This window comes from Shewanella sp. SM29 (assembly GCF_025654245.1).
In the GTDB taxonomy this organism is placed as follows: domain Bacteria; phylum Pseudomonadota; class Gammaproteobacteria; order Enterobacterales; family Shewanellaceae; genus Shewanella; species Shewanella oncorhynchi.
On the sequence record NZ_JAKKRN010000030.1, the window covers coordinates 1 to 57671 of the forward strand.

Sequence of the window (57671 nt, forward strand, 5' to 3'; positions counted from 1 at the left end):
AAAAGTAAGATGATGGTCATCACTTCGCTCATCGTCATACGGCCAGCGCGATGACGCTTGCGTGTACCATCGATTAACAGCGTTTTTTCCCATTCTGGAATAAAAACAGCGCAAAAATCATCGACATCGCAAAACACTTCCACTAATTTATGCATAGGCCCTCCGGTGTGATGGGGTTTCTCTTGGTCGAAAGATCCGATCACTTGGAGGGCTATTAGTTCAACATTTCTTATCCCGAGTTCAGGTTAAGTAATTATAAATTCACTCTATTTTGTAACCAAACGGTTTGGCCTGTTAAATCTGACCAAACCTTTTCTGGGGCTCATTCGCTGCTAGGAAACTTACCTATCCGACTCAAGATAGGGCGTTAATTGGGTTTCAATAGCCTCAATTTGAGTTTCGGCGTAGGCAAGTTCGGATTCGGTTAAACATGATTTTGCGGTGTTTTGATGGAGTCGTTGAGCGCTATTCATCCCGTATTTACCAAAATGACGTAGCAATAAACTAGACCAAATAAACATTTGTATAGGTTTATTTAATTGTTCTGCGCCGTAAATATTGACCAGCTCCCGCATAGCAATTTCATGACCTAGCTCTGCCGATTTGACGTACCAAGCTTCTGCCGCTTGTAGAGCCTCTTGAGTGGTTTTTTCACCACTTAAAAATGATTCAGCCTTATAGAAATAAAAATATTGTTGTTGCTCAGCGGGGATTGGATGCTGATGCAAGAAACTGTCACGTAGACGCTCAGCCTCTCTTATCTCTAAGGTACCTAGTTGCTGACTGAATCTGGCTAATTCTTTTAGGTGATCTGCTCTATTGCTCATGGCCGCGAGCTGGTAATACATTAACGCTTTAATTGGTTGGCGACTCACGCCTAAACCTTGCTCATAAATCTTGCCTAAGCCTAGCAGTGCGTCTTCATTCCACTTAAGTGCGAATTCTTCAAAGTCAATTTTAGCCTGTTGGTAATCACTTTCATTTTGTGGCGCTTTCAGTAAAAGATGAGCAAATTCAATCTTAGCGAAGTCATTACCTCTAGCGACAGATTGGCTTAACCAATGGCGCGCCTTGTCATAGTCGACAGCAAAATCTTCACCGTAGAGGAAACGTTTACCAAGATAATACTGGCGGAAATCATCGTCTGCGGCGCGCTCGCTAAGTAATGCCTCTGCACGCGCTAAATCTTTAGGTCCACCTTGGCCTGCAGCAAGCATATGCCCTAGATCATCTTTTGCTAATTCATAATCAGCGGCTGCGGATTTCTCAAAGTATTCACGTGCTTTGATATAGTCCGAAGTGACGCGCTCATCATGCCAGTAGAGTGTGGCTAAATGGTAATAGGCTCTTTGGTTTTCTTGTGCGGCGGCTTTTTCGAACCAGTAAATTGCTTGGCTAGCATCGGGATCGAGAAAGGGCTGGCTTAGATACAAGTAAGCAAGCTCATATTGAAACTCGGCTTGCCCCGCTTCGGCATTAGGTTTGAGCTGTTCTGCCTGTGCGATTAACTCATCGAGTGTTTGCGACTCAGAAGAGAGCAAATTAGGTAGTGTGAGCATGGGTAAATATTGAGGCTCTATTTCCGCGGCTTTTTTATACCAATCGTTAGATGCCTTGGGATCGGCGGGAACTTGTGGGAATCGACCGGAATAAAGTTCTGCCATAGCAATGGCGGCAACGGCTAAGCCTTTATCGACTGCCTGCTGAATATAATCTAGGCCAGAGTTGACTTCGCCTTGGTTAATCAGTGTTAAGCCATGATTGAGTAGCGCAGTAGGATCACCTGCGGCAAGTGCTTTAGCTTGCACTTGTTTTTTTTGATATTTAGCGAAAAAAATAAACAGTAAAATAAAAGCAATAATTATGAGTATCAACAACATAGTAGTCCATCACTATCGATATTTGGGAGTATAGTAAACGTAAGTTTTTACAAGAATGCAAGTATACAATTTGGGCTAGGCTGATCGACTAAGCCTACCAATCCCATGGGCATTAGCGTTATTTATCTTGCAGATGGATCTCCCTAATGGGGCAGGCAATCTCGATTCCTGCCTGCTTAAGGGCGTTATAAAGAGCTAGGTTCACCTTATATTTATGTTGAAAATAGCTTTGTGTGGGCACCCAGTAACGAACCCCCATTTCAATTCCATTAGCATTAAAACCATTGATGCCAATATTAGGTGTGGTCTCTTGATAAACATAGGGATTATTGCTCAATAACTCAGTAATCACACTAATGGCTCGTTCGGGATCTGTGTTGTAACTGAGATTGAACTGGGTTTCGACTAGCTTATTGCTGAAGGAGTTGTGCAGGATTTCGCCGACGATATGCTTATTAGGAATGCTGATTTGCTCACCTTCCTCATTGGTCAGTATGGTCATGCCTAAGTGGATACGTTTAACAACGCCGCTTTCCCCTTTAATTTCAATAGTATTGCCTACCACAAAAGGGCGGGTGACGATAATAGTCACGCCTGCGGCATAGTTCGCTAGCATACCTTGTAAGGCTAAACCTGCGCCGAGGGAGGCGGCACCAATTGCTGCAACCATAGGGGTAATACTGATGCCGATTTTGCCGAGGGCGATAATCCCGACCATGACTATGATCAGAATGCGGATAAGATTGCTGACAAAATTGCTTAGGGTGATATCGATATTGTGTTTGTCGAATTGCTTAGCGACTAAGCGTGATACTTTACTGGCTACCCATAAACCTAACAAAAAGATCAGCAAAGCACCTACGAGTTGGAAGCTGTAGGTGACTAAAAACTCGGTGATGAGTTGATAAACGCCTTGTAGTTGCTGCAATTCTTGATCGAGTCCAGGTGTTATCATTATGATATCCTTGTAATAAAATTAACTGTGCGATTATAGCGTAGAAATTCCACCAAATACTTTTCGCCCTTCATGTGTGAAGCGTATCATGTAATCGTGGTTGGTTTAATGAGTCGATAGGGGGAGTCAGGTATGCTGTTCGCCTATCCAATAATGGAGTCGAGTGTTTATGAAAACGCTGTTGTTATGTTTGTCTTGTCTGTTAACCCCAATCTGGGCGTATGCTGCGAGTTATGTTGCCGGAGATGCGATTAATCCCATTTCACTTCTCGACCAAAATGATAAAACCATTAATGTGACTGATGAGACTCAAGTGCTGCTCTTTAGTCGCAGCATGAAAGGCGGTGATGTGATTAAGGATGCACTTACGCCCTTGAGCGCGACTCAAATGCCAACGGGTTTAGTTTATGTTGCCGATATCAGTGGTATGCCTTCTTTGATCGCTAAATTTGTGGCTGTGCCACAGATGCAAGATTTACCTTTTGCGATTGGGTTAGATAGGGATGGTGAGATCAGTCGTTTATTACCTGATAACAAAGATATGGCCACTATGATATTACTCAAGCAGCGTAACATTCTGGACATTGCCTATTTTGATTCCAGTGAAGCCTTGAACCAAGCCCTCGCAAAACTCAATCAGCCGCAGTAACAACTCGATTTAACGGACGTATTTTAAGGCATCCATTCGTCTTCTTTTCGCTGTGTGATTGTTACTTCAAGATAACTGTTTTTAGATGGATATTTTGGCTCCAGCCAGTCTATCCATCTCCCTTCCGATAACGTCGTAAAAAATTCACTTTTTATTCTGATAATGAACACAAATTTACCTTAGGGTTTGTGTGCATAATTATTTGTTTTATAGCGCCTTTTTCTGATGGTTCAGTTCCTTAAAGAATTGGGGAATAAAAAGTTATTAATTCAGCATAAAAATTCGTTGCGTAAAGCGAAAAAATATCGTTTACTGCGCACGTTTTTAATACATCACACTTACTGTTATCTATCTGACCCAAAGGAGACTCTGGCCCAATGAGCCAATTTCAATCTATTGATGTTGCTGACTATTATGATATGGACACATTCAAGCGTATTGAAGCGTTTGCCAAAGACAAAGCAACCCCGTTCGTCGTGATCGATACCAGTATCATAGCGAAACAATACGATGACATGGTTAATAGTTTTCCTTACGCCAACGTTTATTATGCAGTTAAGGCAAACCCCGCGGCCGAGATCTTATCTTTACTAAAAGATAAAGGGTCAAACTTTGATATTGCCTCGATTTATGAGCTAGATATGGTCATGAATGTCGGTGTGACAACCGATCGAGTCAGCTATGGTAATACCATTAAAAAGCGCCAAGATGTGCGTGCATTTTATGAGCGTGGCGTGCGTATGTATGCATCTGACTCAGAAGCTGATTTGCGAATGATCGCTGAAGAAGCACCGGGTTCACGTATTTATGTGCGCATTCTGACCGAAGGTACAGATACCGCTGATTGGCCGTTATCCCGTAAATTCGGCTGCCAAAACGAAATGGCCTATGAGCTATTAGTATTGGCACAGGAATTAGGCTTAGAGCCTTTTGGTATTTCTTTCCATGTGGGTTCTCAGCAACGTGACATAGGTGCTTGGGATTCCGCTATTGGTAAAGTGAAAAGTATTTTTGACCGTTTGCGTGATGAGCACAATATCACCTTGAAGATGATCAATATGGGTGGCGGTTTCCCTGCTAACTATATTGATAAAACCAATCAATTGGGTGTGTATGCCGAGCAAATCACTCACTTCCTGAAGGAAGATTTTGGTGATGATTTACCACAAATTATTTTGGAACCAGGTCGTTCGTTGATCTCTAACGCGGGGATTTTAGTGTCTGAAGTGGTACTGATCAGCAAAAAATCTTACACGGCTTTAGAGCGTTGGGTGTTTACCGATGTGGGTAAATTCTCTGGCTTGATTGAAACGATGGACGAGGCGATTAAGTTCCCGATTTATACTGAGCGTCAAGGCGAGCTGGATAAATGCGTGATTGCCGGCCCAACCTGTGACAGTGCAGATATCATGTATGAGCACTATAGCTATGGCCTACCAAATGACTTAGCCATTGGCGATCGTATGTATTGGTTAACCGCAGGGGCTTATACGACGACGTATTCAGCAGTATGCTTTAACGGTTTCCCACCGCTGAAGGATTACTATCTGTAAGCGATTGTGATGACATTAATAAGGGCGCTTAGGCGCCCTTATTTGTCTTTAGAGTAATAGTAGAATTACTCGTGGGATTTGAGGATCTGATAAATTTCCTCTTTTAAATGTAACTTTCTGCTTTTGAGTTCTTTCACAGTGGGATTGAAATCACTGGCGACACGTTTTTCCAGTTGTTTGATTTCCTCGTCTAACTGATTATGCTCATTAAACTTACGTTGAAAATGAGCATCTTGGGTTTTCAGGGTGGAAATTAATTCTCTGTACTCTGGAAACATCGGCATTCTCCTTGTCGTCATTTACTACACTTCAGGTTACGCCTTAACCCTAACCTTATACTAAGTCGTTAAACGTGACTTAGATCTCTTTTAGCGGTCACTTAGATTAATACTAATGGATGATTTATTTTAATCTATTTTAAATCAGTGCTTTAGGCATTTATTACCACAGACTCTGGCATGAGTTCAGGATCTAGTTCACACTTTGTTTGGTATAAATCAGACTGACATTCGAAATATGGGCAAATTTGCTATCTTGTGAGCAGATGCTGGTGTAGTTGGTAATTTCATTACGACTAAACAATTACTTCTTGCCGATAATTCTGTGATCAAGTTAACCTTCACCGCTTCGATACTAGGTTAAAGTCGATTTTATAAGAATTTAATTATCAAAAATGAAAGGGGTTTTCACAATGGCTGATGTATTTCATTTAGGTTTGACCAAAGCGATGCTCGATGGTGCAACCTTAGCAATCGTTCCTGGTGATCCAGAGCGTGTAAAACGTATTGCTGAACTAATGGACAATGCGACGTTTCTTGCTAGCCACCGCGAGTATACAAGCTATTTAGCGTATGCCGATGGCAAGCCAGTAGTAGTGTGTTCAACCGGTATTGGTGGTCCATCTACTTCTATCGCAGTAGAAGAACTTGCACAATTAGGTGTGAATACCTTCCTGCGTGTAGGGACTACAGGCGCAATCCAACCTCATGTTAATGTGGGTGATGTGATTGTGACTCAAGCTTCAGTGCGTTTAGATGGCGCGAGCTTACATTTTGCACCTATGGAATATCCAGCGGTTGCAAACTTTGAATGTACCACTGCTATGGTTGCAGCGTGTCGCGATGCTGGCGTTGAGCCACACATTGGCGTAACAGCTTCTTCTGATACTTTCTACCCAGGCCAAGAGCGTTATGACACTGTCACAGGCCGTGTAACGCGTCGTTTCGCGGGTTCAATGAAAGAATGGCAAGATATGGGCGTACTGAACTATGAGATGGAGTCTTCCACTTTGTTCACTATGTGTGCCACTCAAGGTTGGCGTGCAGCCTGCGTTGCTGGTGTGATTGTAAACCGCACCCAACAAGAAATTCCTAATGAAGCCACAATGAAGAAAACTGAAGTGAGTGCGGTTTCTATCGTGGTTGCAGCGGCGAAAAAACTGTTAGCTTAATTTTTACTAAGCTAAGCGACACTCCCCTGCAAAGTGAGTGCTCAAAATAGAAAAGGTGCCAATGGCACCTTTTTTGTTGCTTTAAAACTATGCCGATACCGATTAGAAATGGTATTGAGCAATCACAGAGTAAGTGTCTTGATCGACGCCTTTCACCCCGTATTTATTGGTCCACAGATCATATTCGATACCCACCAATAATTTATTGGCTTGATGATCACCGAACAGGCTCTTACCGAGATCGTATTTTAGCTGTGGGTTGAAATGGAAGTTTTCCTCGTAGCCGTTATCGTCGGTGGCAAATACCCAGTCGATAAAGCCATCGAGTACTATGTTGGCAGATCCAACAGGGATATCGATACGAAATACAGGAGTGAACTGCCAGCCGTCACTATTGTTACCAGTGCTCATACCATCGCGGCGATAGGTATTAAAGTTAAGATAAGTGAAGTATGGTACTGCTACGTCAACCCCTAAACCGTAAAGTAGGCTGTGGACTGGGCCTTCACCTTCTTCATAGGTTAACGCTAAAGACAAGTCTGTTATTGGGCCAAAGGCGATTTTCTCGCCAAGAATTTTACTGGCACTAAAACGTGGCGAAATTTCACCATAGGTAGTGCTTTCCATGCCTGTATCGTTACCTTTGAAATAGATAAAATCTTGGAAGGCAAACCAATCACCGTATTTCCAGCCGCCAGCCGTTTCTAGGGTGATAGTGGCTTGTTTATCCGATGGCGCTAAATCGTAGTCTTCGCCATAGAGGGCTGTTGCACTGAAATCCCACCACTGTACTAAGTCACCCGCAAATGCTTGAGGAGAAAGCATTAGTGCTAGGCATAGGCATGTTTTTTTCATTGTTATTTCCTGTTGTATAGGTCGAAGTTAATTCGTGTCTTACTCAATCCGCTCTCTGACCTATGGCATGGTTTGATGGGTAAGTTCAAACCTAGCGCGAGTGTACGTCAAAGGACTTGCTCAAAAGTGGGGGCAATATATGCAAAAATTTACATTTATTCAAAGTTTTTATCGAATGTTGTTGTCAAAATCACATAATCATTAGTGAAGGATTTTATTTTTAGATAATTGATTTTTAATGTTTTTTATTGTTATTGCGCCGCTTGTGGATTGGGAGCTTGCTATCTTTTTGAATTGATTATGCTTAATTTTAAAACAACCTAACGGCTTTCGTGGGCGGATATGGGAGAATGAGGATTAAGTCATAGGTGATTGAGTGTGCGTTTTGACTGGGTAAATTTTGACATATTATGTCGATTATCCGAAACTCTGCTGTTATAGTGCAGTAAAGGACACTCTCATTTCAGGGGGAAATATGGAGTTTTCAAATCCGATTTTAGTGTGGGCTGTGGTGGGGCTAGTATTCATGCTCGCCGAAATAGTGGTTCCAGGTGGCATAATAGTGTTGCTGGGTGCGGCTTGTTTAGTCGTGGCAGGTGCGTTAGGCATAGGACTGGTCGAAGGTGTCGTGCAGAGCATGACCCTGTGGTTTATCTCTGCCATTGTGTTGTTATTGGCTTTCAGACAAGTCACTCAGAGGCTCGTTGGTGGTGATTCCCATGTGGATAACACGGATGAAGCAATCGAACTATACAATCAAATTGTTCGCGTAAAGCAGACCATAGGTCCTGGGCAAACACCTGGACGGGTGGAGTTTCAAGGTAGTGAATGGCCAGCGCTTGGCGATGGCAGCATTATTGAGGCGGGTACCGAAGTCAGAATTATTTGTCGTGAAAATATCGCTCTAGTCGTTGAGCCTATTTCAATAGAAGCTTCCAAAAACTAAAGGATGGAATCTATGTTTGTATTTACCTTAGTCATTTTATTTATCTTTTTTATTCTTTATAAGTTGATGTTAATTGTGCCGATGCGTGAAGTGCATGTCATTGAGCGTCTTGGCAAATTCCGCGCAGTATTAAGCCCTGGATTTCATTTTTTGATCCCTTTTTTCGATCGCGTCTCCTACCGTCACGATACCCGTGAGCAAGTATTAGATGTGCCGCCACAGAGTTGTATCTCCAAAGATAACACTCAACTTGAAGTGGACGGCTTGGTCTACCTAAAAGTGATGGATGGCAAATTGGCGAGTTATGGTATTGAAAACTACCGTAAAGCAGCGGTGAATTTAGCCCAGACCACTATGCGATCTGAAATTGGTAAGCTGAGTTTGAGTGAAACTTTCTCTGAGCGTGATAGCTTAAATGAATCAATAGTGCGTGAAATAGATAAGGCTTCCGAGCCATGGGGAATTAAAGTATTGCGCTATGAAATTCGTAATATCACGCCTTCACGCCATGTGATCCACACTCTTGAGAAGCAGATGGAAGCTGAACGCCGTAAACGTGCCGAAATTACCTTAGCGAATGCCGAAAAAGCCGCGATGATCAATATGTCTGAAGGTGAGCGCCAAGAGGCGATTAACCTGTCAGAAGGTCAAAAACAGAAACGGATTAATGAAGCCAAAGGTACAGGTCAGGAGATTGCTATCATAGCGAAAGCCAAATCCGAAGGTATGGCAATGATCTCGCAAGCATTAGCCGTCAATGGCGGCACAGATGCGATGAATATGTTATTGAAAGAACAGTTTATCGCTCAAGTTGGCAAGATCCTCAATGATGCACAGGTCTCTGTTGTCCCCGCTGAAATGGCGAAACTCGGAGGTTTCTTCGAAGGCATGGAGCAAGTCACTCAGACTGTGAGTGGCCAAAATAATAGTGGCAAAGGAGCGCGATAATGAATCTTCCATTAGATACAGATTTGATTGTGATGGCAATTTGGGGACTAATATTTGCCATTTTTGTGATTAAACTATTTCAATCGATCCGCCTAGTACCCACTAAATCGGCTTTTATTGTTGAGCGTTTAGGTAAGTATCACAGTACGTTAGATGCGGGGTTTCATACTTTGATCCCCTTTGTGGATAAAGTGGCTTTTATTCATGATTTGAAAGAAGAAACCATTGACGTACCACCGCAGGAATGTTTCTCGAGCGACGAAGTAAACGTTGAAGTGGATGGGGTGATTTATATCTCTGTGACTGATCCAGTGAAGGCCAGCTATGGTATTACTGATTATCGTTATGCAGCAATTCAGTTGGCGCAAACGACGACGCGCTCTGTCATAGGGACACTTGATCTTGATCGTACGTTTGAAGAGCGTGATGTGATTTCAGCCAAGGTAGTGCAAGTCTTAGATCAAGCGGGTGCCCTGTGGGGAATACGCGTGCATCGTTATGAAATTAAAAATATTACACCACCTGAAACCGTTAAAAATGCCATGGAAATGCAAGTAAATGCCGAGCGTGAGCGCCGTGCATTATTGGCTAAGAGTGAAGGCGACAAACAGAGTAAAATTAACCGTTCTGAAGGGGTTAAAGCTGAAACGGTAAACCGTTCTGAAGGTGAGATGCAGCGCCGGATTAACGAAGCCGAAGGTAAGGCTGAGGAAATTTTAACCATTTCCCGCGCAACGGCAGAATCGATTGAACGTCTCGCCTCTGTTATTGCCGCGCCGGGTGGTCACAATGCCCTGCGGATGCAACTCGGTGAGCAATACTTTAAACAGCTCGATGGCTTAAGCCAGAAGAATAGTCGAGTCGTATTGCCGGGTAATATGGTGGATTTCGATTACTGGATGAATAGCATAGGCTTAACGGAAGAAAAACCGAGCTAAGGCTGTGGTTAAAATCTGAAACTAGCTAGATTATTAAGGTCAAATACTTAGGTGTTTGGCCTTATTTTTTGGCTGAAATTTGATTCTGTGTGATGGAGAGTGAGTGGGTTAGACCGCTTCTGTTGAATGAACCGCCAGAAGCTGCAGTTGGGCATAGATAAATTTTTCATTGAATGGAAGGCTAATAAGCTAGGCGTTCATGAATTTGGGAATGGGCGTGGGTTTCAATGAGCTTGGCAATTTGGTTTTGTTCTAATTGCTGAAGCGCAGAAATTTCGTCATAAATCTTGTCTTGAACATCCAGCGGCATGCGCACATGTTCCATAAACATCCTAATTCCCAGCATGTCGCCACTCTTGAACAGTTGGCTGAATTCGGTGGCTTCTATCTCGATTAATGCATTCATAATACTTCACCCTGAGGTTGGATTTGACACAGATACAGCGGTTTTGCTGTTAATTAAGAGATACGCCTAAGTTTGATCTAGGTCAATTAAACTGCATATTAATCTTTCTTAATAAAGAATTTTGTTGTTTACAAATAATGGGTTATAAATTTAGTAGATCAGCAAATTTGAAATGAGTTGTTGTTTAAAACTGACTTTTTATGGGCTGGCAGAATCAATAAGTGAGTCATGTGATACGGACAAAAAAATAGCGACGAGCGATAAAACGCTGGCCGCTATTTATTCTTAATAGTCTATCAGGAGTAGGCTAAAGCCTTATTTAGGAATCGCCAGAATCTGGCAACCATTAATCCCCGCTTTTTGCAGTGTATGACGTTTACGCTCTGCATCACGTTTACGCTCGAAGGGTCCTAAAGCAACCTTGTACCATACGCCAGTCGTACCTTCGACTTGTCTCACTTGCGCCTCTAAACCTTGGAAAGCGATGACGGCTTTCATCTCGTTCGCCTGTGATTCTTGGCGGAAAGAAGCACACTGCAACTGATATTGCATCGGTGTTCTGCTCGCAACAATATCGGGAATATCGACCTCAACATGCTTATTTTCAAGCTCGTTGAGATAGGTCCATTCTTCCTTTGGTTGTGGTGGCAGAGCATTAGGATCCTTCTTTGGCGGAACAATAAGCTCAGCAGTTTCAGTTGTCTCTACTGGGATAATGACCGCTTGGCGTTCAGGTTCTTTGACCTTAGGAGTAAGCACTGCTGTTTCTTGAGGCTTAACTTGTACTTCCGTTTTCTTGGCTGGAGCGGGTATCGGCTTCACTTCTTGCTTAGCATTATCTTTAATGCTTGACAGGAAATAGACGAAACAACCCACAGCGAGTATGACAAAGCCTATCAAGGTCAGCGGCAGCTTCTTACGCGGCGCCGATTTAGATTGTGAAGGCTTTGCTCGAGTTGGGCGAGTCGCGCGGATTGGGCGCGGTTTAGCGCCCGACTGCGGCCTTCTATTGGCATAATCGCGATTACTCATGGCTTACATCCGCTCTAAGGTTTCAATACCGAGTAGATTTAGGCCTTTTTGTAACGTACGAGCCGTCAGTTGCGCGAGTAATAAACGGCTGTTCTTTTGCGCGTCATTATCGGCGGCAAGCACTGGACAAGCTTCGTAGAAGCTAGAGAAAGCACCTGCTAATTCATATAAATAAGCACACAGTACGTGCGGCTGACCTTTATCGACAACACGATTGAGGATCTCACCGAACTGCGCCAACTTATTACCGAGATCTTTCTCTTTTTCATGCTCAAGCACGATTGTCGCTTGGCTGAGATCCAGATCGGTTACTCGCTTGAATATGCCCGCAACGCGGGTGTAAGCGTACAGTAGGTAAGGTGCGGTATTACCTTCGAAGCTGAGCATTTGTTCAAAGCTGAAAATGTAATCGCTGGTGCGGTTTTTCGACAAGTCAGCATATTTAACGGCACTGATCCCAACGACACGGGCGATTTCAGTTAGTGTGGCCTCATCCATATCAGGATTTTTGCTACGAACGAGTTCTAGCGCGCGCACATTGGCTTCTTCTAACAGGTCAACTAATTTAACGACACCGCCGCTACGGGTTTTGAATGGACGGCCATCTTCGCCGTTCATAGTGCCAAAACCTAAGTGTTCTAACGACATATCTTCACGGACAAACTTAGCCAGTTTCGCTAGGCTAAAGACTTGTTGGAAATGCAGTGTCTGACGTAGGTCAACAAAATACAGGACACGATCGGCCTTTAACACGTTCGAGCGGTAGCGCATTGCCGCAAGATCTGAGGTGGCATACAAATAGCCGCCATCGGCCTTTTGGATGATAACAGGCAATGGCTCACCTTCTTTGTTGCGGAAGGCTTCTTGGAATACGACTTTAGCGCCGTTACTTTCGGTTAATAAACCTTGGGCATCTAAATCTTTAACCACTTGCTCGAGATCGGCGTTATAAGCACTTTCGCCGTGTACATCGGCGCGGGTCAGGCTCACACCTAAACGGGCGTAGACTTCATGGCAGTGGCTTAACGAAATGTCGTTAAATTCGCGCCACAGTTTGTTGCAATACTCGTCACCAGATTGCAGTTCGACCACTAACTGACGAGCGCGGGTTGCGAATTCTGCTGATTCGTCGAAACGCAGTTTAGCGGCACGATAAAAGTTTTCTAAATCAGACAGTTCAAGTTGAGCTTCTTCACCATTTTTGGCGCGCAGCTCTTCCATATAGGCCAGCAACATACCAAATTGTGTGCCCCAGTCGCCCACATGGTTTTGACGAATAACCTTGTGGCCTAAAAATTCTAACGCACGCACAACACTGTCACCAATGATGGTTGAACGTAGATGGCCTACATGCATTTCTTTGGCGAGGTTGGGTGAAGAGTAATCGACAACAACGGTTTGTGGTGTCGGTAACTTAATGCCTAAATGCTCATCGTTGACGGCATTTTGCAGTTGATCTGCTAAGGCGCTGTCGTTGATGAAAAAGTTGATAAAGCCTGGTCCTGCAATTTCAACCTTAGCCACAAAAGCCGAAGCCGGTAAGGTATCTATGATCAGTTGGGCTAATTCGCGTGGATTCTTGCCTGCGACCTTGGTTAGCATCATGGCTAAGTTGGTTGCCAAGTCGCCATGACTCTTATCCTTGGTTCGATCTACCTGAATGCGTGCTTCAAAGTCAGCAGGCACAATACCTTGTTGTTTAAAGGATTCTAGAGTTTGTTCAAGTAATGATTGGATATGTGATTTCATGGGTTCTAATCGGCACTAACTTTAAGAGTGAATACAGGGAATAACCGCATATTTTAGCCGTTTGTGGTTAACAATTGCTATCTTCCCGATGATTTTTTATCAAATGGCGCTTAAATACTTATCAAATACTCGACTCAGAGGAGATCCTGTGGATCTCTGTCTAAGCTCCATCGGCAGCGTTTAGCTTCGATAAGTTGCTCTACAAGCGGATGAATACGTTCAAACTCTTGCTGCAGACGGTTGCGGTTTTTAGCTTGGAATAAGAGTTGGCGGCGGAACTTGCCAGCTTTTTTATCTAAGGGTGCAGGCATAGGGCCAATCACCTCAAATTCTTTATCTTGGGGCAAGAGCGCGGCGAAGGCGTTGAGAAAGTTATCGGCATCACTGGCTAAATGCGCTTCGGCACGCACCAATACCATATGCCATGCTGGCGGCAGCAGTGCCTGTTGACGCTCTTTGAGCTGGCTGCGAGCAAACTCGCCATAACCGCGGTGCAGCAAATCCCGCAAAATGGGATTGTCGCTCTGGTGAGTTTGCAATAATACCGTGCCGGGTTTACTGGCGCGCCCTGCGCGCCCTGCAACTTGGGTATAGAGTTGCCCAAAACGCTCGGGCGCGCGGAAGTCGGCGCTAAATAAGGCGCCATCGACATCGAGTAACCCAACAAGTGTGACATCAGGGAAGTGATGGCCTTTAGCCAGCATTTGCGTTCCGACGAGGATTTTATATTCCCCCTTATGAATCGCATTTAAGTGGGTTTCTAATGAGCCTTTTAGGCGGGTCGTATCACGGTCGATGCGTACTACTGGATGTTTCGGAAACTCTTGTTGCAGCGCTTCTGCGAGCTGTTCTGTGCCTATGCCTTGGCCCATCAACATAGTGCTGCCACATTTGTGACACTGCTTGGGGATAGCGTATTGATTGCCACAATGGTGACAGCAAATTTCGCCAAGGGATTGATGTACTGTGAAAAACGCGTCGCAGCGGTCGCATTCGTGTAAGTGCCCACACTCGTGGCAAAGCAGGGCTGGTGCGAAGCCGCGGCGATTGAGAAACAACAAGACTTGGTTGCCTGCGTCTAAATGCAAGCGGATTTCGTTCAGTAACGGCACTGACATACCGGCTTTCAGCGGCATATTTTTAATATCGATAATGCCTTGGCGCACTTTTTTAGCTGCACCTGCGCGTTCACCCAGTTGTAAATGATGGTAACGGCCGCTTAAGGCATTTTGTAGACTTTCGAGTGAGGGCGTCGCTGTGCCCAAAATCACCGGAATCGCTTCTAAATGGCCACGCATGACTGCCAAGTCGCGGGCATGATAACCAACGCCTTCCTGTTGTTTGAAGCTACTGTCGTGTTCTTCATCGAGTATGATGATGCCGGGATACGCCATAGGTGTGAACAAGGCTGAACGCGTGCCAATAATGATTGCAGCCTGACCACAGCGGGCTTGGCGCCATGCTTCGAGTCTCTGATTGTCAGTTAACCCTGAATGCAAAATGGCAACATTGACTTTGAAACGGCGCTTAAAGCGATTGATTGTCTGAGGTGTTAAGCCGATTTCAGGCACTAAAATTAACGCTTGTTTGCCTTGCTTGAGGATTTCTTCGAGTACAGCAAGATAGACTTCCGTTTTACCCGAACCGGTAATGCCTTCTAATAAAGTACAGTGATATCCTTGTTGCAGATTTAAAGTGGCAACGGCGACGGCTTGTTCTTTATTGAGTTTATGTGGCGTTTCGTCCATTTCGAGTGTGGTGCGCCAGTCGAGGTTAAGCTCGGCAATTTTTTCATGGCGTGCCACCCAGCCTTTATCCTCTAGGGCTTTAAGCGCCGCTTTACTGATGTCTAAGCTGATAACCTCTTCTTGGGTTAAGCTGGCGGTTTTGAGTAACTCGAGTAGTTTTTTCTGTGCGGGTGCGCGTTTAACCGCTTCGGGCGCAATATTTTGGCCTATTTCAGTTAATTGCCAGAATTGAATCTTTTGTGGCGCGGCATCGAGCCCTTTACGCAGGGCCACAGGTAATGCTTGGGTTAGCATCTGCCCTTGGCTGCAAAAATAGTATCTCGCAGCCCAAAGAGTTAATTTATAAAGTGATTCAGGCAGTAAAGGTTTATCGTCGATAAACTCGAGCACAGACTTAATTTGCTTTGGGGCTAAGCTGCAAGACTCAGTGATACCAGTGACTAACCCGATCAATTGTTGACGACCGAAGGGAACTTTAACGCGCACACCTATTTGCGGTGTACTAGGATAGGATTCGGGTACGCGGTAGCTAAAGGTTTGCCGCATAGGCACAGGTAACGCAACTTCGACAAACAATGACATATGCAGGCAAGTCTTAGACAAGAATGTGGTTTAGTGTACTCAGCGCGGCTGGCTAGGGCTAGCCCTAATGATGGTTTACCAAGGATAGTTGAGAGTAAATAAATGGCTAATATAGTGAAATCATTAGGTCTACTTGCTTTGGTGTGCAGCGCACCTTGCATGGCACAAGTCTCCCATGTGAGTATTAATAGCCGGATGTTTGAATTAGGCGCTTACCCTAAACTCAGGGTGAATGTGATCGCAGACAATCAAGATATGTCGCGCTTAGAGTTTGTCGTGCAGCAAGCTAGCGGCGAAGAAAGGTTAATGGTTGAGGAGATTAATCGCTTTTTAGTTTTACTCACTGGCGTTGAAGATGTGAAGGATAGCAGCGCTAAACTCTTAGTGAGAGAGTATCGCCTTGACCGATGGTATGACGTCAAAAGTATTAATTTATTCGGCGCGGCTAAACCTGCCTCTGCCACGTTAACGACAAAAGCGGTTCCGGACACTAAAAATACCACCACAGCGGGCGCCCCAAAAAGTGCGGATAAAGTGGGCATTAAGCCTGTAACAGTGGTGGCAGAATTAAAGCCACTTGTAGAGGTAACGCCCGCAGTGACTGTTGCTACTGCTGCAAATACCCAATCCAAAGTACCAACGGTAGAAGTGGTGACTGGCTTTAAATTTCCTGAAGCTGCGAATAAACAAAATACGTCTGCTACTGAGATAAACGCCTTCGCTAAAACCTCTGAGACGATTGCTGTTGAAAAAGGGGCTGTTGAAAACGCTGCAACTGAAACTGTGGTTCTAGAAATAGTGAAAACGGCAAATAATGAGCAAAAACAGAATATTGCTGAAACGGCCTCACAGACGCCCGAACATTGCCAGTTAACGTATCTTGCTGGCGAGACGTTGTGGCGTATCGCCAATCGATATGCCAAGGATTGGGATGTGAGTGTATATGGCGCTATGTTGGCGATTTACGAGGCAAATCCTGTGGCTTTCTCGAAGAATAGAATCAATGCACTCAAGAGCAATGCGGTGCTATCTTGTCCTTCGAAAATGATTTTGGATCAGCATTCTGATGCTAAAGAGGCGCGGGCGGTATTTGAGGCTAAAGAAGCGGGAAAATAAGCCGCTTAACTAAAGTCAAAATAGACACAGATTAACCGGCAAACGCTCAGATAATCTACTTGTATCCCTTGTAGGTATGCTGTACCATTCTGCGCCCTAAACATATTGTTATTAACATGCATGTGGTGTCCGACTACGGGTTGGAAGAGCGACATGGCCTTACACTTTTGAGGTAACCCCAATGAAACCAGGTATCCACCCAACATACGCTATCATCACTGCAAACTGTACTTGTGGTAACGTTATCAAAGTAAACTCTACTGCTGGTAAAGATCTGCATTTAGACGTATGTGGTGCTTGTCACCCATTCTACACTGGTACACAAAAAGTTGTTGATACCGGCGGTCGTATCGACAAATTCAACAAGCGCTTCGCAGTGCTTGCAAAGAAATAATTGCGATTGCAATGTTTCTAGAAAAGGCGCCTATGGCGCCTTTTTGCTTTTTGTTATTCGTCGATTTTCTTTATTCCGCTTATTCTACATATCTAGCTGGTACGACTTCACTCAATAAATAGTCAACTTATTCTGTATTGAGAGTTCAAGTGTATAATTCGACTTATTTATAGCAATTAACTATAAGATAAATATGCTAGCCGCCATATATTGTAATTTAACCAACATTTTTGAGATTAAGTCGCTACAACTAGCGCAGTAACTACAAAATATATGTTTGTTTCCTACAAAACATATTAAGAAATGCAGCTTTATTATAGGAGATAAGTTTATAAAACTAAGCTTAGAGGGTCTATTTGGCGGCTAAAGTGAAATTTATGAATCTCTTATTTATAAATTCCCCTTATTGGCGTATCTTACCCCGACCAGCCAGACTATTAACATCACCCTTTGGTGAGACTAGATGTGTGTTGGTAGGTCTTACTCTCATAAATTATAAATGTCGCATTTCAGGATTTTAAAATGTCAGATATTCGTCAACAAGCACTCGATTATCATGAATTTCCCATACCAGGCAAAACCGCAGTTTGCCTTACCAAACCCGCCGAAACGAGTCACGATCTCGCCCTAGCTTATAGCCCTGGTGTGGCTGAGCCAGTACGCGAAATCGCTGCAGATCCTGACAATGCGTATCGTTATACCAATAAAGGTAATACGGTTGCCGTGATTACCAATGGTACGGCTATCTTAGGTTTAGGCAATTTGGGCCCTTTGGCTTCTAAACCGGTAATGGAAGGTAAAGCATTATTGTTCAAGCATTTTGCGAATATCGATTCGACAGATATTGAGATTACGCATAATACGCCTGAGGAATTTATCAATACTGTTGCTGCGATTGCTGACACTTTTGGTGGTATCAATCTTGAAGATATTAAAGCGCCCGAATGCTTTGTTATCGAACGTGAATTGATTGCTCGTTGTAAAGTGCCAGTATTCCATGACGATCAACACGGCACCGCAATCGTGACTGCGGCGGGTATGATCAATGCGCTGGAAATTCAAGGAAAGTTGATAAGCGACGCGACTTTTGTGTGTATGGGCGCGGGTGCTGCTGCCATCGCTTGTATGACTATGCTGGTAAAATGCGGTGCGAATCGCGCCAACATTTACATGCTAGACACTAAGGGTGTTATTCATTCTGGTCGTACAGATCTTAATGAATATAAAGCACTCTTTGCGAATGATACCGAAAAACGCACGCTTCTTGATGTTATTAAAGGTGCAGACGTATTTTTAGGTCTATCAGGTCCTGACGTCATTGGTGCAGAAGAAGTCGCGCTGATGGCCGATAAGCCAGTGATTTTTGCATGTTCTAACCCAGATCCTGAAATCAAACCTGCACTTGCTCATGCAACGCGTAGTGATTTGATCATGGGTACGGGTCGTAGCGACTATCCAAACCAAGTGAATAACGTATTGTGTTTCCCGTTTATTTTCCGTGGTGCATTGGATGTGCGTGCGTCTTGCATTAATGATGAGATGAAAATTGCGGCAGTTCATGCAATTGCTGCACTGGCGAAAGAGCCTGTGCCTGCGAGTGTATTGAAGGCTTATCCTAATGTGACGTCGTTGAGTTTTGGCCCTGAATACGTGCTGCCAAAACCTATGGACCCACGTTTATTGCCAAATGTCGCCCGTGCGGTTGCACAAGCGGCTATCGACTCTGGTGTGGCTGCTATCACCACTTTACCTAAATACGCCGACTAGGCTAAAAGTGGTAAAAACATTAAAAAGAGGCTAATTAGCCTCTTTTTTGTTTTTAAGTGGACATTAAAGTCACAGCGTCTTAGTTGCCTTTTAGGTTATGCTACTGAATAATCAACGGACAACTTTTGTTGAACTTCTGTTAAAATCGCACAAATAATTATAATAATCCTGCAGGATAGCGGATAGATGAAATTCACCCGAATGTTAACTACAAAATTAACCAGCTTTTGGTTAATGTCATTAGCCGCTATCGCCTTCGTATTTTTGCTGAGCGCTATGATGAGTTTCGTGCAACTGACCTATAAATTTCAGCAGCAAAAAGTCGCTGAACTCGAAACTATGTTAGTGGATCAGTTCCAACACCAACCTGATTGGGAGCTAGAGGCCTGGCTACCGCCCATGCTGCTTGCTTACAATGCCGTTAATTTTCGGTTGACCTTGAAAGATGAAGTATTATTTGCCTATGAAGGCAATCTGACTACGCAAAATGCCATGGTGTATGACCATGTGCTAGAGCCGACATCTGGCTTGCGTATGCAGTTAACCTTGACTCAGCCCTTTGAACATTACACTTTCAGTTGGTATGAAATTCTGATTTTGTTGGTCGGTATCTTAGCCGTGGCTGCCTTAGTGCGTTTTGGTTATTTATGGTTTTCACAGCAGCTCGATGGCATTGAAGAATTAGCCTTACGCAGTCGATTGATTCTGCAAGGTAAGCATGAGCAAGCACTCGCTACCCCCGGAAATGGTAAACCAAGGCTGATTAACCGTGCTTTGACTAAGTTGTTAGAAGAGTTACAAGACGCCCAAAAGGAGCGGGGGCGTTTCGACAAATTCATCCGTTCTAATACCTTTCTCGATGCGGAAACTCGCATTGGTAACCGACTCTTTTTGAATAATCGTCTCGACGCCCTTAGTCATAATCAGGCTATGCTTGCCCACGGGGTAATCTATTTATTAGAAATGGATGATCTGGATTTATTGCAGCAATCCCAAGGTGAAGCCGTGACGAAAGAGCTATTAAACTCGACAGTTAATGCGATAAGTCAATTGCTGCAAACTCAAGCTAATAGTATTTTTGCCCGTCGCTCCCATAATCAATTTGCCATAGTCGTGCCGCAAATCTCCTTAATTGAAGCGGATCAATTTGCCAGCAAACTACTCAAGATATGTCTAAGCCAGCCTTTGCCTGATGTTGAGAATAGCGATAACTTTTTCCACCTCGGATGCGCTTATTTTACCGCAGGCGATAATGCGGCTCAGTTAATTGAAGAAGCCGATATGGCCTTAAGGGCGGCACAATTACAGGGTAATAGTAATTGGTTTATGTACGACAAAGGCGCGATTGATGAAGAGTTTGCCAAAGGCTCAGTGCGTTGGCGAAGCTTTTTAGAAAACGCGTTAGTGCAAAGGCGATTCTTCCCCTTTAGCCAGCCGATAATTGATTCAGATGGTAATGAACACCATAAAGAGATATTTACGCGGGCTCGGGATAATCAGGGGGCGTTAATCCGTGCCACACTCTTTATTCCTATGGCGAATAAATGTGGCTTAATGCCACAGGTCGAACGGCAAATTATTGAGAGGGTATTGTTATTATTGTCGAATGAATTAGCAGACGGCGTATCGAATGCTCAAACAATTAAGAAATCAGCGCCGCAGATATACAGTATTAATCTGAGTTTGGATTCGCTAATGAGCCGAGCCTTCACTCAATGGCTAAAAACGACGCTATTAGAATATCGCCATCTAACCACGAGACTGATTTTCGAAGTGTCTGAAGATATCGTTATTCAACATCAAGATAAGTTGCAGCCTAAATTAGATATGATCCGTAAAATGGGCGCGAGATTATGTGTCGACCATGTGGGTCAGCAGGTTGTCGGTACTTATTACATTCGCGAATGCCATTTTGATTTAATTAAGTTACACAGATCCATTGTGCGTCATATTCATTTACGACCAGAAAACCAATTATTTATTCGCAGTTTGATTGGTGGTTTATATCGAACGGAAGTACAAGTCTGCGCCGAAGGGGTAGAAGTCTTTGAAGAGTGGCAGACACTGCAAATCCTCGGTGTTGGCGCAGCGCAAGGAATGTATTTCAGTGAACCCATAGAGGCTAAGTAAGGGAAGTTCAGTGTTTGGGTGATTAATGTCGTCTTAGAGACAAATAGATCCTATTATTCACGTATTTATCTATAAAATACGAGCATTTGCGGCTAAACTAGCCAGTGCCAAAAATATGACGTTTGCGGTTTTTATTCTGTATCGAGCAGGTCATAGGTCAAGGAGCACTGGAGAGTGGAGTGACAGGAAGTTTGTGCGAAAGAGACTACTCAAGCTTTTAAATTCAGTTGGTTATAGGCATCTTTATGGAAAAAAGTCTTATAGGTCGATTAGCCTTTTGGCAGAAGAGAACAGAACCGACTAGCCTTGGTGTCTATGTCTGCGCCGATAAATTATGGGTTTACGCACCTGCCCAAAAAGAAAATGCTGAGCAGTGGTTACCCTTTGAGCTGAAAGATGAGCACTGGTCATTGGCGTTTGCTGCTGTGGCTAAATCCTTTCCCAATGCACAGTTACAGCTGATTTTGGCTTCAGGCCTTTATCAATTACTGCTGACCGATAAACCGAATGTCGATACTGTCGAGTTATCCCAAGCCTTGTTGTGGTCAATTAAAGACATGGTCACGCTACCTGTACCGCAAATCCATTTGGATTACTTTGAGTCACCCATTCCGAGTAATAAAATCAATGTTGTGGTGGTGGATAAAGCTAAGTTAGTGAGTATGGTGCAGGCCATTCATGAACAAGATTTACAACTTTTCGGTATTAGTATCGAAGAGTTAGCCGTAACTAACCTATTTAATGATGACAACCAAGCGCGTCTGGTGGTAAGCCATAATCCCGGTCAAGAATTGCTACTGACTGTGGTTAAGCAGGGTCAGCTGTATATGCAGCGTCGCGTGCGCGGATTTACTCAATTGGATAAGACTCAAGCGGATGAGTTAAGTTATGGCATGGCAGACAATTTAAGCTTAGAAATTCAGCGTTCTATGGATTATTTTGAAAGTCAATTGAGACAGGCTCCGGTATCTTCTATCGAACTCCTCGCCGATGGTGCCGTGGATGCTTTAGCTAAGTTAGTCTCGGCAAACTTCAATCAAGCTGTGAATGTCATTGATAAAAGCTGTGTTGGCGCGCGAATGGCGGGATTAGCCTTTGCTGAATTTTATCGAGGTACTGAGTGATTAAATACCGAGTCAATCTTTACACTCCTTCATTATTGCCCCCGAAGCAAAGATTAACCTTTGCGCGTTTAAGTGCCTACGCCTTGGTTTTTGCGATCTTATTTGCGGTTTTAGGTGGTTATAGCTACTGGCAAGTCAGTGAGTTACAACAGGCCCAGCAGTTGGCTGCCCAACAAAAGCAGCAATTCGATACCCAAAAACAGGCATTAGAAGCACAAATTGCTGCGCGTAAACCCGATGCCGATCTTGTTGCGCGAGTCGATTTAGCGGCACAACAGTTAGAGCTGAAGCAATTACTCATGGGAGAATTGAGTCTTAGGACTTCTTTAACTAGCCGTGGTTTTGCGCCAGTTCTTAAAGATTTAGCCGTCGTGTCGGATGCGAGTGTTTGGCTTAGTCATATCGTCATTAATGAGCAAGATTTTATGTTCGAAGGTTTTGCCGACCATCCTCAAAGCATTCCGCAGTGGATTGGCAAACTTAAAACTACGCAGACTTTAAAGGGGCAAGCTTTCTCGTCGATGAGCATGGATCGCGGTGAAGATAAACCTTTGGCCTTTACCTTGAAAAGCGATAACAAGGAGGAAGCCGCGCAATGAAGCAAAAGTTAGCCCAATTAGGACAACAGTTTGATGCGCTAAGTCGCCGTGAGCGAGTGTTGATCTCAGTCGCCATTCTGGCCGTGGTCGGCATGCTGAGTTATTTACCCTTAGAGTCCCTGTGGAAAACCCATCTGGCTGTTTCACAACAACTAAAAGCCTTAGATCAGGAAAACGCGATTTCGGCTCAGCAGATTGACTTGTATCAGCAACGTTTAGCGTTAGATCCCAATCAAGATTACCAACAGCGTCTAGTGCTGTTGCAGCAACAGAATCAAGCCCTAGATGCCCAGCTCGATGAGCAGATGGTGGATATGGTGCCGGCAGACTATATGCCGCAGTTGCTGGGTAATTTACTAGGACAAGTGCAAGGGATTAAATTAATTAAGTTTATGTCGATAGCGCCCATCCCTTTGTTACCCGTGAGTGAAGAGAAAAAACTCAATCTATATAGTCATGGTATTCGTTTGAGTCTAGAGGGTGATTATTTTTCTGTGTTGCGCTTTGTGGAAGCCGTTGAGGCCATGCCAGATAAACTTTATTGGAAGCGTCTCGACTATAAAGTCGCGGAATATCCAAAAGCGACTGTAGAGATTGAACTTTATACCTTGAGTATTAATAAGGACTTTATCAGTGTTTCTAAATAAGTCTTATATTATCAGTGTGTTGTTATTGGTTAGTAGCCCTATGGTATCTGCTGAATCGCTGCGCGACCCGACTTTGCCCGGTAAAGGCTTTGCTGTGCAGGGTCATGCGAGTCAAACGCAGGATCAGGCGCTTGTACTTAACAGCATAGTAAGCTCAGGAAACACGGCTTATGCTGTGATAAATAACAAGATATTGTCTGTTGGCGACAGCGTTCAGGGGCTGAGTATCGTTAAAATTACCCCCACTTATGTATCGCTGTCCGATGGACGGAAATTGACATTGTTTCAAGCAATAACAGAGAGATAGGGAATACACCTCAGATGAAAGCGATTAAATACTTTACACCTCTGCTCTCACTTTGCCTTGTGGCGTGTCAGACCACAAATAGGCCACAGCCGGAGGCGAGTAAGGCGGAATTAGCGGCCTCAATGGCGACGGCAACGGCATCAACGACGCCACCGCCTGCGACTATGCCGGACGCGGTTCAGCGGGAATTGAATTCAGGCGCATTGCTATCAGGTTTGACCCCCACGTTGGAAACTGAGCGTCGTTTCGATGTATCCGCCCACGATGTTGATGCTAAAGTATTTTTTCCAAGCTTAGTCCAAGGTACACCGCTGAGTGTTGCCGTACATCCTGACGTGCAAGGTACGATCTCATTATCCCTTAAAGGTGTGACGTTAACTGAAGCAATTCAAGTGGTTGAAGATATCTACGGCTACGAAGTGAGTCGCGAAGGGCGCATCCTAAGAGTGTTTCCTGCTGGGATGCGTACCGAGACGTTTCCGCTGAATTATCTCTACATGGAACGCGATGGCTTATCTGTGACGTCAGTGAGTTCAGGACGGATTTCGGATAGCAATAATTCCAATAGTAATTCGAACAATAACAATTCAAACAATAGCGGCTCGAATAATAATAACTCGAACAGCAGTAATGGCAATAACTCGAGCAGTAATGGCGGTAGCGATAGTAGTAACGGTACTTTTATCCGTTCGCGTACTAAGACAGATTTTTGGGGAGAGTTGAAAGAGACATTATCCTCGATAATCGGCGAAACGGGTGGCGGTCGTCAGGTTGTTGTTACGCCGCAGGCGGGTTTAGTGACCATTCGTGCTTTTCCTAGTGAATTACGCCAAGTGCGTACTTTCTTAAATTCCGCAGAAAGTCATTTGCAGCGCCAAGTGATTTTAGAAGCGAAGATCCTCGAAGTCACATTATCCGATGGTTATCAGCAAGGTATCCAATGGGATAATGTGCTGGGACATGTTGGCAATACGAATGTGAATTTTGGTACATCAGCGGGCCCAGGTTTAAGTGATAAAATCACCTCGGCTATTGGTGGCGTGACCTCGCTGAGTATTAAAGGTTCTGACTTTACGACTATGATCAACCTATTAGATACCCAAGGTGATGTGGATGTACTGTCTAGCCCAAGGGTCACTGCATCGAATAACCAAAAAGCCGTAATTAAAGTGGGTTCCGATGAGTACTTTGTCACCGACGTTTCTTCGACCACAGTTGCGGGTACAACACCTGTGACGACTCCGCAAGTCGAGCTTACGCCGTTTTTCTCGGGCATAGCCTTAGACGTTACGCCGCAAATTGATAGTGACGGCAATGTGTTACTGCATGTGCATCCATCTGTTATCGATGTAAAAGAGCAGAGAAAAAATATCAAAGTGAGTAACGAATTACTGGAATTACCCTTAGCTCAGAGTGAAATTCGTGAGTCTGATACTGTCATCCGCGCGGCTTCCGGTGATGTGGTGGTGATTGGTGGTTTGATGAAGAGTGAAAACATCGAAGTGGTATCACAAGTGCCTTTGTTGGGTGATATTCCCTTCCTAGGTGAATTGTTTAAAAACCGTAGTAAGCAGAAGAAGAAAACCGAGCTTATTATTCTCTTAAAACCTACGATAGTTGGTGTCGATACTTGGAAAACGGAGCTGCAACGTTCTAAGACCTTATTAGATCGTTGGTATCCGGAGACAAAGTAAGCTTCTATGTATCAGAAGCATTTTGGCCTAAGCCAACCTCCATTTTCACTGACACCCAATACCGGATTTTTTTTCGGCCTGTCGCCACATGTGGAAGCCTTGCAAGTCTTGCAAACCGCGCTGCAAACGGGCGAAGGCTTTATCAAGGTGACAGGGGAAGTGGGGACTGGTAAAACGTTGATTTGCCGCAAGCTCATCAACGAATTGCCGAGTCAGTTTCATTGCGCATATTTGCCTAATCCTTATCTCACGCCAGCTGAATTACGTTGGGCGGTAGCGAGTGAGCTGGGCCTTAAATACACCAGCAATATCGACCAGCAGCAACTCACTGGACTTATTCAACAGCAGCTTTTAGCTTTGAGCGCCCACGGGCACGCCATCGTATTGGTACTCGATGAAGCGCAGGCATTGCCGGACGACAGTCTTGAGGCGCTGCGGTTATTCACTAATCTGGAAACCGAGACACGCAAATTATTACAGGTAGTGTTATTTGGGCAACCCGAACTCGATGACAGGCTTAAACGCCAAGAATTTAGGCAATTAAGACAGCGTATTACTTTTAGCTACAACCTTCGCCCACTGACATGGGATGAAACCGACGCTTATCTTCGCCACCGATTAGCCATAGCAGGGCGTGCGGGCGAACCACTCTTTACATCACGGGAAACACGTCAGATAGCCTATGCGTCCCGAGGGATCCCCAGATTGATCAATATTCTTGCCCATAAAGCCTTGTTATTGAGTTTCGGCGAAGGCGCTACTCGTGTGCAAACCTCCCACGTTAAAGCCGCAATTCAAGACACCGAAGATGCAAGTATTCGCCGATTATTATCGTGGAAATGGTTGCCTTTTTTCACTTTGATGACAGTGGCTTTCGGTTTGGGATTACAACACTTTTTCAGGGGTGTTGTATGAGCGTGATCAACAAGATGCTGCAGGATCTCGACAAGCGTCAGCAGGGGCATGAGCTCAGCAACGTGGCTCAGCCACAGGTGCAATATTTAGCTCGCAGGCGGGCTCCGTTTAATGGGGTGCTGCTCTGTGGTGTGTCATTGCTATTCGGTGGCGGCGCGGTTTATGGCTGGCAACTTTTCATGGCAAAGCCTGCTGAAGCGATTATTTCGGCTCAAACAAATGGGCAAAATGAATCTACTCAGACTCAAATCGAGCCTGTGCAGGTAGACAAGATTACCTCGAGACAGTCTCCAGCAAGCGTCGTTGTCGTCGAAGAACCGCTTAAAGTTGCGACTACGCAGGAGTTTACGACTAAGAGTGAAGAGCTTGAACCCAGTGTCGACGACGTTGTACTTAATCAGCCGCAAGAATTTGAATCAGAAAACGAGGTTGAACAAGAGTCACAACGGCAACAAGATGACAGCTCAGCACTCGCAGATGACCTAGTCGATACGGCAAGCGAGCCAAGCCATTCACAGTCAAATCGTGTCACATCGAGCGTGCGAAGCGCCGAGGTCACTGCTGCCGCACCCTCTGCATTAATGATGTCAGAACGTGCCAGTGTTGCCGCCGATAATGACCGTAACGCGATCAATGAGCTTAAAGTACAAGAAGTTAAAGCAGATGCTGGCGCTAATCGACTCATGCCCCAAGAGCAAGGGCAAATGGCGATTACTGAGGTGAAGTTGACCCCAAAGCAGCTGGCGCAGAAGCGGTTCACCTTAGCGAGTGAGGCTGAAAGGGATGGCAAACTCAAAGATGCCATTAGTTATTATGAGCAAACATTAGGCTTTGATCCCAGTATGCATGAAGCGCGCAAGCAGTTAGCTGCGCTGCATTATGGGCAAGGTCAATTAGCCAAAGCCAGTGAAGTGTTACAGCAAGGCATGCTGTTATTCCCACAGCAGTTAGACTTTGCCTTATTGCTTGCTCGGGTTCAGCAAGCCTCTGGTCAGGCTGATCTCGCATTAGCGACGTTAGCCAACATACCTGACACGCATCCGCTGGCGAGACAAAAGTGGATGGCACAATCAGATTTAGCGCAAAAGTTAGGACAGTTTTCGTTGTCAGAGCAAGCCTATAGACAATTATTACAACAAGAACCTCAACAGGCTAAATGGTGGATGGGGCTGGCCTATGCGCTCGATTCGCAGCAGCAATTTCCCCAAGCACGCCAAGCCTATCGGACGGCATTAGGCCACAGAGGCTTATCGGTGCAGGCGAGTGCCTTTATTGAACAACGTTTGACTCAGCTAGGAGATAGCCAATGAAACCCAGATTAAAAATGCGTTTGGGCGATCTGTTAGTTCAAGAAGCCATTATTACTGAAGCGCAGTTGCAACAGGCGTTGGCCGAGCAGCGCAATACGGGCAAAAAACTGGGTCGTACTCTGATTGATTTGCAATCGATTACTGAACATCAGTTACTGCAGTTCTTGTCGCAACAATTGAATGTGCCTTTGCTGGATATCAGTAAAATGCCTATCCCTGCGGAAGTAGTGCATCTTATTCCTGAGGTGCAAGCACGACGTTTCCGCGCTTTAGCGGTTGAAGACAGGGGCGATAGCGTATTAGTTGCGATGAGCGACCCCGCGGATTTACAGGCGCTCGATCACCTCGAAATGCTTATCGCACCTAAGCGTTTGAAGTTAGCGGTAGCGCCCGAGCAGCAACTGCTGCAAGCGTTTGATAACTTATATCGCCGTACAGACCAAATTGCCCAGATTGCCGGTAAGCTCGAAGAAGAATACGCCGCCGATGAGATGTTCGATTTAGCCAGCCTCACGTCGGGTGACAGTGACAATGAAACCACAGTGGTTAAGTTGCTGCAGTCGATTTTTGAAGATGCGGTGCAAATGCGCGCCTCGGATATTCATATCGAACCCGGTGATAAAGCCTTACGTATTCGCCAGCGTATCGATGGTCAGCTACATGAAACGATTCTGAATGAAGTTAATATTGCTGCCGCTTTAGTATTGCGACTTAAGTTGATGGCGGGTCTCGATATTTCCGAGAAACGTTTGCCGCAGGATGGTCGTTTTCATATGGAAATCAAAGGTCATCATATCGATGTGCGTATGTCGACTATGCCGATTTACCACGGCGAATCTGTGGTGATGCGTTTGCTCGATCAATCGGCGGGTTTATTGACCTTAAACGAAACCGGTATGCCGCCTGCTATTTTGGCGCGTATTCGTAAACAGATTAAACGTCCCCACGGCATGCTACTGGTCACAGGTCCAACGGGTAGCGGCAAAACGACCACCTTGTACGGTATTTTGAGCGAGCTCAATACCGCCGACCGTAAGATCATCACGGTCGAAGATCCAGTTGAATATCAATTGCCGCGGATCAACCAAGTACAAGTTAACCATAAGATTGGCTTAAACTTTTCAAATGTATTACGCACCACCTTACGTCAAGACCCCGATATCATCATGGTGGGGGAAATGCGTGACCAAGAAACCGTGGAGATTGGTCTTAGGGGCGCATTAACGGGTCACTTTGTGCTATCGACCTTGCACACCAACGATGCGGTCACCAGTGCGCTGCGTTTACTCGATATGGGCGCTGCGAGTTATTTAGTTGCTAGTGCCTTAAGGGTGATTATTGCCCAGCGTTTAGTGCGCCGTGTCTGCCATAACTGTGGGGTAGAGTATCTACCGACACCGCAGGAAAAAGCCTGGCTGAGTAGTGTGAGCCGAAAAGATTTTACCCATGCGAATTTTAGGATTGGCACGGGTTGCCAGAGTTGTAATGGCAGTGGTTATCGCGGGCGGATCGGTATTTTTGAAATCCTCGAGCTAGACGAAAAGATGATCGATGCTATGCGTACTGGTAATCCGCAGGATTTTGCCAGAGCCGCGTTGCAGAGCCCTAACTTCACCCCACTCGCTGAGTCAGCTTTGCAATATCTGAGCGAAGGCATGACGACGATTGAAGAGGTCGCTAAGTTGGTGGAAGACGTGAGTGAATCTCAGATACCTTTGTCGAAGGATATTATTAGCCAACAAGGCGTTGAGGCGTAATTATGCCAATTTATCAATACCGTGGACGCAGTGGTCAAGGTCAATCCGTTACGGGACAATTGGATGCCGCGTCGGAAAGTTCCGCTGCTGACATGCTATTGGCGCGTGGCATTATCCCCCTTGAAGTCAAAGTCGCCAAAGTGGCTAAGTCGTTCTCACTGACTAAGTTATTTGGTGGCAAAGTCGCGTTAGAAGAATTACAGATTTTTACCCGACAAATGTACTCCTTGACCCGTTCTGGCATTCCTATTTTGCGGGCAATAGCAGGCTTATCTGAAACGGCGCATTCCCAGCGAATGAAAGATGCGCTTAATGATATTTCTGAGCAGCTCACCGCAGGGCGCCCCTTGTCATCATCCATGAATCAACATCCCGATGTGTTTGATTCTTTGTTTGTTTCTATGGTGCACGTGGGGGAGAACACGGGTAAGTTAGAAGATGCCTTCATTCAACTTTCAGGTTATATCGAGCGTGAGCAAGAGACGCGGCGACGAATTAAATCGGCCATGCGTTATCCCATGTTTGTATTGATTGCGATTGCACTCGCTATGGTGATCCTTAATATCATGGTGATCCCTAAGTTCGCCGAGATGTTTTCCCGCTTTGGCGCCGACTTACCTTGGGCGACAAAAGTGTTGATTGGCACATCAAATCTATTCGTGAATTATTGGGCGCTGATGTTGGTGGCGCTGATTGGCACTATTATTGGCATTCGTTACTGGCACCATACGGAAAAAGGTGAGAAGCAGTGGGATAAGTGGAAGTTACACATTCCCGCCGTAGGGTCGATTATTGAGCGTTCGACTTTAGCCCGTTATTGTCGCAGTTTCTCTATGATGCTCAGTGCGGGCGTACCGATGACGCAGGCCTTAAGTTTAGTGGCCGACGCGGTAGATAATGCCTACATGCACGACAAGATAGTCGGTATGCGCCGTGGCATAGAGTCTGGCGACTCTATGCTGAGGGTATCGAATCAGAGCAAGTTATTTACGCCACTAGTGCTGCAAATGGTGGCTGTGGGCGAAGAAACGGGACAAATCGATCAATTACTCAATGATGCGGCAGATTTCTATGAGGGCGAAGTAGACTATGATTTAAAGAACCTCACCGCGAAATTGGAGCCAATTTTGATCGGTTTTGTGGCCGTGATTGTCTTAGTGTTGGCCTTGGGAATATACCTGCCAATGTGGGATATGCTCAATGTGGTCAAAGGCGGTAAGTAAGCTATATGGATAATATTTATTTCCTATCTTATACGTGGAACTGAGGTTAAATGCAGACTCAGCAAAAGGCTGAAAGCGATCTATTACGCATCTATGGACGTATGATCGCCATTGGAATTGTATTGGTTATCATGGCGGTGATCGGAGCTAAGTATTTTTTTACGCTACCGCAAATAGCGGCTCGTGGATTGGAAGTGGAACACGCCCGTTTTTTAAATGTGCTGGTGATGGTGCGTTCCCAGTGGTTGTCTTTGGGTAAGCCGGCGCAATTGCAGTTGAACTGGGAGGTATTTGATAATCCCTCCCTAGAAACTGAGTCGAGTGTTGTCGATATCAATGATTTAGGATGGCCACAACCTAAGCACTTAAATGATCAAGGCTGCCAAGATTTGTGGCAACAGTTAATGGGCGCTGAAACTGATAATTTAGGTTTAGAGGCGGATTATTTGGTTAAGGATAATAGCTGCCACTATCGGTCTAAAAATGGCGATAGTTTAGGCTATCAACTGAACTCTGGCAGGGTCATTTTTTTGACTGCTCCGTAAAATATTGTTAACTCAATGGCTTTTTAAAATTGATTTAACTGTTAGAATAAAATTTCTGAGGTCTGGGGACATATATATGAAAACTAAGCAAACAGGGTTCTCATTAATCGAACTTGTGATTGTGATTGTGATTTTGGGTTTACTCGCCGCAACTGCGATCCCACGATTCTTAAATGTCACCGATGATGCTGAAGATGCCAGTGTTGACGGTGTTGCGGGTGGTTTATCGACTGCAGTTAGCTTTGTGCGTTCTCAGTGGGAAGTTGATGGGCGTCAAAATAGCAGCGTTATCCTCGACGGTAACACAGTAAATGTCGATACACGTTTTGGCTATCCAACGGGAACTTCAGTAACCAGTGCGACAGCTATGACAAATGCCAGTTGCCAAGAAGTGTTTAACACTGTGTTGCAGAGTGCTCCACGTAACGTATTATTTAACCAAGATGCACGTAATCAACGTTATACCGCTCGTGTTATTAACGCCGCAGGTGGCAGTGCTAACTCAATTACTGGCGCAGTCGTCGCAGGTTTAGATTTATGTGTTTATCACCAAGTAGCTTCACTGGTGCTAAATCAAACAACTGGCGTACCCACTCCTGCCCCCGATTTAACAACGGTAGGCGCTAAGGGAATAGTGTATAACCCAGGCACAGGCAGAGTATTAAGCTTCACTCAAACACCATTTGTACCATAGACAGTAATTAATAGTTTTATTTTGTTCATGTTTTAAGTAGCTTAGTTTAAAAGTAATAGAGTCTAAAAGTGACTTAACTTAATTAGTACTCACACGAGTACTCACTTAGAAAGAAAGGTAGTTTTATATGAAAAGACAACAAGGTTTTACCTTAATTGAATTAGTCGTAGTGATCATTATCTTAGGTATTCTTGCTGTCACAGCGGCACCTAAGTTTATTAACCTGCAAAAAGATGCAAGAGCTTCCGCATTACAGGGAGTAAAAGGTGCAATCCAAGGTGCTAACAGTTTAGTCTTTTCTAAAGCTGCGCTAACAGGCAAGGAAAAAGGTGTCCAACCAACGGTGGCAATTGGGGATACAGCAACAGTTGCAACTCTTGATGGATATATGCGAGCAACAAAGGCTTCGTTAGAAGCTGGCATGGACATTACTTTTGATTTAGAAGCTGCTAGTGGTGGTACACAGGCAACTACAGCAGATTGGATCATTGCTGAAACAGCAGGGGCTTCTGGTTCTGCTGGCTCTGCGAAAATTTATGCACATGGTGCTCCTGCTAGTTGCTTCTTAACTTACAAAGAAGCGAAAGTGGCTGTTGTTGATAATAACGGCGCCATCACAACTCCAGCTGAACTGCCAAAATACGACATAACTGATTCAGGTTGTTAAATATGTAATTTAAAAAAGGCCTGCCTAGCAGGCCTTTTTTTTAGGTAAAATGCGGTTCTTACATTATTTTAAAGAAATGAGTCCGCCAAGAATTTACCGACATTTATTTGCGTTAATCATATAGTTGGCAGAAACTGAACTTAGCACTTGAAATCAGCAATTAACCCGAGCGATGCTTAACTTCTCTATGTCAAAACAGGCCGGATTTACCTTAGTAGAATTAGTGACCACCATCATCTTGATTTCAATTCTTGCTGTGGTTGTACTGCCACGCCTGTTTACCCAGTCTTCCTACAGTGCTTATAGCCTACGTAACGAGTTCATTAGCGAATTGCGTCAAGTACAGCAGAAAGCGCTCAATAATACTGACAGGTGTTTTCGTGTAACCGTCTCAGCCACTGGTTATCAAGTGAGTCAATTCTCTGCTCGAAATGAGGCGGTTTGTTCTGGTACTGCGTTATTGCCAAACCCGCTTTATAGCCAAGCTTTTCAAGGTGGTGCTCAATTAGTGCTAGTAAGCCCTAACAGCAGCGACTTTAGCCTTGATTTCGATATCGATGGCCGACTTTTTCCAAGCTGTAATGGTGATTGTATTCGCGTGACTGCAAATGACACTGTGATGATTAATGTCTCCAGCGAGGGCTATATTTATGCCAACTAATGCTCTCTTTAAAGGACATATTCAAGCTCGTCAATTAGGTTTTACCCTTATCGAATTAGTGATTGGCATGCTGGTGATTGCCATTGCAATAGTGATGCTAACCAGCATGTTATTCCCCCAAGCTGATCGTGCGGCCAGTACCTTACATAGAGTACGCAGTGCTGAGCTTGCACATTCGGTGATGAATGAAATCTGGGGTAAACGTTACGATCAAAACACTAATGCCAATGGTGGCACACCAGCCTGTGGTAGTCCGCTCGGTAGTAATTGTTCAACGTCATTAGGCCCTGAGTTCGGTGAGAGTCGTAACAACTTTAACGATGTGGATGATTACAACGGCTTAAATGAAACCGCGACTATGCTCAATTCGACCCAAACCTATGCAAATGCTTATCCTAACTATCGCTTAAGCGTCACAGTTGCTTATGGCGCAGTGTCCAATACTAAGCTAGTGACGATTAATGTGACGACGCCGGACAACGAAGTGATCACTTACAATCTGGTGAGGAGCAATTACTAATGGGCTCTTTAACTGCACAGCGTATGCAAGCATCCTCACGGGGGTTTACTTTAGTCGAGATGGTCACAGTGATCTTGATTCTGGGGATTCTTGTGGTCGGGGTGAGTAGCTTTATTATTTTTGGTACGCGGATTTTTGTGGAGTCGAGTTCGGTCGATCAAGTACTCAGTCAGAGCCGTTTTGCCGTTGAGCGAATGACCCGTGAGCTGCGTAGTGCCTTGCCTAATAGCCTGCGAGTTAATACTGATTCGCTAACCTATCAATGTATTGAATTTGTGCCTATCGAAGCCAACACGACTTATCTAACCATGCCAATTGTGCCTGCTGCTGCCGCGAGCACTGGGATAGTTATTCTAGATAATACGGTGAGTGCGATTCGTGTGAATCAATTCGCTTGGATCTATCCCTTGATTGATGCCGATGTGTATAGCAGCGCGAGACAAAAGCGGGCACAGGTTAAAACGATTGCTACTGCGCCTTCCCCTTTGGAGCATCAAGTGACGCTGACTTTTACTGCGCCAACACGTTTTGCAGAAGCATCACCACGACAAAGGATCTATTTTGGTTCGAGTCCAGTGAGCTATTGCTTTGAAAAGGGGCCAAGCGGCAATGAATTACAATTATTGCGTTATGCTGGTTATAGCTTTAATGCCATTCAGCCAAATCCTGCCGCTATGCCTGCCACTATGGGCACGGGCGTGCTAATGGCGCAAAGTGTGGCAAATGTTTTAAATAATGGTGCTGATTTACCGCTGATTTTAACGCCATCTAGCCTAGTGAATAATGCCATGGTGCATTTACAACCGCGGTTTAATGTTAATGGTGAGACGTTCCAATATCGACATCAAGTGCAGGTGATCAATGTTCCTTAATTCACATTGTCGCTCGGTAGGGCGTAACTCAGCATCCAGATCATCACTATCAAGATCGTCCTCTCATGCTTTACCTGCGCGTCAACGCGGCAGTGCATTGATTATTGGCGTGTTTGTGATCACAGTGATGTTTCTACTGGCGTCAGCCCTGATCAATATTGTGCAGGATGGCGATACTGGATTAACCCAGGAGGTGTGGGGGACTCGTGCCTTTGCCGCCGCGAACAGTGGCGCCGATGCCGCGTTAGCACAGTTATTTCCATTAAACGGTAGTGTAGGTATTTGTTTGGCAAGCAGTTCTTGGACTCCACCGAATGTAGTCGGTTTTCATGCTTGCCGTGTTGAACTTAGTTGTAAAGCATATGCCGTAGACACTGTCACCCAATATCTAATTAACAGTAAAGCGGTATGTGAGAGTGGTGAGATTCGCGTCAGCCGACAAGTTGAGGTAGAAGCCCGTGGTTAGACTTTTGATGATATTAAACTTGGCACCACGTTATCAAATTCATTATATGCGTTGCTTATTGCCTAACTTGCTGTTTATCTTTTTTATTCTTACCTCATCGCCAACTTATGCCGCAATTGATTGTAATAGTGTTTTCCCCGGGCCAATACAGAGTTTTAGTAGTAGCGGCGAACTCTATATGCAAAGCGGTGCGCTAATTGAAAATTATAATGTTTTAGATGTTTGCTTTAAAACGGTAAAAAATTACCATGAAATGAATGCCAATGCTTGTGGTATAGGGAAGTGTCAGATTTCGGGGACTCCCAGTTTGGCAAGGGCTGCACCCACTTTTGTCAATAGCTCTACTTCTGCAACCAATATTGTAGCCAATTGGACAACGCCCTCTGTAGAGCTTGGAACGACAGCGGGTTATGGTCAACGATTTAATAGTAGTCGTTGGGATATAGGCGCATTAACGATTAATACAGGCGGTAATGTCACCGTATCAGAGGCTTATTCAACATACGTTATAAAAGATCTGACCTTTTTTAATTCGAGCATTATGACTTTAAAAGCTGGTAAAACTTATATCATTGATGGCGATCTCAATCTTAATTCAGGCACATTAAATATAGTGGGTACGGGTGATACAAAATTGTATATTAAAGGTAGTTTCATCATCGATGGAGTATCGCAATTTATAGGGTTAAGCACATTAGATGTCTATATTAAGAATGATTTATTGGTTAGAGGTAGTGCTAAAGTTCAAGGGAGTTATTACGTTGCTGGTAACGCAACATTACAAGAAACCACTGTCTTAACTGGTCGTCTCAGTGCTAAAAACGTCACCCTAGAGAGCAATAGTAAGGTGATTTATGATGCCGGTGCACCAGTCTTACAATGCTTTAATGATACATTTTCCCAAACTACACTAAGCAGTGATTGGGTCGTTTCCCGCAGTAGCGGCACTTTTACTCCATCGATTCGTAGTGGCCGTTTACGCTTAACTGAAGCTTTATCTAATCAATCTACTGCATCGACCTATCAACGATTATTTCCTGCCGTGGCAAACCTAGTGGAGATCCAGTTTGATCATTATGCCTATGGTGGTAATGGTGCCGATGGCATTGCGGTGGTGTTATCGGATGCTTCTATAACGCCCCAACCCGGTGCCTTTGGCGGTCCCTTAGGTTATGGCTATAAGCCAGGGATTAGCGGTTTTGCTGGCGGCTGGTTGGGTATTGGGATCGATGAGTTTGGTAACTTCTCCGGTGAAGGTGGCAGTTATAATATCGGCCAACGTCGTCAATCTGTTGCGGTGCGTGGCTCTGGTACTGGTACCTCAGGATACCGTTATTTGAAGGGGACTTGTAACAATGGCAGCAGCAATACCAATGGCAACTGTTTATCTCCCACGGTCGATGGTAACAATGTCTCGCCAGCCTATAGATATAAAATTACTATAGATTCGCAGGTTTCGGGCCAGTCGATAGTGAAGGTTGAACGTAATACGGGGTCGGGGTTTGTCACCTTAATCCCTGCTTTTAATGCGATTGCACAATCAGGGCAAGCGGCGACCCCCAGTGACTTCTTGATGTCACTTACGGGATCTACTGGTGGCTCAAATAACAATCATGAAATTGATAATGTGCAAATTTGTGCCTTGAAATCTAACCCTATTGGCGCCCAAATCGATCATTTTGAGTTTGATCATACCGGGCAGGGATTAACCTGTAATCCCGAAACCGTGACGATTCGAGCCTGTGCCAACGCCAGTTGTAGCCAGCTCTTTACCGATCCTTTGATGGCAACCTTGTTACCCGAATCCGCCTCCGAAGGAATATGGGTTGGCGGTAATCAAGTGAGTTTTAGTAATGGCAGTACTCAGTTACAGTTAAGACGTAATATCCCAGGTAAAGTGACCTTGGGTGTAAAAGGCTCTAATCCCACCACTAAACCATTAAGCAAAACCCTTTGTAGAGTTGGCTCAGGATCCTTGAGCGAGAATGCTTGCTCACTGGCTTTCGCCGACAGTGGGTTTATCTTCGACGTGCCCGATAAATTGGCCAATAAACCTATTAATGTGTTGGTCAAAGCGGTGAACAAATCCGATGAGACTCAGCAGTGTGTCCCAAGCTTCCAAAGCCAGACTAAAACGCTGAATTTCTGGAGCAGTTACCAAACGCCAAGCGCGCCTATCTCGCCTAAAGCCGTCACCATCAACAATACGGCAATTAGCACATCAAGTGCCTCGCCTACGGCGGTGAACCTGCTGTTTGATACCAACGGGCAAGCAAGTATTTTAGTAAATTACCCTGATGCAGGTAAATTACAATTAGATGCAAAATATACAGGTACTGGTGATGAACAGGGCTTAGTCATGGCAGGTTCAGACCAATTTGTCAGCGTACCCGCGGGATTGTGTGTTAAGCCTGTGGACGCCAGTGCCAGTTGCCCAAGTGCGAATATGAGCTGCAATGCTTACCGTAAAGCCGGACAAAGTTTCGGCATGACAGTACAAGCGATGGCATGGGAAAAAGATGGCGATCCGGACTTTTGTTCGGGCAACTTATCCACGCCTAACTTTAGTGATGCGCAGATGAAGCTTGCCAGCAAAGCCGTTGCGCCAAGCATTGCCAACGGCGGACTTGATGGGACGTTAGGCGTGGCATCCTATAGCCACTCGGCGCAGGCCAATAATTTCAATACCATCAGTAATCAGACCATCAGCGAAGTTGGAGTATTCCAAATTGCAGCGCAGGCGAGCCCAAATTATTTAGGGACGGCAAGCAGCTTAAATATTCCAATTGGATATTCAGCTAATATTGGCCGTTTTGTGCCCGATAGATTTTTAATCAGTAACGTATCGGTCATACCTGCCTGTGGCGGCTTTAGCTATATGGATCAGCTGTTCCCTATGTCGATGGAGCTCAGTGCTTTAAATATCGCGGGGGATATAACGAAAAACTATTTCCCGCCATTTTCCCTCGCCACTGCCAAATTAGTGGGAGAAAACAACAATAATGGTGTCGATTTACAGAGTCGCTTAAGTGCCTTACCTATAAAGGCTGATAGTTGGAATCAAGGTGTGGCGACGGTCGATGCTTCTTACCAAGCTAACTTTAGTCGGGTGACCCCAAATGTGGCGACGAATCTGTATCAGGATGGCCCCTTCGAGCTGCTCGATATTGGCGTGCAATTGATGGATAACGATCCTCGGCCGAATGGGCTTTACAGCTATGTGGCCTCACCAGACATGGATGCGGCATCTACAGGCACTTGCACTAACTGTAATGCTAAGAAAATCAGCACTCAAACCCTTCGTCATGGTCGTGTGGTGATGGATAACACCTATGGTCCTGAGACAGAAATACTGCGTATGCCGACTCGAGCCGAATATTGGAATGGCAGCAGCTGGGCCTTAAATACTGCCGATAACTGCACAACGGCAGTGTATGCTTTGGGTTCGCAGGTTGATCATTCCGCTCTGGGTTACAATTTTGATCCCGACTTAGTGGCGGGACAAAGTGTTGTGCGTTCTGGCGGGACTGCAACATTCCAAGCTGGCCAATTTGAGTTGCTCTGGCAAGCCGTTACAACAAGTGGGTTGCCATACCGCGGCCAAGTGACGGCGCCCTTGGATGTGCCGACATGGCTAGAATGGTACTGGAATTGGAATGGCGTATCGCCAACAGAGGTCACTGAACCGCGGGCAAGTGCGTATTTTGGTCGTTATCGAGGGCATGACAAAATAATCTATTGGCGTGAGGTAAACTAATCTGAGTTATTTCTCTCATTAAATTGAACTCAGGCTTTCCCTTGAAATGGGCTGCCATTTCACTTATTGGAAGTCTACGAAAACGCTTGTAACAGATTCTAAATGCAATGCCTTAGTTTAATATTTGTTGCTGAATTGTATGTTTACTCGTTTTTTGTTGCTGATATTTTCGTCAATAAACAGTATTTTCCGCTTAAATACTGTTTTTTACGTGGCGATTTGAAAAAAAATCACTTCATTAGCGATTGTTAACCTCCTCGGTCTTGTGGAATCAGGGTGGCATTGATAAAGTTAGCTGATTTTTCTTTTCTTCTGACTCCACAGAATACAGGCTAGTTACATGTTTAAGAAGCTACGCGGCATTTTTTCTAATGATCTATCGATCGATTTGGGTACAGCTAACACATTAATTTATGTTCGTGGCGAAGGCATAGTCCTCAATGAGCCTTCTGTTGTTGCTATACGTGGTGAGCGTAGTGGCTCCGGTCAGAAATCTGTTGCCGCGGTCGGCACAGAAGCTAAACAAATGCTAGGCAGAACGCCTGGCAATATCCAAGCTATCCGCCCAATGAAGGACGGTGTTATTGCAGATTTTTATGTGACGGAGAAAATGTTGCAGCACTTTATTAAACAAGTGCACAACAATAGCTTTTTTCGTCCAAGTCCACGCGTGCTTGTGTGTGTGCCCGTTGGTGCCACTCAAGTAGAACGCCGTGCTATTCGTGAATCAGCCATGGGCGCTGGTGCTCGCGAAGTGTATTTAATTGAAGAGCCAATGGCAGCTGCGATTGGTGCGGGTTTACCCGTATCTGAAGCGACCGGCTCTATGGTGGTGGATATCGGTGGTGGTACCACTGAAGTCGCGATTATTTCACTTAATGGTGTAGTGTATTCGTCTTCGGTACGTATCGGCGGTGATAAGTTTGATGATGCGATCATCAACTATGTCCGCCGTAATTACGGGAGTTTGATTGGTGAAGCTACGGCTGAGCGTATCAAGCACACTATCGGCACTGCTTATCCTGGCGATGAAGTGCTCGAGATCGAAGTCCGCGGCCGTAATTTGGCAGAAGGTGTACCTCGTAGCTTTACACTGAACAGCAATGAAATTTTAGAAGCCTTACAAGAGCCATTATCTGGCATCGTAAGTGCTGTGATGGTGGCGTTAGAACAATCTCCACCAGAATTAGCTTCAGATATTTCTGAGCGCGGTATGGTGTTAACTGGCGGCGGCGCTTTATTGCGTGATTTAGACCGTTTATTAATGCAAGAAACCGGAATTCCTGTAATGGTGGCGGACGATCCATTGACCTGCGTAGCACGTGGCGGTGGTAAAGCCCTCGAAATGATTGATATGCACGGCGGCGATCTGTTCTCCGAAGAAACCTAATTTAACTTCGGTATGGGGCGGTTAATCACCGCCTTAGCTTTCCTATGAAGCCAATTTTTGTTCGTGGTATTTCAAACCAATTCCGTCTGACACTGGCAATTATTTTGTCGGTGGCTTTGCTCGTGGCTAATCATCGCCTCGATCCTGTACGGCAATCGTTATCCTCTTTTTTTAGTCCATTGCAGTATTTAGCGAGCGTGCCCGGTGTTGCGCTTGACTGGTCGTCTGAAAGTTTTGCCACCCGCAATATGTTAGCGTTGCAGAATAAAGAGCTGCTCAGGCAGCAATTGCTGATGAGTGAACGCTTACAGCGTTTCGAACACTTACGCCAAGAAAATGAACGTTTACGCGCACTGTTGGGCTCACCAGCCTACCTTGATTCGCGCAAAATGGTGGCTGAAGTATTGGAGGTGGCTAGCGATCCTTTCCATCACTATGCGGTGTTAAACCATGGTTCACGCAGTGGTGTATTTGTTGGGCAGCCTGTGGTCGACGCCCAAGGGGTTGTTGGCCAAGTGGTACAAGTCAGTGAAATGACCAGTAGGGTGTTATTGCTCTCCGATGTATCACACGGATTACCTGTGCGTATCACCCGTAATGATGTGCGCCTTGTTGCCAATGGTACGGGTGAGTTAGATGAAATAGAGCTGCGCCATGTGGCCAAGAGTACCGACATTCGTGTCGGCGATTTACTGGTCACCTCAGGTTTAGGGAATCGTTTCCCGGAAGGTTATCCGGTCGCGCGGGTTATGGAAGTGTTGACTGAAGATGGTCAAAGTTACGCTCGAGTTACCGCCCAGCCTTTAGCGGCGTTAGATCGTATTCGTTATTTATTGTTGATTTGGCCATCCCCCGATTCAGGTGTGACTTTACCGAGTCAGCCTACCGTGCCTGCTGCGGATCATTCATCGAGCGATAATGCATCAAAAGCAGATAGCGCTGTTCCTGCTGGCGGAAGTGTCACGCCAGCAGAGGCTTCTAAACCTGTGACCGCGCCTGCGACCAAACCGTCAACGGAAACCACTCCTCCTGTGGCTGAGGTGCATTAATGAGTTTTCAGGCCGCCAATGGGCGCTTTATTGTTTGGGTGACATTATTTATCGGCGTGATCAGCCAGATCATGCCTTTGCCAAGTGCTGTTGATGCTTGGCGTCCAGACTGGCTATTAATGATTGTTCTCTATTGGTCTATCGCATTACCCCACAGATACAACATCTTAACCGCATGGGTTTTAGGCCTAGTATTAGATATTTTATTGGGAGCCACCTTAGGTGTGCGCTCTTTAGCTATGTCTTTGGTTATTTATATCGCTATCTTGCATTGCCAGCGTTTGCGAAACTTCCCTCAATGGCAGCAGTCGTTAGTGATCATGCTACTGATTTGTATTTATCACTTAGTGATTTACTGGGTGGAATTTGTTATGCAAGAGGCTGTTTTCAAAACGGATCTATTTTTACCTGCGATTTCAGGATTAGTGATCTGGCCTTGGATATTTTGGATTTTACGTCGGGTTCGACGTCATTATAAGGTTCGTTAACTGTGGATTTAGTTTTAGCTTCAACTTCGCCACGTCGCAAAGAATTATTGGCACAGATTGGATTCGGTCGTCCTGAGTTTAGTTTCATGCAAGTGGCACCGGATATTGATGAAACTGTGCAACAGGGCGAAGCACCAAGGGATTATGTACGACGTTTAGCCGCTGAAAAAGCCCAAGCTGGACTGGCATTATGCGCAGATATGTCACAGCCTGCTGTATTAGGTTCTGATACTATCGTGGTGCTTGAAAATCAAATATTAGGTAAACCGCTGGATGTGGCCGATGCTAAGCAAACGCTCAGTGAACTCTCTGGCCGAACGCATACTGTGATGACGGCTGTGGCACTGACCTACAAAGCAGGCGAGTCTGACTCAACCTTAAAAACCTCAGTGCGTTTAGTCGAAACACAAGTGCGTTTTTGCGTTTTATCGGCAGCTGACATTGAGGCTTATGTGGCTTCAAAAGAGCCCATGGATAAGGCGGGCAGTTATGGCATTCAAGGGCTCGGCGGTTGCTTTGTGGCTGCAATTGAAGGCAGTTATTCTGGCGTTGTAGGTTTACCTCTGGTTGAAACGCGTGAGTTGTTAGCCGAAGTTGGCTTTATTTAACTGCTGCTGGTTGCTTATATTGCGATTTTGGCTTGAGGTTAGAATGAACCTTATTGGCGTTTAGGGCTCTGAATCGAGTACTCCAATGACGTTGACCTTGTTCCTTTATTCGGTTTTCATGCTTAGAGAGTTTGTAACTTCGATTAATTAATCTAGTTTCCCGAATGGGGTGAGTCGTGAATGCCAGTCGCTTAAATCCAAATAAAATACAGCGCAAGATGGGTTCAGAATTACTGATCAACGTAACTCCATCTGAGGCGCGCGTTGCTTTAGTTGAGCATGGTGTGCTGCAAGAGGTCCATATTGAACGCCGGATGAAACGGGGTTTAGTGGGTAATATTTACAAAGGTAAAATCAGCCGTGTGTTACCCGGTATGCAAGCCGCCTTTGTCGATATTGGCTTAGATAAAGCCGCTTTTTTACATGCGTCCGATATAGTACCGCACACTGAGTGTGTCGCCGATGTTGAGAAAGGTCATTTCGTTGTTCGTGATATCGCCGAGTTAGTCCGTCAAGGGCAAGACATTATGGTGCAAGTGGTTAAAGATCCGCTGGGCACTAAGGGCGCACGCCTAACGACCGATATCACGCTGCCTTCCCGTTATTTAGTCTTTATGCCAGGTTCTAGCCATGTTGGTGTTTCCCAGCGTATTGAACTAGAAGAAGAACGCAGTCGCCTCAAACAAATTACTTTGCCCTATGTTGATGATGACGGTGGTTTTATTATCCGCACCGCCGCCGAAGGCGTAGGGGAAGATGAGTTATCCCAAGATGCGGCATTTTTACGCCGAGTTTGGTCAAAGGTGAGTGAGCGACGTAAACGCAGTGGTGTGTCGCTCCTGTATCAAGATTTAGCCTTACCTGTGCGCATTGTGCGTGATTTTGTCGGTACTGAGCTGGACCGTATTCAAGTGGATTCTCGCCGCACTTTTGCCGAGTTGCAGTCTTTTGCGCAGGAGTTTATGCCAGAGATTGCCGATAAGATTGAGCACTATTCAGGACCTGCGCCTATTTTTGATCTCTACGATGTGGAGAATGAAATTCAACGTGCACTCGGCCGTAAAGTCGAGCTCAAGTCTGGTGGCTATTTGATCATAGATCAAACCGAAGCCATGACGACTGTGGATATCAATACCGGCGCCTTTGTGGGGCACAGGAATCTTGAAGAAACCATTTTTAATACCAACCTCGAAGCGACCCAAGCGATAGCGAGGCAGTTACGTCTGCGTAATCTCGGCGGCATCATTATTATCGATTTTATCGACATGATGACGGCGGATCATAAGGCTCGTGTTCTTAGCAGCTTAACCAGCGCTTTATCTAAGGATAGGGTGAAAACCAATGTGAGTGGTTTTTCGGGGTTAGGTCTAGTCGAAATGACCCGTAAGCGTACCCGCGAAAGTTTAGAGCATGTCGTCTGCGGCGAGTGTCCGGCCTGTCATGGCACGGGGAGCATGAAGACAGTCGAGACGGTTTCCTATGAGGTCTTTCGCGAAATAATCCGTTTAAACCGTGCCTACGATGCTGATGAGTTCCTGTTGTATTGTTCGCCTGCCGTGTATCAAAGTCTGCATACCGATGATAATCATCTTATTGCTGAACTTGAGGTTTACATAGGTAAGCGCATCCGTTTGCAAAATGAGCCTATGTACTCACAGCACAAATACGATGTGGTGATGATGTAGTGACTACGCTTTTTACTGCAAAAAAATTTAGCCGTTTTTGTTGGCAATTTCTGGCGCTTATTTTGGTCTTGTTTGCGCTTGCCGTCAGTTTGATCCGTGGCTTATTACCGCAGGTTGATGAAGTTCGCCAGCAACTGGTTAATTACGTAAAAAGCGAATATAAAGTCGATGTGCAAGTGGGGGAGTTATCCGCCCATTGGCAGGCATTTGGCCCTGCACTTAACATCGATGACTTAGTGATCCCGCCACAGGAACAACTGCCTGTGACCTTGATGATCAAGAACGTACAAGTGAAGTTAGATTTTTGGCAATCGCTGCTCACACTCACCCCGCGAATCGAAGATGTCAATTTTGAGGGTGTCCATGTCGCTTTAGACATGGATAAGCTTACTGAAAACGATCCCGCCACAATTAATAAAGCACCGCAACTTGATTGGCTCTATGCCCTATTACTCAAACAACTCGATAGATTCTCCTTAACCAATGCCACAGTGCAATTGCTGAGCATGCACCAAGAGTTTCGCCCGATCCATATCCGTCATTTGAACTGGCGCAATCATGGTGAACGTCACCGCGGTGCGGGAGAGTTGTATCTTGATAGCCATGCCTCTGAGCATGAATCTCTCGGATTACAGTTAGATATCAAGGGCGATGGTGCAAATCCTGACAGTTTGACTGGGCAGATTTATTTGGCGGCTAACTCTTTAGACTTAGGTGAATGGGCTTCACGTCAGCCTAATCCCTATGATTCTACTCAAAAGTTACCCTTAGAAGGGGTTGTCAATCTTAAGGCTTGGCTTACGTTTGCCGACCGCAGCATCAGTTCTGCTATGGTTCATTTTGAGCCGAGCTGGCTGCAATGGACATTAAAGCAAGAGCCGCAGAGATTTGAAATTCAAGCGGGCGATATTGTCTGGCAGCCAAAGGCTACGGGTTGGGAAGTGCAAAGTTCAGGACTGGATTTTGTCACCAATGGTGAGCATTGGCCGGCATTAACGCTGGCTGCGAAGCGTCAAAACGATGAATTATTTGCCTATGTGAATCAAGTTAGTACTCAGAGTCTATTGCCGCTGCTGCCGCTATTTCCTGGAGTCGATAGAGCCGTATTACGTCAATGGCATGCGTTAGCTCCCGAGGCGAATATTGGACCAATCCGCCTGTATCAAAAAGCCGACCAGCCTTTGCTCGCCAGTACCGAAGTTAAGCAGTTGCATTGGCAGAAGGTCGACGGTATTCCCAATACTCATCCTGTAGATGTGAACCTGCGCTGGCAAGATAAGACGCTGTATTTCTCTCTACCTGAACAAGTGTACACCCTCGATTTTGGTGATGAATTTTCGGCGCCATTAGTGTTCAATGGGGCGCCAATTGATGGTCAATTCGATACTGAACATCTGAGTTTAAATGTGCCTCAGTTGCAGTTTGAAAACGAAGATATCGGCGTTGATGCGGCATTGAATTTGGACTTTAGCGGTGCTGCACACATGGCGCTGGCGGCCAATATTCGTATCAACAATGTGGCTAATGCCGACAAGTATTTCCCCAATAAGGCGATGGGTGAATCACTGGCCGAGTATTTGTATACTGGGCTTAAAGCGGGTCAGACCCAAGATGCGCAAGTTGTTTGGCGTGGTCCGTTAAGTGGTTTTCCCTTCGACGATAATAGCGGCGTATTTCAGGCAGCATTTACCTTAACAGATGCCAAATTTCAGTTTCAACCCGACTGGCCTGCAGTCACAGATCTGTCCCTTAACGCTTTGTTTGAAAATACCCGCATGGATCTTTGGTTAAACCAAGGCAAGCTGATGAATGTGGATGCCACAGGGGCCCATGTATTTATTCCCGCCATTGGTGAACAGACGCTGCTAAGGATTGAAGCCGAACTTGCTACTCAAGGCAGTGCGGCGACTAAGGTGTTACAAGCCTCACCTTTGGCGAACTCAGTAGGTAAAACCTTAGATGTCGTGCAAGTGCAAGGTGCTGTCACTGGCACTTTAAACATCAGCATTCCACTGTATGAAGGTGAAGCTGAAGATATTCGTGGTCAAATCCGTTTTGATAATACGCCTGTATATATTACTCAGCCAGGGCTTCAACTTCATGGCGTGACTGGTGTAGTCGACTTTGCGAATGAAGTTGTGACAGGAAAAGGCATTAAAGCGCGCTTGTTCGAACAACCGCTTAGTTTAACTTTCGACACTCAGCCTAAAGGTAAAGATTTTGGCCTTAATCTTTCGCTGAAAAGTCGTTGGGATCTCAGCCGTCTCCCCGATGAATTGCACAATCCCTTGAGTGATTTTTATCAGGGAAAAATCAGTTGGGACGGTGCTATGACTATGCTATTTACTGAGCAAGGTTATCAAATCCAAGCCAAAGTGACTTCGGATATGCTGGGGACGCAACTGTTGCTCCCAGGATACTTTGCTAAACCCGAAAATGAACCACGACCTTTAGTCGCCGAGTTTGTTGGTGATCAAGATAATGCGACGCTCGATGTCAAGCTTGCTAGTCATGCCGAGTTTATCGGTGGTTTCGATGCCGATAAAGGCGCAAATTTTAGTTATTTTGACTTGTTATTGGGGCGTTTATTTGGTGAGAATGAAGCCAGAAATACGGAACAAGGTCATATTCAAATCGATCTCGGTAAGGCCAAATTAGCCGAATGGTTACCTGTGATTAATGCCTTTGTTGGTCAAGAGAAAATACCGAAAACGGGCATTTTAGTTGATGATATTCCACATAAAAGTTTATTTCCCGCGGTGGCGAGTATCGATTCTCATATCGGTCGGCTCGATCTTTTAGGGCAACAACTGACGGAACTTAGGCTTAATGCTAAGCCTAACGAGACGGGATGGCGTTTTAATACCGTTGCCAACGAATTTGACGGTTGGATCGATTTCTATCCAAATTGGAAAACTCAAGGTCTCAAAGTTGTGGCGAATAAATTCTATTTTTCACCTGAGGTAAAGCCGAACTCGGATGCCGATTTTGCCAGTGATCAAGTGCTCACTAACTTGCCGCCAGTTGCAGTGAATGTGGAAGATTTTCGTTTCTTCGATAAATCCTTTGGAAAGCTTGTTTTGCAGGCGAGCCCACAAGCGGCAGGATATAAGATTCAAACATTGTCTTTGACTACGCCCAATGTCAATTTGCAGGGCAGTGGCATTTGGCAGCAACAGGCTGGACAGAATAAAACTGACCTCAGTGTTGAGTTAAATGCCACTCAGTTTAGTTATCTATCTGCTCAATTGGGTATAGAGCCTGGCGTTAATGAAGCCCCCTTGAAGGTTAATGCGGACTTATCTTGGCAAGGTGCTCCCTATGCCTTCTCCCTCGAAACCTTAAATGGCAAGGTGAAATTCAACTTAGGCAAAGGCCACTTATCTCAGGTGAGTGACAAGGGCGCGCGGATTTTCTCCCTGTTCAGTTTAGATTCTTTGGTGCGTAAACTGTCGCTGGATTTCACCGATGTCTTCGGTCAGGGCATGTATTTCAATTCTTTCAATGGCAATTTGCAGATTGATAATGGCGTGGTGAAAACTACAGACACTGAAATGGATGCCATCGCGGGTAATATGAAGGTGCGTGGCTATACGGATCTCACCACTGAAAGTTTGAATTACGATATCCGCTTTGTGCCGCAGTTGGCCTCAAGTGTGCCGACTGTCGTATTGCTCAGTACCAGCGCTTGGACACTGGGTCTGGGAGCCTTTGCCCTGACAAAAGTGCTTGAGCCTGTGATTGAAGTGATTTCAGAAATTCGTTTTCGGGTGACTGGGACTATGGCTGAGCCTGTGGTCGAAGAGTTAGAGCGTAAGAGTAAAGAGATTGAAATTCCAGAATCTATTTTACCTGTAGTTGGCGTTGAGCGCCCAGCGGTGCCGACTGAAGCCGCGAGTCATAACGCCGATATCACTCAGCCGGTAGAGACTAAATCGACCGAGGCTCAATTAACAGAAGCTAAGCCAACTGAAACTAAGTTAACTGAAGCTCAGTCAACTGAAGTCAAACCAAGCAACGCTAAATCTGAGCAACAGCTTCAAGCAACACAACCAGAAGCGCTCGAGCCACAAGACGTTAAGCCTGAAGAGGCCAGATCTGAAGAATCAAAGTCAGAAGAGCTAAAGCCAGCAACAGATCAAATTAAAGTGCTCGATTTAAAGCGGGAGCAACCTCAAGCGACGCCTTCGCCTGAAGCGCCGAACACGCCTGCCACACCAGAGAATCAGCCAGCAGTAGAACCGATTAAGCAAATTCAGGGAGAGCAGAATGCACATCAGCCTGTTGCAATGTCAGAGCAGTCGCGACGTCAGCGCCAATCTGCAGTTTATCGAATCGCAGCTTAACGAACTCAAACGGGATGCCGATGCGCCCCACTTAGTCGTGTTACCCGAATGTAGTTTATTGTTTGGTGGCCACGAAAGTCAGCAACTTGCCTATGCGGGTGATGTCCATCAGAGTCCGCTCAAATCGGCGTTAAGTGCACTGGCCGCCAAGTATCGGGTGTTTATGGTCGCGGGGACTATTCCGGCGTTGGCTGAGGATGGTCGTGTCTATAGTCGCAGTTATCTGTTTGATGATAAAGGTGATACTTTAGGGTATTACGATAAACTGCACCTTTTTGATGTGGATGTTGCCGATGGTACAAAACAATATCGCGAGAGCGAAACCTTCTGCCCTGGTGATCACATTAGTGTTATCGATACACCTTTTGGCAAAATTGGCTTAACCATCTGTTATGATTTACGCTTTCCTGACTTGTTTAGGGCGATGCGCCTTGCGGGGGCCGAGATTATTACTGTCCCTTCTGCCTTCACCAAGGTGACGGGTGAAGCCCATTGGCAGGTATTGTTACAGGCAAGAGCGATTGAAACCCAATGCGTTATTCTTGCTGCAGCTCAGTGGGGACAGCATAACGAAGGTAGCCGCGAAACCTGGGGGCAGAGCATGATAGTCGGTCCTTGGGGGAATATTTTGGCTGAACTCAAAACCGGTACGGGTTGGGTACAGGCTGAGGTCGACTTAACCGAACTGCACAGTATTCGCAGTAAAATGCCCGTCATGCAGCATAATCGTTTCCTTGAACCAAGCTTGAAATAATGTGCCAGTAGCCAGCAGACGAGTTGAAATGCTGAATTTGCGCTTGAGTCGATACGCAGCATTAACACATAGAATTAGTACACCGAATTTACACTCAGAATATCAAGATCCCTTGGGGTCAAAGAGAGCATAGATGCCATTTTTAGCACAAGTAGAGCAAAGTTTATTGAAGAATGGGTTAGCGCTAGATGGCCTGCAAACCTATCTAAACACCATACATCAGCACAAAATCGATTATTCCGATCTCTATTTTCAAGGTAGTCGCCACGAATCTTGGGTGCTGGAAGACGGCATCATCAAAGACGGTAGTTTCCATATTGAACGCGGTGTGGGTGTGCGGGCCATCAGCGGTGAGAAAACGGGTTTTGCCTATGCAGATGATATCACTCCTGCCGCCTTAAGCGCTGCAGTACAGGCTGCCCGTGGCATTGCTAGTGCGGGTGAGCAGACTCAGGTACAAGCCTTTAAACGTCAAAAAGCATTGGCGTTATACGACAGCTTAGATCCGATTGCGGCGATGGAAGAAGTCAAAAAAATCAACCTGCTGAAAGAAGCCGATGCGTTTATTCGCAGTCTAGATAGCCGGATTATTCAAGTGGTGGTTAGCCTTGCTGGTGTGCACGAAGAAATCCTCGTTGCTGCGAGTGATGGCACTCTGGCGGCCGATATCCGTCCTCTGGTGCGTTTTAACTGTAGCGTGATTTTGGAAGAAAACGGTAAACGTGAACGTGGTGGCGCTGGTGGTGGTGGTCGTCATGACTACGGCGTGTTAATGGCAAGCGATGACACAGGTTTACCTATGTGTTTCGCCTTTGCCCGCGAAGCCGTGCGTCAAGCGCAAGTTAACCTTAACGCCATCGATGCACCAGCGGGTGAAATGCCAGTGGTGTTAGGTAATGGCTGGCCCGGTGTATTGCTCCACGAAGCGGTTGGACATGGTTTAGAAGGCGACTTTAACCGTAAGGGCAGCAGTGCCTTTAGCGGCAAGGTTGGTCAGCAAGTTGCGTCTAAGTTAGTGACTGTGGTCGACGATGGCACCTTGCCTAATCGTCGTGGTTCACTCAGCATCGACGATGAAGGTGTACAAACCCAAAGAACCGTATTGATTGAAGACGGTATTTTAAAGGGTTACATCCAAGACAAACTCAATGCTCGCTTAATGGGTGTTGCGCCAACGGGTAACGGTCGCCGCGAATCCTACGCGCATTTGCCTATGCCACGTATGACCAATACTTATATGACGGCCGGTGAGTCAGATCCCAGTGAGATTATTAAGTCAGTGAAGAAGGGTATTTACGCCCCTAACTTTGGCGGTGGTCAAGTTGATATCACTTCGGGTAAGTTTGTGTTCTCAGCATCCGAAGCCTATTTGATTGAAAATGGTGAAGTTACTCAAGCCATTAAGGGTGCTACTTTAATCGGTAATGGCCCTGAGGCTATGAGCCAGATTTCTATGGTCGGTAACGATATGGCTTTAGATCAAGGTGTGGGCGTTTGTGGTAAAGATGGTCAAAGTGTGCCTGTGGGTGTGGGTCAACCGACCCTAAAACTCGATAAGCTCACCGTGGGCGGAACAGCATAAAACCTAGAACCTTACGTCTATGGGTTCTAGTCGCTACCCACCATGAATGTTATCATTCGCAAAGGAAATTAGAGTAACTACTCTAGAGGTGTTAATGAAACTATCACGTGTGGTCTGGCTGTGCCTATTATCATTGCCTTCGGCTGGCTATGCTCAGCCGATTAGCTTTACTGATGCTTGGCAGCAAGTGCTGAAGGTGAGCGACAAGTTGCAAGCGCAATCCCAGGAAGTTAACCGCGCTAAGGGTGAAGAAGAGGCGGGCGAGAGCTTAAATTTCCCCTCATTAGACATTCGCGGTAATTATATTCATTTGGATAAACCGATTGAGTTTGATCTGAAAGAATTAAATTCTGTGATTTCTATCCCGCCATCGCTTGGGGGCATTATTGCGGGTATTCCGCCGCTGCCCTTAAGTGAACAAGATATTTTTAGCGCCAGCTTACAGGCAATGTGGCCGATTTATACGGGCGGACAGATCACTGCGGCTCAAGGTATACACGCGGCTATGGTGGCCGAGAAGCAACAAGAATTACAATTGGCAACGCGTGATTTATTTACCTTGCTGGTGGATAGATATTACGCTGTCGATGTGACGTTGGCATTGGTGAATACTCAGACTGATCTGGTGGGTTCGTTAGCTAAGCATGTTGATCATGCTTTAGCACTAGAGCGAGAAGGGCAAATTGCTAAGGTCGAGCGCCTCAATGCGCAGGTTGCCCTAGACAATGCTAAAGTCAATTTAGGCAGTGCTCGTCGGCAACACGAAATGGCAGTGATCGCGCTGGCACGTATGCTACAGCAAAGTCAGGTGAGCACAAATTCTCCCTTATTTGTACTGCCACAGGCTCCTTCATTCGCTCAACTCAGCCAAATTACCCTGAGCCAACATCCGGCGCTCAAATTGCTCGAAGCGAAAGAAACGCAAGCGAACGGTTTAATAGCGTTGGAAAAAGGTAAATACCATCCAACGGTTTTCCTCTTCGGTAACTACACCTTGTATGAAGAAGACACACTCTTGACGAGCATCACACCTGACTGGATGGTTGGGGTTGGGGTCAATGTGCCACTGATCAGCCGCGATGGCCGTAGCGGTAAGGTCGAAGCGGCGAAAAGTGCACTCTTACAAGCTCGTTATACCAAGGCACAAACTAAACAAGACTTGAGCCTGCTGGTGGATCAAAGCTATCGCCAATTATTACAGGCCGAGGAAGAAGTGACGGCGCTCGATACTTCGCTCGAACTTGCTATTGAAAACCTGCGCCTGCGTGACATCGCCTTTAATCAAGGGCTTTCAACTTCTATCGACAGAGTCGATGCGGAGCTGAAACTAAGCGCGGTGAAAACTCAGCAATTGGCTGCCCGTTATCGTTATGTGCAAGCCTATGCCAGATTAATGGCCATTAGTGGTCAACTAGATGAATTTATCGGTCGTACCACAGCCCCTACCCAAGTGCAGGAGACAAACAATGCGCGCTAACAGAATACTTGCCCTTGTGGCGTTGGTCGCATTAGGCCTTATCTTAGCCTATGGACTCAAGCTCGCTTATAGCCCGCAGCCGAGTTTGTTGCAGGGCCAGATTGAAGCCCGTGAGTACAATGTTTCGTCCAAGGTGCCAGGCAGAGTCGAGCAAGTGCTCGTGCGCCGCGGTGATAGTGTGGCCCAAGGGGATTTATTATTCGCGATTCGCAGTCCTGAGCTAGATGCAAAGTTAATGCAGGCCGAAGGTGGTCGTGATGCCGCTAAGGCGATGCAGCTTGAAGCCAACAACGGTGCTCGCAGCCAAGAAGTGATGGCAGCCAAGGAGCAATGGCTCAAGGCGCAGGCGGCGGCAACGCTCGCTAAAACCACCTATACCCGAGTCGAAAACTTATTTAACGAAGGTGTGGCGGCAAGACAAAAACGCGATGAAGCCTTTACCCAATGGCAAGCGGCAAAATACACAGAACAAGCTGCCTTAGCCATGTATCAAATGGCAGAAGAAGGCGCGCGGACGGAAACCAAAGTGGCTGCTGCAGGTAATGCCCGTAAGGCTGAAGGTGCAGTGAAAGAAGTTAGCGCCATTATGGAAGATAGCCAAATGCGCGCACCTAAATCGGGTGAGATCAGCGACGTGCTGTTACAGGCGGGTGAATTGGCACCCAGTGGTTTTCCGATTGTCAGTTTGATTGATATGCAGGATGCTTGGGCCGTGTTCCAAGTGCGAGAAGACCAACTTAAACGTTTCAAAAAAGGTCAAAAAATTCAATTAACGATTCCGGCACTCGGGCAGGATGTGGATTTTACTGTGTCCCATATCAGTGTGATGGGTGAGTTTGCCACTTGGCGTTCGACTGAAAGTGGCCATGATTTTGATATGCGAACCTTTGAAGTGGAATTGCGTCCAAACCAGCCGATTACCGATCTGCGTGTTGGCATGTCTGTGCTGCTGCGAAGTGAGTAAAAGTCGTGACTGAACGTGCGCCTCACGCCAACGCGGCGGACAAGATTAAGGGCGAATCACTGCCATCGAGCATAAGCCTTATGGCGTTGCTCACAGCGTTAGTTCGCCGTGAGCTGCGCGCCCTATGGCATGACCCTTGGCAGTTAGCGCTGATAAGTTATATTCCACTACTGGGGATTTTATGCTTATGGTGGTTATTCAGTGCAGGTCTGCCAAGGCAACTGCCCGTGGCGATTGTCGACCAAGATCATAGTCAATTGAGCCGCATGTTGACCCGTCAGCTTAAGGCAAACCCGGTTACCGATCCGCAAAGTTTTACCGACTTATCCTCGGCGATAAGCGCGATGCAACAGGCGAAAGTCTACGCTATTGTGGTTTTTCCCTATGATATGAAAAAGGATTTACTTACAGGCCATAAGCCTACAATTGATGTGCGCTACAACAGTCAATTTTTGCTGGTGGGTAAGTTACTCTCAAGCCAAATTCAGCTGAGTTTAGGCGACGGATTACAGCAAGTGGCGGGTTTAAAGCAGCTCGCAAATGGTACACCGAAATCCCAAGTCGCAGTGAATTTAAGCCCAGTCAAAAGCCAAACAACAGCCCTGTTTAACCGAAATAACAATTACATAGGTTTCTTAGTACCGCCAGTGCTGATTGCGCTGTGGCAGTTGTTATCTATGTTAGTGATGGCAAACAGTTTAAATCGAGAGCTGCATTTAGCGCCTACCACTCATGCCGATGGCATGTCGAATCTCTTAACTGAACATTTTTGGCCTAAGGTGTGGGCGAAAATGGTGCTGTTTACGCCGATATTGATGCTGCAGGGCGGCTTTATTTTAGCTTGGCTGTATTTGTATCTTGCTCTGCCGATGGCGGGGAGTTTAGCCCTATTATTGCTCGCGCAATTAGTCATGTTATTGGCAGTCTGGAGCTTAGTGTTATTAATATTTGTAGTGATGCGTGACAGTGCGCGGGTCATCAGCTTTTGTACCGCTTTATTTGCGCCAGCGTTTGCTTTTATGGGCATTACTTTTCCGACTCACGAAATGCCGCAATTAGCCCAGTGGTGGCGACTTATCATGCCATCGAGCCATTATATTGAGTCCCATGTTAGTATCGTGAGTTATGGCGCTACTTGGCCAAGTGTAGCTAGCCAAATCACCAGTTATTGGGGCTTTATCTGTCTGATACCTTTGATATATTTCCTGTCGCGTAAATTACTGCCTACCACAGTTAACACCAATGCTGCAGTGACGGTTTATGACTCGGACGCAGCTATATCTGCGAAGGGGCAATAGGATGAATTTATCCAATAGCGAACACGCAAACACACCACGTCAGCTCAGTCTGTGGCGACTGATCCTCACTGAGTTTAAGGCCATTATTAGCGATAAAGCGATCGCAGTGACCTTATTTGGCGGTGTACTGTTTTATTCGGTTTTGTATCCTTTGCCCTATCTGAATCAAGTGCCGACCGAGCAACAACTGATCGTGGTGGACTTAGATCATTCTTCCCTAAGCCGTCAATTGATCCGTCATGCCGATGCCAGCGCAAAAATTCAAGTCATAGGCCAAGTTGGTTCGATTACCGAGGCGAAGCGTTTTATTGAGACGCGTAAGGCCCACGGCTTACTTGTGATCCCTGAAGGATTCCGCCGCGATTTATTGCTCGGTAAAGGTGTGACGCTAAGCTATGGCGGTGATGCTAGTTACTTTTTGATTTATTCCGCGGTTGTTGAAGGCTTAGTTAGCGCTGGAATGGATGCGGGTAAACAAGTGCAATTGATTGGCATGCTTGCTCAAGGACAAAATCCTAAGCAGGCCCAAGAGAGTTTAAACTCGCTTTATCTTAACAGTGTGCCAGCCTTTAACCAGAGCCTAGGTTATACGCCCTATGTAGTACCTGGACTGTTCTTGCTGATTTTGCACCAAACCTTACTCATAGGTACTGGCATTTTAGGGGCTGGGCAATGGCGGCATAAAGGGTATTGGCAGCAGGTGTCACCGGTGCAATTAGTCTGTGGTCGTATTCTTGCTTTCATGTTGATTTATATCTTCTTTACCAGCTTTTATGTGGGCTATTGTTATCACTGGTATAACGTGAGTATTCAAGCGAGCCTTGGTTTAGTTGCGCTGTGGTTATTGCCGTTTTTACTGGCTACCGCCGCCGTAGGTGTTGCCATGAGCACCTTGTTCACCCGCCGCGATTTACCCACCCAAGTGCTACTGCTGATCTCTATGCCTATTTTATTTGTGTCAGGTTTTGTGTGGCCGATAGCGTTGATCCCAGAACCTTTAGTACTCGGCTCACAGTTTATTCCCGCGGTACCCGCGATTATGGGCATGCTAGAACTCAATCAAATGGGCGCAAGTTGGGCGAGTGTGATACCAAAATGGCTGCAACTATGGGGCTTATTTGCGGTCTTTTTCGGCCTAGCGATGTTGGGGATTAAGCGCAGAGTGAGATTGTTGGCTGAAGCTAATTAGCTTTGATGGACTCGCGGGACAGAGTATCTCGCGAGTGTTTACTGGGCTTGAACTTTACAGGGGCTGTTTAGGTACTTCTGTAATTAATCTTTAGAAGTAAAGACTTTCTACAATTTTACCATCGACGAGCATATCGCACTTATCGCCTGAGCTCGACTTAGTCGCTTGAATGACGCCGGCAATCGCGCCAAATGCGCCACCTTGGCTGCTGAGCACTGAACCGAAATAGCATTGGCTAGAAATTTTGAAATCCTTGTATTTACCGCTCAAATTTTGAGTCGGAGTATAAGGCGGGAAAGTGCCTTTCATAACAGAATCGCCATTCACTGAGAGTGAAATGTTTTTGCGTTCTGTATCAAAACTGCCACCAAAAACTAAGTTAACACCCTCGATTTCAACGGTTTTTTCTTGAGCGATAATAGGTGGTTTTGCGGCGCAGGCGGCGAGAAAACAGCTGCCAATGGTCAGAGAGACTAAAGTAATTTTACGCATTTCATCTTCCTTTTGATGCGATAAAACAAATGAAGCGGTTGCTTCGCAAATTAAACTGCCCCTGTTTAATTTTTGCCGGAAGATTATATCTATATCTGCCTTATTTCCAATAACAAATTTAAAACAAGTGAAAAAATTATTCAGTATTGAGCTTGTCCTTCGGCATGTCATCAGCCTTACTGTCATATTCTAGTAGCGTGTCTTAGTGTTCAAACTGCTTTAAGCCATCTTTATCCTTGTCTATTCTATTCCGTTAATTTAACGCTCATCGTGCAGATAGCCATCAAACGGCCCTTATTGGGTTGTCTTCTTGTTGGTTTTGGGGGAGAATGCGCGCCGAAAAAATAACCGAGATACTCAGTATCTCGGTTATTTTTTATTTATGGCGTATGTGTTTTAAAACAATTGAGGCCGGTAAACATCCGGAAATGATATGAGGTTCAGTTGAACCTATTTTACTGAGGAAAGACCAATGGGGCTGTTGTGTACCGGATTGTCGGTAGTTGTTGTAAATCAAGTCGTTGCGTTAGCCATTAAACCGAGAGTGCAGACGGTTAGCCGCAAGCAAAAACTAATTGCAGATGCGTGCTTAGGTGTTCAACCCTGTACAATGGGGGTGTGCTGATGAGCCAACAAAATCCGGGTTTGAAGCAGACCCTCAACTTATGGCAAGTGGTGGTGATGGGGCTTGCTTATCTCACGCCGATGGCCGTTTTTGATACCTTTGGTATTGTTTCCGAGATCACCTCTGGCCATGTGGCTACGTCTTATCTATTCGCATTGGCGGGGATTTTATTTACCGCGTTTAGTTACGGTCATTTGGTACGTAAATATCCCTATGCGGGTTCAGCCTACACTTATGCTCAAAAAACCTTTAGCCCGAATGTTGGTTTTATGGTGGGTTGGTCATCGCTGCTGGACTATATGTTTATGCCAATGATCAATATGTTGCTCGCAAAAATCTATTTAACCGCCATGTTTCCCAGCGTCGAACCTTGGATCTTTATTTTCGCTCTTGTGACCATAATGACCTTGCTTAATCTCAAGGGGATTGATCTCGTCGCGAACTTTAATGGGGTGATAGTGTTTGCACAGATCGCTATTATTGTGGTGTTCATTGGTCTAATGGCCTATAGCATTTCCCTCGGTGAAGGCGAAGGTGTCGTTGCGAGTGTGCGACCATTTTATGCCGATAATATGGCGATGGCGCCATTATTCACAGGGGCGACGATTCTGTGTTTCTCCTTCCTCGGCTTTGACGGGTTAAGTTCACTGACTGAAGAAACTAAAGATGCTCAACGTGTTATTCCTCGCGCGATTGTGTTGACGGCTTTACTCGGTGGCGTGATTTTTGTTGGCGTGTCTTATTTTTTGCAGCTCTATTTCCCCGATATTTCCCGCTTTCAACAGCTTGATGCGGTATTGCCTGAAATTGCACTCTATGTGGGTGGTAATCTATTCCAGTCCATCGTATTAGTCGCGACCACTGTTGC

Annotated in this window: 49 protein-coding genes and 1 pseudogene (1 of these 50 running past the window's edge); 40 read left to right on the forward strand and 10 right to left on the reverse strand. The window is 45.6% G+C overall.

Features of this window, described 5'->3' with window-relative positions; all coding sequences use genetic code 11:
• The 3 genes and pseudogenes from L5L77_RS17495 to L5L77_RS17505 all read right to left on the reverse strand — a co-directional run.
• A pseudogene (locus tag L5L77_RS17495) lies at window positions 1-143 on the reverse strand (IS982 family transposase); the annotation flags it as partial.
• Window positions 144-341: 198 nt separating this feature from the next.
• A complete protein-coding gene (locus L5L77_RS17500; protein ID WP_263186530.1) occupies window positions 342-1880 on the reverse strand; it encodes a tetratricopeptide repeat protein in 1539 nt (512 codons plus the stop codon).
• A gap of 118 nt (window positions 1881-1998) precedes the next feature.
• Window positions 1999-2835: a mechanosensitive ion channel family protein gene (locus L5L77_RS17505; protein WP_131523458.1), complete on the reverse strand. Its 837-nt coding sequence runs from the start codon at window positions 2833-2835 to the stop codon at window positions 1999-2001.
• Between the two features lie 169 nt (window positions 2836-3004).
• Here L5L77_RS17505 and L5L77_RS17510 point away from each other — a divergent pair, with 169 nt between their 5' ends.
• Window positions 3005-3484 (forward strand): hypothetical protein, encoded by a 480-nt coding sequence (locus tag L5L77_RS17510; protein ID WP_105251255.1) that lies wholly within the window; start codon window positions 3005-3007, stop codon window positions 3482-3484.
• A 377-nt stretch (window positions 3485-3861) separates the two neighbouring features.
• Window positions 3862-5037 (forward strand): type III PLP-dependent enzyme, encoded by a 1176-nt coding sequence (locus L5L77_RS17515; protein WP_105251256.1) that lies wholly within the window; start codon window positions 3862-3864, stop codon window positions 5035-5037.
• A 65-nt stretch (window positions 5038-5102) separates the two neighbouring features.
• Here the strand turns inward: L5L77_RS17515 and L5L77_RS17520 are convergent, their stop codons facing one another.
• Window positions 5103-5315, reverse strand: coding sequence for a YdcH family protein (locus tag L5L77_RS17520; RefSeq protein WP_006083288.1), 213 nt, complete (start codon window positions 5313-5315; stop codon window positions 5103-5105).
• A gap of 413 nt (window positions 5316-5728) precedes the next feature.
• Here L5L77_RS17520 and udp point away from each other — a divergent pair, with 413 nt between their 5' ends.
• Window positions 5729-6487 carry a uridine phosphorylase gene (gene udp, locus L5L77_RS17525; RefSeq protein WP_105251257.1) on the forward strand — a complete coding sequence of 253 codons (759 nt, stop codon included), beginning with the start codon at window positions 5729-5731 and terminating at the stop codon, window positions 6485-6487.
• A 102-nt stretch (window positions 6488-6589) separates the two neighbouring features.
• Here the strand turns inward: udp and L5L77_RS17530 are convergent, their stop codons facing one another.
• Complete coding sequence (locus L5L77_RS17530) at window positions 6590-7342, reverse strand: outer membrane protein OmpK (protein ID WP_028759442.1); 753 nt, start codon at window positions 7340-7342, stop codon at window positions 6590-6592.
• A gap of 475 nt (window positions 7343-7817) precedes the next feature.
• Between L5L77_RS17530 and L5L77_RS17535 the strand changes: the two genes are divergently transcribed.
• Genes L5L77_RS17535 through L5L77_RS17545 form a run of 3 tightly spaced genes read left to right on the forward strand, consistent with a single transcriptional unit; the run spans window position 7818 to window position 10174 of the window.
• Complete coding sequence (locus L5L77_RS17535) at window positions 7818-8288, forward strand: NfeD family protein (protein ID WP_219250686.1); 471 nt, start codon at window positions 7818-7820, stop codon at window positions 8286-8288.
• Between the two features lie 12 nt (window positions 8289-8300).
• The gene (locus tag L5L77_RS17540; protein ID WP_263186529.1) at window positions 8301-9236 is read left to right on the forward strand and encodes an SPFH domain-containing protein; all 936 of its coding nucleotides are present in this window, start codon (window positions 8301-8303) and stop codon (window positions 9234-9236) included.
• Window positions 9236-10174: an SPFH domain-containing protein gene (locus L5L77_RS17545; protein WP_219250684.1), complete on the forward strand. Its 939-nt coding sequence runs from the start codon at window positions 9236-9238 to the stop codon at window positions 10172-10174. The genes L5L77_RS17540 and L5L77_RS17545 overlap by 1 nt, the downstream gene beginning before the upstream one ends.
• A 181-nt stretch (window positions 10175-10355) precedes the next feature.
• Here L5L77_RS17545 and L5L77_RS17550 read toward each other — a convergent pair whose 3' ends face one another.
• The 4 genes from L5L77_RS17550 to priA form a co-directional block, all read right to left on the reverse strand.
• Window positions 10356-10580, reverse strand: coding sequence for a hypothetical protein (locus L5L77_RS17550; RefSeq protein WP_006083282.1), 225 nt, complete (start codon window positions 10578-10580; stop codon window positions 10356-10358).
• A 315-nt stretch (window positions 10581-10895) separates the two neighbouring features.
• Window positions 10896-11612, reverse strand: coding sequence for an SPOR domain-containing protein (locus L5L77_RS17555; RefSeq protein WP_219250683.1), 717 nt, complete (start codon window positions 11610-11612; stop codon window positions 10896-10898).
• A 3-nt stretch (window positions 11613-11615) separates the two neighbouring features.
• The gene (gene argS / locus L5L77_RS17560; RefSeq protein WP_263186528.1) at window positions 11616-13361 is read right to left on the reverse strand and encodes an arginine--tRNA ligase; all 1746 of its coding nucleotides are present in this window, start codon (window positions 13359-13361) and stop codon (window positions 11616-11618) included.
• Window positions 13362-13495: 134 nt separating this feature from the next.
• Entirely contained in the window at window positions 13496-15691 is a 2196-nt protein-coding gene (gene priA, locus L5L77_RS17565) for a primosomal protein N' (protein WP_113940093.1), read from the reverse strand.
• 102 nt (window positions 15692-15793) lie between these two features.
• On the opposite strand from priA, the gene L5L77_RS17570 reads away from it, so the two are divergent.
• From L5L77_RS17570 to L5L77_RS17730, 33 genes are all read left to right on the forward strand, one after another.
• Window positions 15794-16807 (forward strand): FimV/HubP family polar landmark protein, encoded by a 1014-nt coding sequence (locus L5L77_RS17570; protein ID WP_263186527.1) that lies wholly within the window; start codon window positions 15794-15796, stop codon window positions 16805-16807.
• Between the two features lie 181 nt (window positions 16808-16988).
• Complete coding sequence (gene rpmE, locus L5L77_RS17575; protein ID WP_063883331.1) at window positions 16989-17201, forward strand: 50S ribosomal protein L31; 213 nt, start codon at window positions 16989-16991, stop codon at window positions 17199-17201.
• A gap of 522 nt (window positions 17202-17723) precedes the next feature.
• A complete protein-coding gene (locus L5L77_RS17580; protein WP_168825695.1) occupies window positions 17724-18968 on the forward strand; it encodes a malic enzyme-like NAD(P)-binding protein in 1245 nt (414 codons plus the stop codon).
• 186 nt (window positions 18969-19154) lie between these two features.
• Entirely contained in the window at window positions 19155-21098 is a 1944-nt protein-coding gene (gene csrD, locus L5L77_RS17585; protein ID WP_263186526.1) for an RNase E specificity factor CsrD, read from the forward strand.
• Window positions 21099-21343: 245 nt separating this feature from the next.
• A complete protein-coding gene (locus L5L77_RS17590; RefSeq protein WP_263142551.1) occupies window positions 21344-22222 on the forward strand; it encodes an MSHA biogenesis protein MshI in 879 nt (292 codons plus the stop codon).
• Window positions 22219-22821 (forward strand): fimbrial assembly protein, encoded by a 603-nt coding sequence (locus tag L5L77_RS17595; protein WP_105251269.1) that lies wholly within the window; start codon window positions 22219-22221, stop codon window positions 22819-22821. Before L5L77_RS17590 ends, L5L77_RS17595 begins: the two co-directional genes overlap by 4 nt.
• Window positions 22818-23468, forward strand: coding sequence for an MSHA biogenesis protein MshJ (locus tag L5L77_RS17600; protein ID WP_263183613.1), 651 nt, complete (start codon window positions 22818-22820; stop codon window positions 23466-23468). The genes L5L77_RS17595 and L5L77_RS17600 overlap by 4 nt, the downstream gene beginning before the upstream one ends.
• Window positions 23455-23775, forward strand: coding sequence for an MSHA biogenesis protein MshK (locus L5L77_RS17605; protein ID WP_105251271.1), 321 nt, complete (start codon window positions 23455-23457; stop codon window positions 23773-23775). The genes L5L77_RS17600 and L5L77_RS17605 overlap by 14 nt, the downstream gene beginning before the upstream one ends.
• A gap of 14 nt (window positions 23776-23789) precedes the next feature.
• A complete protein-coding gene (mshL, locus tag L5L77_RS17610) occupies window positions 23790-25469 on the forward strand; it encodes a pilus (MSHA type) biogenesis protein MshL (protein WP_263183611.1) in 1680 nt (559 codons plus the stop codon).
• A 6-nt stretch (window positions 25470-25475) separates the two neighbouring features.
• A complete protein-coding gene (locus tag L5L77_RS17615) occupies window positions 25476-26384 on the forward strand; it encodes an ExeA family protein (protein WP_263183609.1) in 909 nt (302 codons plus the stop codon).
• Window positions 26381-27694, forward strand: coding sequence for a tetratricopeptide repeat protein (locus tag L5L77_RS17620; protein ID WP_263183607.1), 1314 nt, complete (start codon window positions 26381-26383; stop codon window positions 27692-27694). The genes L5L77_RS17615 and L5L77_RS17620 overlap by 4 nt, the downstream gene beginning before the upstream one ends.
• Window positions 27691-29451: a GspE/PulE family protein gene (locus L5L77_RS17625; protein ID WP_263223282.1), complete on the forward strand. Its 1761-nt coding sequence runs from the start codon at window positions 27691-27693 to the stop codon at window positions 29449-29451. The genes L5L77_RS17620 and L5L77_RS17625 overlap by 4 nt, the downstream gene beginning before the upstream one ends.
• 2 nt (window positions 29452-29453) lie before the next feature.
• Window positions 29454-30674 (forward strand): type II secretion system F family protein, encoded by a 1221-nt coding sequence (locus tag L5L77_RS17630; RefSeq protein WP_263223283.1) that lies wholly within the window; start codon window positions 29454-29456, stop codon window positions 30672-30674.
• A gap of 50 nt (window positions 30675-30724) precedes the next feature.
• Window positions 30725-31219, forward strand: a complete 495-nt coding sequence (locus tag L5L77_RS17635; protein ID WP_263223284.1) for an MSHA biogenesis protein MshF — start codon at window positions 30725-30727, stop codon at window positions 31217-31219.
• A 76-nt stretch (window positions 31220-31295) separates the two neighbouring features.
• Complete coding sequence (locus tag L5L77_RS17640) at window positions 31296-31913, forward strand: prepilin-type N-terminal cleavage/methylation domain-containing protein (protein WP_263223285.1); 618 nt, start codon at window positions 31296-31298, stop codon at window positions 31911-31913.
• A 127-nt stretch (window positions 31914-32040) separates the two neighbouring features.
• On the forward strand, window positions 32041-32580 hold the full coding sequence (locus L5L77_RS17645; protein WP_263223286.1) for a type II secretion system protein: 540 nt from the start codon (window positions 32041-32043) through the stop codon (window positions 32578-32580).
• 172 nt (window positions 32581-32752) lie between these two features.
• Entirely contained in the window at window positions 32753-33241 is a 489-nt protein-coding gene (locus L5L77_RS17650; protein WP_263223287.1) for a type II secretion system protein, read from the forward strand.
• Window positions 33231-33761: a type II secretion system protein gene (locus L5L77_RS17655; RefSeq protein WP_263223288.1), complete on the forward strand. Its 531-nt coding sequence runs from the start codon at window positions 33231-33233 to the stop codon at window positions 33759-33761. Before L5L77_RS17650 ends, L5L77_RS17655 begins: the two co-directional genes overlap by 11 nt.
• Entirely contained in the window at window positions 33761-34633 is an 873-nt protein-coding gene (locus L5L77_RS17660; protein WP_263223289.1) for a PilW family protein, read from the forward strand. The genes L5L77_RS17655 and L5L77_RS17660 overlap by 1 nt, the downstream gene beginning before the upstream one ends.
• Window positions 34623-35099, forward strand: coding sequence for an MSHA biogenesis protein MshP (locus tag L5L77_RS17665; RefSeq protein ID WP_263223290.1), 477 nt, complete (start codon window positions 34623-34625; stop codon window positions 35097-35099). The genes L5L77_RS17660 and L5L77_RS17665 overlap by 11 nt, the downstream gene beginning before the upstream one ends.
• Window positions 35092-38856: a DUF6701 domain-containing protein gene (locus tag L5L77_RS17670; RefSeq protein ID WP_263223291.1), complete on the forward strand. Its 3765-nt coding sequence runs from the start codon at window positions 35092-35094 to the stop codon at window positions 38854-38856. The genes L5L77_RS17665 and L5L77_RS17670 overlap by 8 nt, the downstream gene beginning before the upstream one ends.
• Window positions 38857-39196: 340 nt before the next feature.
• Entirely contained in the window at window positions 39197-40246 is a 1050-nt protein-coding gene (locus L5L77_RS17675; RefSeq protein ID WP_105251284.1) for a rod shape-determining protein, read from the forward strand.
• Between the two features lie 44 nt (window positions 40247-40290).
• On the forward strand, window positions 40291-41295 hold the full coding sequence (mreC, locus tag L5L77_RS17680; protein WP_263223292.1) for a rod shape-determining protein MreC: 1005 nt from the start codon (window positions 40291-40293) through the stop codon (window positions 41293-41295).
• Entirely contained in the window at window positions 41295-41783 is a 489-nt protein-coding gene (gene mreD / locus L5L77_RS17685; RefSeq protein WP_105251286.1) for a rod shape-determining protein MreD, read from the forward strand. The genes mreC and mreD overlap by 1 nt, the downstream gene beginning before the upstream one ends.
• 2 nt (window positions 41784-41785) lie before the next feature.
• Complete coding sequence (locus L5L77_RS17690) at window positions 41786-42391, forward strand: Maf family protein (protein ID WP_263223293.1); 606 nt, start codon at window positions 41786-41788, stop codon at window positions 42389-42391.
• Between the two features lie 218 nt (window positions 42392-42609).
• Window positions 42610-44076: a ribonuclease G gene (gene rng / locus L5L77_RS17695; protein WP_168825804.1), complete on the forward strand. Its 1467-nt coding sequence runs from the start codon at window positions 42610-42612 to the stop codon at window positions 44074-44076.
• Window positions 44076-48422 carry a YhdP family protein gene (locus tag L5L77_RS17700; protein WP_263223294.1) on the forward strand — a complete coding sequence of 1449 codons (4347 nt, stop codon included), beginning with the start codon at window positions 44076-44078 and terminating at the stop codon, window positions 48420-48422. Before rng ends, L5L77_RS17700 begins: the two co-directional genes overlap by 1 nt.
• Window positions 48346-49176 carry a carbon-nitrogen hydrolase family protein gene (locus L5L77_RS17705; protein WP_263223295.1) on the forward strand — a complete coding sequence of 277 codons (831 nt, stop codon included), beginning with the start codon at window positions 48346-48348 and terminating at the stop codon, window positions 49174-49176. The genes L5L77_RS17700 and L5L77_RS17705 overlap by 77 nt, the downstream gene beginning before the upstream one ends.
• 133 nt (window positions 49177-49309) lie before the next feature.
• Window positions 49310-50758 (forward strand): metalloprotease TldD, encoded by a 1449-nt coding sequence (tldD, locus tag L5L77_RS17710; protein ID WP_113940074.1) that lies wholly within the window; start codon window positions 49310-49312, stop codon window positions 50756-50758.
• Between the two features lie 94 nt (window positions 50759-50852).
• On the forward strand, window positions 50853-52235 hold the full coding sequence (locus L5L77_RS17715) for a TolC family protein (RefSeq protein ID WP_263183579.1): 1383 nt from the start codon (window positions 50853-50855) through the stop codon (window positions 52233-52235).
• The gene (locus L5L77_RS17720; protein WP_168825663.1) at window positions 52225-53199 is read left to right on the forward strand and encodes an HlyD family secretion protein; all 975 of its coding nucleotides are present in this window, start codon (window positions 52225-52227) and stop codon (window positions 53197-53199) included. The genes L5L77_RS17715 and L5L77_RS17720 overlap by 11 nt, the downstream gene beginning before the upstream one ends.
• Before the next feature lie 80 nt (window positions 53200-53279).
• Complete coding sequence (locus L5L77_RS17725) at window positions 53280-54497, forward strand: ABC transporter permease (RefSeq protein ID WP_263183623.1); 1218 nt, start codon at window positions 53280-53282, stop codon at window positions 54495-54497.
• Window position 54498: 1 nt separating this feature from the next.
• On the forward strand, window positions 54499-55686 hold the full coding sequence (locus tag L5L77_RS17730) for an ABC transporter permease (protein ID WP_263183577.1): 1188 nt from the start codon (window positions 54499-54501) through the stop codon (window positions 55684-55686).
• A 90-nt stretch (window positions 55687-55776) separates the two neighbouring features.
• Here L5L77_RS17730 and L5L77_RS17735 read toward each other — a convergent pair whose 3' ends face one another.
• Window positions 55777-56178, reverse strand: a complete 402-nt coding sequence (locus tag L5L77_RS17735) for a hypothetical protein (protein ID WP_107402714.1) — start codon at window positions 56176-56178, stop codon at window positions 55777-55779.
• A 624-nt stretch (window positions 56179-56802) separates the two neighbouring features.
• On the opposite strand from L5L77_RS17735, the gene L5L77_RS17740 reads away from it, so the two are divergent.
• Window positions 56803-57671, forward strand: the 5' portion of a protein-coding gene (locus L5L77_RS17740) for an APC family permease (RefSeq protein WP_263148069.1). It continues 457 nt past the right edge of the window; the window shows 869 of its 1326 coding nt (coding positions 1-869); the start codon lies at window positions 56803-56805; its stop codon lies beyond the right edge, outside the window.

What these genes read in the sequence shown, in the direction of transcription:
- L5L77_RS17545 (WP_219250684.1), top strand. Translation starts at nt 9,236, where the DNA reads ATGAATCTTCCATTAGATACAGATTTGATTGTGATGGCAATTTGGGGA.
- L5L77_RS17580 (WP_168825695.1), top strand. Translation starts at nt 17,724, where the DNA reads ATGTCAGATATTCGTCAACAAGCACTCGATTATCATGAATTTCCCATA.
- L5L77_RS17675 (WP_105251284.1), top strand. Translation starts at nt 39,197, where the DNA reads ATGTTTAAGAAGCTACGCGGCATTTTTTCTAATGATCTATCGATCGAT.
- udp (WP_105251257.1), top strand. Translation starts at nt 5,729, where the DNA reads ATGGCTGATGTATTTCATTTAGGTTTGACCAAAGCGATGCTCGATGGT.
- rng (WP_168825804.1), top strand. Translation starts at nt 42,610, where the DNA reads ATGGGTTCAGAATTACTGATCAACGTAACTCCATCTGAGGCGCGCGTT.
- L5L77_RS17555 (WP_219250683.1), bottom strand. Translation starts at nt 11,612, where the DNA reads ATGAGTAATCGCGATTATGCCAATAGAAGGCCGCAGTCGGGCGCTAAA.
- priA (WP_113940093.1), bottom strand. Translation starts at nt 15,691, where the DNA reads ATGTCATTGTTTGTCGAAGTTGCGTTACCTGTGCCTATGCGGCAAACC.
- L5L77_RS17665 (WP_263223290.1), top strand. Translation starts at nt 34,623, where the DNA reads ATGTTCCTTAATTCACATTGTCGCTCGGTAGGGCGTAACTCAGCATCC.
- L5L77_RS17630 (WP_263223283.1), top strand. Translation starts at nt 29,454, where the DNA reads ATGCCAATTTATCAATACCGTGGACGCAGTGGTCAAGGTCAATCCGTT.
- L5L77_RS17660 (WP_263223289.1), top strand. Translation starts at nt 33,761, where the DNA reads ATGGGCTCTTTAACTGCACAGCGTATGCAAGCATCCTCACGGGGGTTT.
- mshL (WP_263183611.1), top strand. Translation starts at nt 23,790, where the DNA reads ATGAAAGCGATTAAATACTTTACACCTCTGCTCTCACTTTGCCTTGTG.
- L5L77_RS17510 (WP_105251255.1), top strand. Translation starts at nt 3,005, where the DNA reads ATGAAAACGCTGTTGTTATGTTTGTCTTGTCTGTTAACCCCAATCTGG.
- mreC (WP_263223292.1), top strand. Translation starts at nt 40,291, where the DNA reads ATGAAGCCAATTTTTGTTCGTGGTATTTCAAACCAATTCCGTCTGACA.
- argS (WP_263186528.1), bottom strand. Translation starts at nt 13,361, where the DNA reads ATGAAATCACATATCCAATCATTACTTGAACAAACTCTAGAATCCTTT.
- L5L77_RS17535 (WP_219250686.1), top strand. Translation starts at nt 7,818, where the DNA reads ATGGAGTTTTCAAATCCGATTTTAGTGTGGGCTGTGGTGGGGCTAGTA.
- L5L77_RS17570 (WP_263186527.1), top strand. Translation starts at nt 15,794, where the DNA reads ATGGCTAATATAGTGAAATCATTAGGTCTACTTGCTTTGGTGTGCAGC.
- L5L77_RS17520 (WP_006083288.1), bottom strand. Translation starts at nt 5,315, where the DNA reads ATGTTTCCAGAGTACAGAGAATTAATTTCCACCCTGAAAACCCAAGAT.
- L5L77_RS17735 (WP_107402714.1), bottom strand. Translation starts at nt 56,178, where the DNA reads ATGCGTAAAATTACTTTAGTCTCTCTGACCATTGGCAGCTGTTTTCTC.
- L5L77_RS17705 (WP_263223295.1), top strand. Translation starts at nt 48,346, where the DNA reads ATGCACATCAGCCTGTTGCAATGTCAGAGCAGTCGCGACGTCAGCGCC.
- L5L77_RS17590 (WP_263142551.1), top strand. Translation starts at nt 21,344, where the DNA reads ATGGAAAAAAGTCTTATAGGTCGATTAGCCTTTTGGCAGAAGAGAACA.
- L5L77_RS17720 (WP_168825663.1), top strand. Translation starts at nt 52,225, where the DNA reads ATGCGCGCTAACAGAATACTTGCCCTTGTGGCGTTGGTCGCATTAGGC.
- L5L77_RS17650 (WP_263223287.1), top strand. Translation starts at nt 32,753, where the DNA reads ATGCTTAACTTCTCTATGTCAAAACAGGCCGGATTTACCTTAGTAGAA.
- L5L77_RS17550 (WP_006083282.1), bottom strand. Translation starts at nt 10,580, where the DNA reads ATGAATGCATTAATCGAGATAGAAGCCACCGAATTCAGCCAACTGTTC.
- L5L77_RS17715 (WP_263183579.1), top strand. Translation starts at nt 50,853, where the DNA reads ATGAAACTATCACGTGTGGTCTGGCTGTGCCTATTATCATTGCCTTCG.
- L5L77_RS17640 (WP_263223285.1), top strand. Translation starts at nt 31,296, where the DNA reads ATGAAAACTAAGCAAACAGGGTTCTCATTAATCGAACTTGTGATTGTG.
- tldD (WP_113940074.1), top strand. Translation starts at nt 49,310, where the DNA reads ATGCCATTTTTAGCACAAGTAGAGCAAAGTTTATTGAAGAATGGGTTA.
- L5L77_RS17515 (WP_105251256.1), top strand. Translation starts at nt 3,862, where the DNA reads ATGAGCCAATTTCAATCTATTGATGTTGCTGACTATTATGATATGGAC.
- L5L77_RS17615 (WP_263183609.1), top strand. Translation starts at nt 25,476, where the DNA reads ATGTATCAGAAGCATTTTGGCCTAAGCCAACCTCCATTTTCACTGACA.
- L5L77_RS17725 (WP_263183623.1), top strand. Translation starts at nt 53,280, where the DNA reads ATGGCGTTGCTCACAGCGTTAGTTCGCCGTGAGCTGCGCGCCCTATGG.
- L5L77_RS17500 (WP_263186530.1), bottom strand. Translation starts at nt 1,880, where the DNA reads ATGTTGTTGATACTCATAATTATTGCTTTTATTTTACTGTTTATTTTT.
- L5L77_RS17505 (WP_131523458.1), bottom strand. Translation starts at nt 2,835, where the DNA reads ATGATAACACCTGGACTCGATCAAGAATTGCAGCAACTACAAGGCGTT.
- L5L77_RS17530 (WP_028759442.1), bottom strand. Translation starts at nt 7,342, where the DNA reads ATGAAAAAAACATGCCTATGCCTAGCACTAATGCTTTCTCCTCAAGCA.
- csrD (WP_263186526.1), top strand. Translation starts at nt 19,155, where the DNA reads ATGAAATTCACCCGAATGTTAACTACAAAATTAACCAGCTTTTGGTTA.
- L5L77_RS17625 (WP_263223282.1), top strand. Translation starts at nt 27,691, where the DNA reads ATGAAACCCAGATTAAAAATGCGTTTGGGCGATCTGTTAGTTCAAGAA.
- rpmE (WP_063883331.1), top strand. Translation starts at nt 16,989, where the DNA reads ATGAAACCAGGTATCCACCCAACATACGCTATCATCACTGCAAACTGT.
- mreD (WP_105251286.1), top strand. Translation starts at nt 41,295, where the DNA reads ATGAGTTTTCAGGCCGCCAATGGGCGCTTTATTGTTTGGGTGACATTA.
- L5L77_RS17600 (WP_263183613.1), top strand. Translation starts at nt 22,818, where the DNA reads ATGAAGCAAAAGTTAGCCCAATTAGGACAACAGTTTGATGCGCTAAGT.
- L5L77_RS17540 (WP_263186529.1), top strand. Translation starts at nt 8,301, where the DNA reads ATGTTTGTATTTACCTTAGTCATTTTATTTATCTTTTTTATTCTTTAT.
- L5L77_RS17620 (WP_263183607.1), top strand. Translation starts at nt 26,381, where the DNA reads ATGAGCGTGATCAACAAGATGCTGCAGGATCTCGACAAGCGTCAGCAG.
- L5L77_RS17645 (WP_263223286.1), top strand. Translation starts at nt 32,041, where the DNA reads ATGAAAAGACAACAAGGTTTTACCTTAATTGAATTAGTCGTAGTGATC.
- L5L77_RS17730 (WP_263183577.1), top strand. Translation starts at nt 54,499, where the DNA reads ATGAATTTATCCAATAGCGAACACGCAAACACACCACGTCAGCTCAGT.
- L5L77_RS17635 (WP_263223284.1), top strand. Translation starts at nt 30,725, where the DNA reads ATGCAGACTCAGCAAAAGGCTGAAAGCGATCTATTACGCATCTATGGA.
- L5L77_RS17655 (WP_263223288.1), top strand. Translation starts at nt 33,231, where the DNA reads ATGCCAACTAATGCTCTCTTTAAAGGACATATTCAAGCTCGTCAATTA.